The following is a 43,847-nucleotide window of genomic DNA, read 5'->3' as shown; positions in this document are numbered from 1 at the left end:
CCGGATAGCCCGTTCCCGGATAGCCTGTTCCCGGATAGCCTGTTCCCGGATAGCCTGTTCCCGGATAGCCAATTCCTATGGGATAAGGACAAGGGTAAGGAATAAATATTGGTTGAACGGGAAGGACACAGCAAGGCTGCGGTACAACAGGAGGCTTAACAATTGGCGGCTCGATTGGCGGTTCGGGGACGGGAATTTCAACTAATTTACCAAAGAGTTGAGCGCTATTTTCCCGTGCTTCTTGAGTGCTAAATCGAGTGACTCGTTTACCATTTTGGAGAAACCCCGTGACTGAAAGTTCGTATTGTTTGCCCCCAATTGTAATAATTGCTTTGGGTGGAATTGAAGAGATTTCAACAATATCATTGACAGCACCGCCAATATTGGGGGTTTCGGTATGCTTGAAGAGAAAATTGTATGTTTTCTGTATTCCTCCTTCAATCTCTAGCGTTAACGGAAGTTTCACCTCACGAATACTATAAGCATTTGTGATCGTGAAATTGAAATGAGTAAACGTTCCGAGTAAGAATTCAGTTCCGTCCAACGGAACCTCAACAGAAGGAACGCCTTCAAAACGGTAAGAACTTTGTTTGTTGGCTCGATTGGCGATAATTCCCCAAAAAATTTGGTTCGTACCAACACCTGTCAATCTCCCAGCAGAGGGATTACCTTTACTTTTTACATCCGTCCAAATACCAGATGTTCTTGCTGTTACCACAAACTTTGCTCCTCTACAAATGAACTTGTTATCGACTTCTCCAGAAATTCGAGTTGAGGCACGGCATTGGTAGGGTTTTACTCTAGCGCTTGGAGATGTCTAAGGTTTACCACGCCTAATAGTATTGCGATCGCACCCTCCTCTTTCAGCACAGATTGAGTGCCTCATCTTTTGTAACTCGATCTACTCCCAATTGGAAACAATCAATACCTTTTGTTACCAAAAATTAATATTATCAATGCGATCGCTATGACGAAGAACAAAAATTGCGATCGCTTTAATAACACTTAAATTGTTTTTCTCTGCAACGATCTTTCGATATTACCAATAATAACTACCGATCGAGTCTTTTTGAAAACAAAAATACTCCCCAAAAGTTTAACTATTGAGACTATGTATATTACGAGAAAATTGCACAACATGAACATTTATAAACTGCAATTGACATTTTGCGAGAAAAAGAGCTTATTAGAAGCAGCTTTGCTCCAGATATTGATCTATCTTTGGTCAAGTTTATAAATCTCCAATAAGGCATGAAAGATTTTTAATTAAAATCAACTCTTTCATGTTTCGAGATCTTAGTATCTTACTTAAAAAGTTTCTTTTTCAGCAATCAAGAGACAAACTTGATATTCAGTCATGCTGGAGTAAACATATAATTGATAGGAGGAAATGAATGAGTTTTGAACCAATTACCCAAGGGGGAAAACTTGTCCTAGAAAATACGATAACCGTTTTTGTTTCTCCTGATGGTTCTGATGACACGGGTTTGGGGACAAAATCCGATCCTTTTGCGACTCCTGATTTTGCTGTTGTTTGGGCAAATTTGAATTGCGAGTTTGGAGAACAGCAAGATCTGCTCGTGCAGGTTGCGCCGGGGACGTATGATGCCGTACAAATTTACGGTCACAGTGCCAGACAAGTCTACATTGTCGGAGATCCGTATAATCCCGGAAAAGTCAAATTTAAAGTGATGCGCGAGGAAGCAGAATTTGCCCTCTCTGTCGCTTATTACTCCCAAATCAATATTGCCGGTGTCGATATTGCTTCTGCTCTTGCGACAGGCTTTTCTAATTTAACCCTTGCTGATTGTTGGTTGAATCCTGCCGAGTCGGGCAACGATCAATTATTAGCAGCCTGCGATCACAGTACAATCGATTTTGAAACGGGAACCGTGAAAGCTGGGGAAATTCTTGGCGAAGATGGAGGACAAGGAACTTGTTACGATTGCGAACTACACTCCCATATCCAAGTCGGTACGGTGGATTATGAGGCAACTGTTGAGTGCGATACCTTTTGCGATGCGCGGTTTTGCTCGAGTATTTTTCTCTATGACGACCCGCAAACCAAAGGGAATATTAAAGCCTATCGCGCGGCTCGAGCGGTGACTCAAAGTATTGTCTGCGATTCCGATTACTTGCCTCAAGGAGAAGTTCCGAATTTGGCAAGCTCCGGGGGAGTCATCGACAATTTGGTCGATTCCGAACTCACAGAAGAATAATATCAATTCTCAATTGCGAATTGATAAGAAAAACATTGACTGATCATTGGGAAACAATCAAACATATAGGAGGTTAAAAATGGGTAGACGCAGATGCTGTCGAAGAAGACGGCGACGGTGTGGAAATCCTTGCGGGTATCGGATCAATTATTGTCGGCCTCGGAGTTGTCGCCGTCCTCCTTGCAAACCTTGTCCCCCACCTTGGAATCCTTGTAAGCCAGTCTGTTGGCGGCCTCGTCCTTGCTGGCCGACTGAGGGGTATGGGTATGGCGGCAATGCTGTCGTGTATTACTAGTCAAGGCGTTCGGGCAAGTTGTTATCACTTGTCCGAATTTACCAAATTTTTCGATATCTTTTGTGTATAAGGAGTCTCTAATTCTCGATATTTTTCCTCTAACCAATTGTACCACATTTCTAGCCCTTCTCCTGTCGTGGAAGAAACTTGAAAAATTGTTACATTGGGATTGACTTGACGGGCATAATTAATACATTTTTCGACATCAAACTGCACGTAAGGTAAGAGATCGATTTTGGTTAAAATTATCACATCGCTAACGCGGAACATATAGGGATATTTAATGGGTTTATCTTCCCCTTCTGTTACGGAAAGAATGGCAACTTTTGCCGCTTCTCCTAAGTCAAATAATGCCGGACAAACCAAGTTACCGACATTTTCAATGGCGACAAGAGAATGAAAAGGAGGATCGAGTTCCTCGCAACCTTTTTCGATCATTTTAGCTTCGAGATGACAGCCTTGACCGGTATTAATTTGAATGGCTTTACATCCCGTTTCTCGAATGCGATCGGCATCATGAATTGTTGCTTGATCGCCTTCAATGACGCTAATGGGGATTTTTGTTTTCAGGTCATTAATGGTGCGAGTCAAAAGAGTTGTTTTCCCCGAACCGGGAGAACTGACAAAATTGAGAGCGAGAATTTTACGACCTTTAAACCAAGCACGATTTTGTGCGGCAATTTGATTGTTTTTTCCTAAAATTTCTTGCTCTAAACTAATTGTTGTTCCATGAACTCGGGCGTGAATCTTCGAGGTATTGTTTTCCGGGTGATGATGGCTAGATAAAGCGCGATCGTGAGAATGTTTAATTACTGTTCCGTCAGGTAAAATATGCTCGTGTTGATGACCGAGTGTTTTGTTTTCTCTGGTATCAAGATTGGTTAGGGTAATATTTGAGTTGTCAGAACAACCGCAAGTTACACACATAATTCTGCCTCCAATTCAATTTCTTTGATTTTTAATTCTTGTCCTCGAACAATATCGAGATGAATGCTGTTACAATGAGAACAAATTCCAAAGGGTTCATCGAGCGGAATTTCTATTCCACAGTCGCGACAAATTCCCAAACCCGGAATGAGAATAATATCTAATTCTGCTCCTTCTACAATCGTGTTTTTGGCACAAACATCAAAACAAAAACGAATTGCATCAGGCATAATCGCAGAAAGTTGACCAATTTCTAAGGTGACTCGTTTGACTTTTTCACCTTTTGCATTTTCGTTAATTATGTTAATAATGTTTTGAGTAATTCCAAGTTCGTGCATTTTCAGTGATTCAATAAACAATTATTGGTTAGCAAATACGGGGAAGTTGATCGCCGACTAGCATATCGACAATGCGATCGCTGCCAAAAATTGTTTTCATTATTACGACTCCGGGGGGAGAGTCGATAACTTCGCCGATCTTTTGGCTGTTTTTTCCCGTAGGATGCGATCGCATTGCTGCTAATACTCGATCTGCGTCAGTTGCCGGGACGACAGCAACTAATTTACCTTCGTTAGCAAGATAGAGAGGATCGAGTCCCAATAACTCGCAAATTCCTTTCACTTCCTCTCGCACGGGAAGAGAGGGTTCGAACAAGCGAATCCCCACTTCAGAACTTAAAGCAAACTCATTTAAAACTGTTGCTAAGCCGCCTCTTGTGGCATCTCGTAGGGCGCGAACTTCGGGACAAGCGGCTAAAATGGTATCTACCAAACCATTAAGAGCTTGGCAATCGCTAGAGATATCACTTTCTAATGCTAATTCTCCTCGGGCAATTAAAATCGCTGCTCCGTGATCCCCTAAGTATCCATTGGTTAAAATCACATCTCCGGATTTTAAGTAACTTGCCGCGATCGCAATGCCTTCGCGAATGACTCCCACCCCCGTTGTATTGATAAATAGCTTGTCTGCCGATCCGCGTTGTACGACTTTGGTATCGCCCGTCACAATTTGCACGCCAGCGAGATCGGCTGCTTTTTTCATACTATCAGCAATAATTCGCAAGGTCGCTATTTCTAACCCTTCCTCGAGAATGATTCCGCAGGAAAGATAAAGGGGTTTTGCACCACTCACAGCGAGATCGTTAACGGTGCCATTAACAGCTAATGTCCCGATATTTCCTCCCGGGAAAAAGAGAGGATCGACTACATAAGAATCTGTCGTAAAAGCAAGGCGATCGCCAAACTTTAACAAGTCGGCTAAATCAACTCTGGCTTGGTCTTCTAGAGTTTCTAATAAGGGATTATCAAAGCAGTTTACAAACACATCTTCAATTAAATCCCGCATTGCTTTGCCACCGCTTCCATGGGCGAGAGTAATAGTTTTTTCTCGCACTTTTGTCGGACGGCGGCGCATTTTTTCGATGTTTTGAAATAGAGAGTGTTTTGCCATTTAGAAAGGGGCAATTGAAGTTGTGATAATAATGACTTGATTTATCTTTACTTCAATCTTAATACCTTACAGCCAAAAAAAAATCTAAATAAAATGCAAATTTTTATCTTAAGTTGTATCAGATCGCAAAGAATGTTGAAATCTAGATGAAAATTATGCGATCGCGATCTAAATCAACTCATTTTTTGAGGTAGATATTACTCACCCGACTCCTAATTTAATCCTCCTCTTGAGATAAGCCGGTTAGATGTCTGAGGATGATATCAAGTTTGTTATTGACTTCTGCAAACTTTGTTTGTACTTCCTCAAACCGTTCGTCGATATCTTCCTCTAAACGTTCAAAGGCTTCTCCGATCCAGCCTTTGGGATCGACAACATTATCAAGTTCTTGTTGTCCGTACTCCAGTTTAGTGACTCGTCGCTTTAATTCGGCAAGATCTCGAAAAATCTCATTCAGTCGTTTATCTGACATGGTATGCTTCTCCTCCTCATTGTTTGATTTTAGCAAACTTTTCTAATTATTGCGATCGTTTCATTCCTAATTCAATCCTGCTTCTAAAGATTCGTGAAGAATTTCTTTAACATTACCAAAGCGAGTGATAGACATTGTGGTGCTAAATGCAGAAGATTTTCCCCACATCAAGATGACGGCGATCGCGATCGCAATGAGAAAAATGATAAGCCAAAGGATATCGAGAGCCTCAAAATCATTAAAATCAATACCTTGTTTTGACATGGCTATTATATCTTTACCAATAAGAATATTTTAACTTGCAGAATGGATCTACTCATTTTGACTGTTCTAGAAATTCTATAAATGGTAAAATTCTTAGGCTTATGACAGGAAAAAGATTATGGCAGAAAACAGTATTGATTTAGAATTGCTAACAGTAACGGGTTATATTGCCTTTGCTTTGTTTGTGACATGGCAGGTTTTTACTCGTTCCAAATAGCAGACTGGTCGTGACGCTTTAGCAAGAGAACCGCGATCGCGCATTTTCGGGACGAGATCGTTCATAATTGGACTCTGTAGCGATCGCATTAGCGCTGAAATCCTATGTCGCCATCTGCAGCACTTCACTGTATTAACCCCGACTGTCCCGCACCTTATCCTCAACCAGGACACAATAAATTTTGTCAGCATTGCGGTACCTCCCTATGCCTTCATCAACGCTATATTCCCATCCACAAATTAGGCTCTGGAGGGTTCTCGGCAATTTATACCATTTGGGATTTACAGGTGCGTCAAGAGAAAGTCTTAAAAGTTCTCACGACGACCAGCGAAAAAGCGCAACAGTTATTCCAACAAGAAGCGATTGTTTTACAAAATTTGCGCCATCCGGGAGTTCCCAAAGTCGAGGATCGCGAGAGTTCTTTTTCAGTTAAGACCCGCGATCGCGAGATTTATTGTTTGGTCATGGAGAAAATTAGCGGCCAAAATCTTGAAGAAATCCTCACAGAACGCTATCCTCAAGGCTGTCCAGAACGTTTGGCCTGCGAGTGGTTGTGGCAAGTTGCGACAATTCTGGGGGTCTTGCACAAGCGAAAAATCGTCCATCGCGATATCAAACCTTCTAATTTAATGTTGCGAAGCGATCTCAGTACATTTGGAGAAACACAACTGGTTTTAATTGATTTTGGCGGCGCAAAACCTATCGATCTCAATCCCAGTTCTACTCGTTTATTCTCCTCGGGCTATAGTCCGCCAGAACAAATGTCCGGCAAAGGAGCCGAACCCACGGCAGATATTTATGCTTTGGGACGCACGATCGTGCATCTCCTAACAGGACGACATCCTACAGAAATGGAGGATGCAGAGACAGGACATTTACATTGGCGCAAATATGCCAAAGTCAATGCAGGGTTAGCGACCTTACTCGATAATACGATTCATCCTAGCGCCGATCGCCGTCCTCAAACCGCTCGAGAAGTTAAGCGAGAATTGGCGCGGTTGGGAACAATGCGATCGCGGCGCAATTTCTTAACACAACATGGTTTGAGTCATCTTCGCAAAACTTGGCAAACCTTCAAGCAACCTTTTATTCCGATTTATTTGACGATCGGAAAAACCGTCAAACAAATCAGGAAATTGAGCGCGATCGCTTATCAAAAAGTTACTTTTATGAGTCTGGAAGCCTTACGAGAAATAACTTTAGGGGGAATGGGGGCAATTATAGGAGTAATATTGGGTCAGATCTTGATCTCCTATACAATTTGGGGGGAAGAATTTGCCCGCCAAATGAACGAAATTGTCACGCAACTTGCCCTCGATATTAATATTAAGGTAGAACAGGATATATTAGTGTTTGCGATCGCGGGATTTGGGACAGCTTGGGGACTAGCAGAACCGAAAAGCTTTCGACAGCGCAGTCATCCATTTTTTGCCGGGATTGCAGGATTTTTGAGTTATGCGATCGCATGGTTATTTTGGCAAGGGTTTCCCAATTCTCTTCAAGAGAAATTTTGGGGATTTTTGGCGATTAGCGTCACGTTATTAACTTTAGGTTTGGGATTTTCCCAATATTTAATCTTACATTTACTAACAAGTATTATAGGAACAGGAGCATTTTTTTGGGGATTGCTTAAATGGGGAGAAATTCCTCCATCCATCACTAAAGATATTTTGTCGTTTTCACATTTATTTTTAACAATGGGATTTTTGGCATTAATCGGCATGGCGATCGCTCTTTCCTTAAGTGTGAGCTATTTCATTTTTGTGCCAATTTGTCAATGGCTAACAAAAGAATGATATTTGTTGTTCGTTGTTTGATATGATGAAATGCTGATTTCCCGTTATCTATTCTCACCATGACCTTTTCTCCAGTACAATTCGAGCAAGATTCTGCTTTTCCTCTACTAGAAAGTGCTTTACTGAATCTCCTAAGGCGAGAAGAAAGAACTTGGGGCTATTTCCAAGTCAAACAAGAAAATCAAGATTATATTCTTTGCATTCCCAGTTTACCCAAACTCAAGATTTCTAGAAGTGTCAAAAATTACGCTTATCGAGCCTATTGGATTACTAAAAAAGAACCCTCAATTTCTGTTCAACGTAAAGAAAGAATGATTCTGGATTCGAAAAAAAAGAAAGAAAAAAAGCAAAAAACTTACGAGATTTTACAGTATTTTGACGAGCGGGACAATGTACAACAGCAAAAAATAAATGCGATTCTCGCCGATCTAATTAAAGGAGAAATTGAAAGCAATTTACCACCTTTAGAAATCGGGGAAATGCAGCCTATTGTGAAAATTGTCAGGCGCGATCGCGTTCTCTGATTTTCCAAGAGAAAAAAGTGCATCTCAGTTTTACGACAACACCAAAAATTGATTTAAACAAGATTGCAAGGTCAAAAAATGGCTGATACTTTAGCAAAAATTTCTCGCACTCATGCTGTCGATGCAATTATTAATTCGTTCGAGTTTTCATTAAGAAATAATTCCCGATCGCAGTTTGTCCTCTCCAAAATAGGTGCAATATAAAAAAATTCCCTCAGACTATCAAGAGCCAAAGGGAAAAATTTAAGATTTAATTAGGGATTAGTAGCGGTTGTTTCTCCGACCGCCGCCGCCACCGCCACCGAAAGAGCCGCCGCGACCGCCGCCACCCCCTTCTTTACGAGGGCGAGCTTTGTTGACTTTGAGTTCGCGACCCATCCACTCAGCCTCATCGAGAGCTTCAATTGCTTTAGCTTCTTCGGCTTCCGATTCCATTTCGACAAAAGCAAACCCTCGGGGGCGAGCAGTTTCCCGATCGAGGGGAATATGAACGCGACTAACAGTCCCGTACTCAGCAAAAACTCTCGTGAGATCTTCTTGCGTAACTTCATAGGCAAGATTGCCTACATAAATCGACATGATCCGTGTTGTCCTTGATTAGATGTTGTATGAACAAATGTGTAGTGAGCCAAGATTTCGGAGAGAAGCCTGTCAATACTCGATCGCAAAATCGTCAATACTGAAGTCAAAGTTTATCACCGCTCTTTATCCTCGATCGCTATACTAGCACTTTTTCAGAAAAGTGGAATATTTTGAAAACTTAAGAAAATACATTTCTTTAAGTTTGTCTCACCTTCCAGATAAATTTCTCTGCCATCGCAAGGATTTATCATTAGCTTGCCGATCGCAGCAATAAAATTCCGCCCACAGATAAGCCGATAATATTGGCTAACCATGCTGCGAAAAGAGGAGGAAGCGATCCCAAAACTCCCATCTGTCCCGTAACGGTAAACAGGGTGTAATAACAAAAAATAATAATCACGCTCAAGCCAAAACTGGTGGCTTTACTGGTATTGCTAGGTAAGACTCCTAAAGCGGCTCCCACCAGTCCAAACACGAAACAGGCAAAAGGGAGAGAGATTTTTTGTTGAATGCGAACTTTGAGCTTGCGAACGGCGCGATCGTCTCCGGCTCGTTGAAAAAATTTCATCTGCGATCGCGCTTGAGAAATACTCAGTTCTGTATTATCGCGCACCCGCGCGGCTAAATCCAAAGGCGCTCGGGGTAATTGGATTTGTTGGCGCTTAAATCGCAGCAAATTATCAATAGAACCATCGGGGGACAGAAAGTACATAATTCCGTTGAAAAAGTCCCATTTATTCTCCGTAAAATTCCATTCTGCCGATTCAGAAGTTAAGATTTGACTCACGGTTCCCTCAGCCCGATCTAATACGGTTAATCCTTGCATTTGCTGCCCATCAAATCGTTCTGCATAAAATAAACGTTTTAAAATTTTCTCGGAGTTTCCATAGTCATCTTGTACTGTCTCATATTCGGGATAAAAAATATTCTTATCTTGAAAGAGTGGTTTATCTTGATTCAAGGCTCTTTCTAAAGTAATTGCTGCTTCGTAGTTAGCAGAAGGAACGATCCAATCATTAAAAACAAAAGTAATTCCCGTTACGACCAAACTCAACGCTAGAGCCGGGGCGACGATCCGATAAATGCTGGCTCCCACGCTTCGCATGGCCACAATTTCACTATCACTCGATAACTGTCCGTAAGCCATCAATGCAGCAAGGAGCATGGACATGGGAAAAGAGTACAAAATAAATTGTGGCACGCTGAATATTGCCACTTTAAAAGCGATGGAGTTAGGCAAGCCGTATTCTGTCACTCGTCGAACTAAATCGAAGAGAATTCCCACTGCAATTCCCAAGGCGGAAAACATTCCTAAACCAAAGAGAAAAGGGGGGAGAATTTCGCCAACGATATAGCGATCCATCACCGAAATATGAAGAAGCCGATAGAAAGAAAATTTGGATTGATTTGCGCTCATTATGTTTGCAAAATCTCTTAAAAAGTACAGTTTAAAATTACAGTTTAAATTGATCTCCGAGATAATATTGTCGCACTAAACGATTTTCGTATAGTTCCTCGGCGTTGCCTGCCGCCAAAATCTCTCCGTCTCGCATAATGTAAGCGCGATCGGTAATAGCAAGGGTCTCTCTCACGTTATGATCGGTGATTAAAATTCCCATCTTGCGATCGCGCAACCCGGCGATGAGTTGTTGAATTTCCGATACGGCGATGGGATCGATCCCGGCAAAAGGCTCGTCAAGAAGTAAAAATTTCGGTCCGTTGCGTCCGGTAGCTAAAGCACGAGCGATTTCTGTGCGTCGTCTCTCTCCTCCCGATACTTGGTTTCCTTTGGTGCGGGATACCTTGTGGAGGCGAAACTCGCTCAAGAGTTCCTGTAAGCGTTTGGGATGCTCTTCTGGAGGGACATTGCCTTGCTCGAGGACGAGTTGGATGTTTTCCCAGACTGTCAAATCTCGGAAAATGCTGGCTTGTTGGGTCAGATAGCCGATCCCGAGGTGCGATCGCTCGTTGAGGGTGAGGCGGGTAATATTGCGATTATCGAGCCAAACTTTCCCTTGGTTAGGTTTTACCAAGCCGACGGCAATATAAAACGTTGTGGTTTTTCCGGCTCCATTGGGACCTAATAATCCGACGATCTCTCCTTGACTCACGCTAATATTAACGCGATTGACCACCGATCGCCTGCCATAAGTTTTATGTACGTTCTCTAATCGAATCATTATTCAGTTATCAGTTATCAGTTATCAGTTATCAGTTATCCCGTTTTAAAGATTGCTGATTATCTATTCCCTAATTTTAGCGATCGCTGTCGGGAAGAATTTCTTCGATGGGAGGAGGAGGAGGAAAATCACTGTTATCGGGAATAACTTCTTCGACGGGTTGAAAGACCCTTGGCGGTTCTAAAGTCGAGGGTGGAGAAACGGCTGTATTGTCGGGAGCGCGATCGCTATAGGGTTCTTTAAAAGCAGGTTTGGGATTATAAGGGGTTAAAGCCGGTTCTTTCGGCGGAGAAGTGGGGGCATCGGGATCGGAAATGTAATAAATTGATTCAACTTGGCGATCTTCTCGAGGAGTTGCGACGGCTCGCCCTTCTTCGACATAATAAGTAATGACTTCTCCTCGCACGCTATTCCCTTCTTGCAGGACATAAGCGTTACCTGTCAGAATAATAACCCCTTCATTGCTAAAATACTGTGCCTGAGCGGAAGTGCCTTGCATTTGCCGAGCGGGATAATCAATGCGAACATTGCCTCGAGCCGTCATTACTCCCGTTGCTTGATTTGCTTCTTGAATGTCCGATCGCACGACAATTTGCCGTCCGACTTCCTGCGCTTTCACCTCGCGAGCATTTCGCAATATAGAAACTCCGCCAAAGGGCAGTAGAGAGAGTGCGATCGCTATACCCCAGAGCCAGCGAGAGTTAGGATTTTTAGAATTGATAGCAGCAAACATGGGAATAAAAGTGGCTTTATTGATAATTGATAATTGTTCATTGAAAAGAGACGTTGAGAGAATCTAGCAAGTTTCCCTAGATTCCTCAAATTGAGACAATTTTGGGAAAAGAAGCAGAATTTTGAGAATGTAAGGTTTCGACAAAAGACGCGATCGCCTCGGGAGCGACTTGTTGCAGGCTATTGAGAAGTTCCCAACTTTCCTCAAATAGCTTCGTAACATCGATTCCCTCATAGTCGGGTTGATAGTCGCAAATACGCCGAGTTCCTTCTCCCAACAATGTTACTGCACCCCGCCAATTACAATTTTCCAAATGATAGCAAGCAACAGCAATTTGTAAAATTCCCTGATAAAACTGTCTATGCGGTTCAGAGGACTCCATCCACAGCGCTTCCAAAGTATCGTGACAAGCATAAAATTCTCGTCGATTGAATTCTTCAACCCCTTGCAAAAACACTTCTATTGACATTCAAGAATCTAAAACTGTTAACTGATGACTATTCACCGTTTACCAATGACTGATAACTGGTAATTGGTAACTGATAACTGATAACTGTTTAAGATGCAGCAATACTTTCCCGCACTTTCAGAATTTCTGCCATCTCAATATCTTGTTGTTCGCCAACAAAATCATCTTCAGGCTTAAGAAATAACATACAATGGCATTCTTTTCGTTCTCGCATGGGTACGCAGGGACAATTCCAAAAGGCAGCCTTCACTTCTGCTTCTTTGTCTTCATAGTGACGACAGGGACACAATGGTGACCCCAACTCATCTTTATGTTTTGCCAATCCTTCAATTACTACTGCCGTCACTGACGGATCGATACAGAAATAAGTATTGGTATTCTTGGCGTATTTTTCGGCAAAACTTTTCATTGCCGAGAGCGCTTTATCTCCTTGCTGGTTCTCTGGATTTGCAGAAGTCATGGGTTTAGTGGTGTAATAGCGAACAATATTTTATCTTCAGCATTGTAACCCAAGGCGGTTTTTCAGACACATCGGTATGAGGGGAGAGATTGAACATGAATTTGGGTTGGTTGAGAAATTTTCGGTCTTTATTTTTAACGGCTGCTTGTCCCTTGTGCGATCGCCAAGCGGAAGATATTCTCTGTCGAGCCTGCGACAAGCAACTGCAACGGTGTCAAATTGATAAGCCGGAAGCCTCTTGGCAAGGAGAGTCACCCCTTTTTGTTTGGGGGCATTATGGTGGAGTTCTCAAACGAGCGATCGCGGCGATGAAATACGAGAATCACCCTGAAATTGCGGAACTTTTAGGGGAATACCTCGGTCGGTCGTGGTTGAATGTTTCCCGTCCTTTGCCGAAAATGCTGGTTGTCCCTTTACCGATGAATCCCGAAAAACGCCAAAAACGAGGATTCGATCAAGCTGAATTAATTGCTCGCAGTTTTTGTCGCCAAACGGGTTTTCCTTTAAAATGTCAAGGCTTACAGCGTATTAAAGATACTCAAGCTCTCTTCGATCTCAACGACCAAGAGCGTGAATTAGTCATGCAGAATGCTTTTGCGCTGGGGAAGGATTTTCGACAAAGAAAACCTCGTTTACCCGTCCTGCTGGTGGATGATGTTTATACCACAGGAAACACGGTTAAATCTGGCGCTAAAATCCTTTCTCGCTCGGGAATTCGGGTGGGAGGAGTGGCTGCTGCGTCTAGCCCCCGCCGTAAAATGACCGCTAACCGTTAAGATATTTTAAGTTGTTGCCCTCTTGATGCGATCGTGCTTGCCAAATTGAAAAACTTTTCTCCCAAAACCCTGCTGGCTAATACGATGGTTCGCTGGTGGATTGTGGGTTTAACGTTCACGGGTTTAAATGTTCCCTTGCTCTATTTTGCGATCGAGTTATTTCACTGGCCAGAATGGTTTGCTTCTTTGGTTGCTTCCGAATTTGCCAATATCGTGCGCTTTTTTGTCAACGATCGCTGGGTTTTTGGCTTTCCTCGTCCCAATTGGAAGCGGTTCGGGCAATATCATATTGCGATCGCGGGTTCTTTTGTCGTTTGGCTCGGAATCTACAATCTTCTCGTTTACGGTTTGGAAATCGAGAAAATGACAAACGTATCATTCATCATCGAAAGTTGGAAATTCCTGATCGTACCGATTATTGCCACAACTTGCTCGGTATTTGTCAATATGCTGACTAATTTTCTCTGGATTTGGCGCAAAAAGAAATAATGTGCTGTTTTCCCAAAGATAAGGCGTTAATTGAGAATTGAGGTTTTCAGCGCGATCGAAATCCGCGATCGCCTCATCAATTCGAGCCAGTTTAAAATAAACCATACCTCGTTGAATATATCCTTGCGGATCGAGGGAATGCGATTGAATAAAATTATCCCAATCGGTCAGTGAATTGCATATCATTGTTAATGTTTCCCATCAAAATCAGGTCTCGATTGAAAATTCTCTTTCATTTTTTCTAATTGTTGATAAACGCCCTCACTGGTCAACCAACCATAGCCGGCTTCTCCTAATGTTCTCATCAGATTTTGAAAATCTTCTTCCGTCCAAGTGGGCGTACCGTAACGAGTCAGAGCTAATTTTATTTCTTCCTCTGAGAAATTATAAGCTTGTTTTTGCTCGCCTTTAATAGCAGGAAACAATTTCGTTTTTAGAGAATGAGAAAATTCCGCATTTTGGGGACGATTTTGCTCTATTGCGGCAGTTCTAACCTTTAACGGAATAAGGTATTTGGTTTCTTGTGGAAAAAAGGTATGTAAGATGAGATAACGCTCGTAAAGTTGCTCTGAAATTAAATGACTCGTATCAATTGTCACTTTATAATTGGTTTGGCTGCGGTGAAAGTGAGAGGGAGCGATCGCAATCCAAGGATGATCTCGAGGGGAAGCCACAAAATCCCCCGTATGAGGCGCGACTTCCCAAATACCTTCCTGTACCGAAGCTGGAAGAGAGCGCTTAATTCTAAGAGTTTTAGTTAATTTTTCTTTCGCTTTTGTTGATTTAAAAATTAATCCGGGGTGCTTGACTCGAATCTCTTGTATTTTTTCAATAGAAATTTGTTTGAAAATAGTTTTTGCTTTAACTGCCGAAAGGTATCGCTCTTGTGGATTGAGCTTCACCATTTTGTCAAGCCAATTTAAAAAATCGAGGTTGAGATTAATTAACCTATCTTTGAAAACAAAGCGGTTTTCTTGATTGATCAATCGTGTAATATTTTGGGATTTTGTATGAGTTAAGATACAAAGAATTGTTGCACCGAGTCCGTACAAATCAGTTGATTTACTACTTTTTTGCTTTCTTCTTTGTTCGGGAGCAAGAAATCCTATTTTTTCATTGAACTCTTGATTGAAAAATTCAGCAATCTGAAAGTCAACTAAATAAGTATTAAACCGAGAATCGATAAAAATATTTTCTGGTTTTAGATTTTGATGAAGAATAAGAGGGACTTTTTTTTGTAAGAAAATCAAAATATCAAGTAAAGAAAGGATTATTTTCTTGAGATTTTCTGATGTGATAATTGGCACTTCAGCAAGAGATTTGAGATCGAGATATTCTCGAACTACATAAAATGAGTCAGCATCTTTATAAGTATGCAAATAATGGGGAATTCCTGAATGTTTGAGTTCTTGTAAACTTTTAACTCTTTCTTGATATTGTTTGAGTAATATATTTCTTGTTTCTGTTGCTGATAACTTAATTTGTTTAACAATAACTGTTTTTTGTGTAATCGTATCTAATGCTAGAAAAGTAACCGCGTTCTTGTCCGGCCATTCTCCTAGGGTTTGAAGGGTTTGATAGCGTTGCATTACTCTGTTCATTGAATCTCATTCATTGAATTTAATTCTCGATTGTTGCTAAAATACAAAACTTAATAAGATGCGAGTCATACCTCTCACTTCAATCATTATCTCCCATGAATCTTGTCTTCGATTCTGCCTCTCTCTCGAATCTCGCCGATCGCGGACGAGATAGTCTAAAAATTACCTTTGCTCCCCTCTCTCTCGATGAGGTTTATCGCTTGGCTGACAGTGCTGCCAATGGTGCCATTGTCGTCATGAGCGGCACAGTCCGCGATCGCACCGACGGCAAACCCGTTACCTTATTAGAATATCAAGCCTACGAACCGATGGCGATCGCAATTTTTCAGCAAATTGCCGCCGATATAAGCAAAAAATGGCCGCAAACCAATCGCGTTGTTATCCATCATCGCATCGGACGCTTAAAAGTGGGAGAAATTAGCGTTTTGGTTGCTGTGGGGTGTCCTCACCGCGCTGAGGCCTTTGCAGCCTGTCGCTACGCGATCGATACGTTAAAACACAATGCTCCCATCTGGAAAAAGGAACATGGGGCAGACGGTTCGAGTAGTTGGGTTAGTATTGGAGCGTGCGAGCAAGAACAAGGAAATTGTTAGATTAAAAATAAAGCATGAATTCTCCTCAGAAGCAGCACGCCGATTTGCGAACCGTCCTTGTCTGTCAAAATTGTACTTGTTTGGCTCGCGGGGGTAAAGAATTGTTAAAGGCTTGGCAAACTGCCGATCTTCCCGATGATGTCGAGATTGTTGCTTCGGATTGTTTGGGGCAGTGTAATATGGCTCCTAATGCTCGCATTATTCCCGAGGAAACATGGTATTGTCGCCTCTCCCCAGAAGATGTACCGCGCATCGTCCAGCAACATTTGCATGAAGGCAAACCCGTCGAGGAAAAATTACATCCTCGCATTCATTCGTACTATAGCTTTTTATAGCACGACACAAAACCATGAAAATCAATTATAAAATTGCTGCTGCTCTTGTTGTCGGCATTGCTATCTTAAGTGTATTGGGAGCAAAATTAGCACAATTCGGCAATACTCGGTCGTGGTTGGATATCCCTTATTACGGCGATCGCGGCACGTTTTTTGCGGATGTGACGGGAGACGGTCGCGCCGATGCGATCGCTGTCAACGATCGCGGCATTACGATCAGGCGTTCTACTGGGTCTCGTTTTGCCGAGGCAGAACCTTGGCTTGCTCGCGCTTATTTGGGAGAGCGGGGCAATTTCTTCGCCGATGTTACAGGAGATGGCAAAGCTGATGCTATTGTGGTCAACGAAAGCGGCATCGGAGTCAGTCTAGCAAAATTATCGGATTTTGCTCCTCATCAAACTTGGCTGGATCGTCCGTATTATGGCGATCGCGGTACTTTTTTTGCAGATGTGACGGGAGACGGGAAAGCCGATGCCATTGTCGTCAACAAAAATGGGATTGGGGTTGGGCGATCGACAGGGACGCAATTTTTAGCCAATGAAACTTGGGTAGAGGGAGAATATTTCGGCGATCGCGGCATTTATTTTGCGGATGTGACGGGAGATGGTCGAGATGATGCCATTGTGGTCAATAATACGGGTATTGGCGTGCGGCGATCGCGAGGCAATCGGTTTGGTGCAAATGAAACTTGGAGCGAGAATGTTTACTTTGGTGAAATGGGCAATTTTTTTGCGGATGTGACGGGAGATGGGAAAGCCGATGCGATCGTGATTAATCGAGATGGCGTGACGGTAAGACGGTCTACTGGTTCCGCCTTTGCCCCAAATGAAACTTGGGCGCAAGGCATTTATTATGGTGATGTCAGTACGAATTTTGCCGATATTACTGGCAACGGTCGCGCCGATGCGATCGTTGTTAATAAAACGGGAATTGCCGTGAAATTATCTGAAGTCCGCGAATGGTAGTTATCAGTTATCAGTTATCAGTTATGAATTGGAGAGCCAGTTATGTTTGAGAGAATTATTTTACAGGATGGAAAGCTGCCTTTATTTGGACCGTTTCCCCATGCCATTCGTGCGGGAGATTTTCTGTTTGTAACGGGTCAATTATCAGAAGATCCGGAAACTGGAGAAATGATCGTTGGTGAAATAGACCAACAAGTACGGCAGGTCATGGATAATTTACAGTTAGTTTTAGCAGAAGTCGGAACGAGTTTAGATAAAGCTGTTATGGCCAGAGTTTTTATTACTGATATGCGCTATTTTGAGACTGTCAATAAAATTTATTCGTCTTATTTTCAAGATGGAAAAATGCCCTGTCGCACTACAGTCGGCGTGCTAGGTCTAGCGGGCATGGGTGATGTTGAAATCGATCTGATTGTGTATTGTGGCGAATAGGTAATTCTCTATTATCTATTATTAATTACCCAGCAAAATTTTTTCTGTAGGTTCTCCGGTCAGGGGAATTAATTCAATTGACTTGCCTTCCCGTGCGAGAATAGAACCCGGATAAGCGGCGGCAACTTTTTCGCCCACAGCATCTAAAAAATCATCATTGTGTAGGGGATCGTGATGAAATATAACTAATTTTTTGACTTTTGCGGTGCGAGCAATTTTAACGGCTTCTTGCCAAGTCGAATGTCCCCAGCCGACTTTACTGGTTTTTGGATCGTAATATTCTTCATCGGTATACGTTGCATCGATAACAAGAACATCAGCGCGATCGGCTAGATGTAAAACATTTTCATCGAGGCGATCGGGGAAATGTTCTGTATCGGTGACATAAGCGACCGTTAATCCCCGCCAGCTAACCCGATAACCGATCGCTTCCCCGGGATGGTTGAGTTTGGCATTTTCGACGATCGCTTCTCCAATTTGGACTTTTTCCCCAATACCCAAGTCATAAAATTGTAAATTTGCCTGCATGATTTGCAAGGGAACGGGAAAATTAGGATGTAACATTTGGTCGTGATGGCGCTGTTTGATCGTCGAACCATTGGGGGCTACCGCACCATAAATATTAAAGCGATTTCCTTTGATAAAAGCTGGCGTAAAAAAAGGAAATCCTTGAATGTGATCCCAATGGGAATGCGTAAAAAATATATTGGCCTCAATGGGCATTTGTCCGAGCAACGTTTGCCCCAAAACCCGCAATCCCGTACCGCCATCAAAGATCAAGCGTTCGCTGCCAACAACCATTTCAATACAGGGAGTATTCCCACCATAGCGGACGGTTTCCGCCCCCGGACAGGGAATACTACCGCGAACTCCCCAAAAGTTAATGATGAATCGATCGGATTGGTTGGCCATAAGTAGTGTTGAGGGTCGATTAAGATGGTCAATTAAACAGTCGGGTAATTGAGCGAATTTGTTGAGATTGGCGATCGCAAAGGCTAAATTGGCTAAGATACTCTAATTACAAGTTGCGCCGCAAAATAGGGCAAGTCAGGAACAATCTGAGAAAATTTTTATAAGTATCAGGTCTCGTTTTGCCTGCATCGATTTGAGTTAAGGATAGACAATCCGAGTTTATACTGAGTCTAATTCATGGAGAATAACAGGAGTGCAACAGTTTGTCTGAGAGTTCGATCGTCTTGCTCGGCGATCTCGATCGCAGTTTGAGGCAATGACTGTTTTCTCTTCGCGATCGCGCTAACTCAATAACTTTAGAGATCGCTATTCTTCTTTATCTGCTCCCGCTCAACGAGAACTGACTCCCTCTAGTATAGCGGCTAGGCAATCTTCGAGTTCTCGGAGAATAGCCTCTGTTGTTTGCTGGGATTTCTCGAAACAGCTTGGAGGCGGAACATCGGGTTCAAAATAGAGGAGTTTGATTTGACCTGCACCAATCGCAATAATCAGCACTTCTGTTTCTGGCTGATGGGCATTAATCAAGCCGATGGTTTCTTGCAATCGGTTTCCGGTATTGCGATTGAGCTTTTCGATCGCATCCCGAGAACAAAAGACAAAATGAGGAGTGGGTTGTAAATTCAATCCCAAGGTTTCCTCGCGATCGGGATGGTCTAAATGCAGTCCCCAACTCAAAGCAGCCAATTGATGGCTATACTCATCGGCAAAGCGATCGAGATGGTATTTCCAAACCTCATTCTCTGAATTGGGTTGCTCCATTGTTTCTCCTTGACCTGCGATTCTCATTGTTCCCCTAAAATAGCACAAGACAAGGGTTTCATCCGATTTTCCTCTAAGAATCTGACAGAAAATTCAAAAGTCCTGCTAAAATATGCACTGAACTCTCTCAATCAATTTTTTGATTGAGAGAAGCGGTTGCTTCCTTGGGGAGCGATCGCCACAATAAGGGGCTGTGGCTCAGCAGGATAGAGCAAGCGCCTCCTGAACGATCGGGCACCTTGGAGGAAACTTCAAGTGTGAATGTAGTCAAACTCAAGAAAGTCTAAGTTCTTTCGAGAATAGGGTAATCTTGAGCCAAGCCTCAGAAATTATTGATTTTTGAGGAAGGTGCAGAGACTGGTTGTAGAGAGTCAAATCGATGGACTTTAATGTCTCATCCAAAAAAGAGCAACGGGGAATTCTTGCAGGAATGCTATTGGGATGGGGAAGAAAAAATGGTCACAATTTTTTCATTCAACATTCTCTCCCCCAAGAGGAATATCTTTTTTTTAAGAAAACACTCCTCGAAAGCATTACTCGGAAAAAGGTGTCCTGCGATCGCCAAACGTTAAAAACAGGAAAAATCATTATTCGCATCGAACCCAAATTAATTCCTTTAACGAGGATGTTAATTAAGCGGCTATACCGAGAAAACAAGCAAAAAATTTCCCGAAAATTTCTGGATTTTTTGACTCCTCAAGGGCTAGCAATATGGTTCATGGATAAAGGGACAAAATCTTTCAAAAGAAGAAGCGATCGCATTTCTTCTCTAGAAATTTTCCTGAATACTCGCACCTCCCAAACCGAAAGTGAAACAATTGTTAATTATTTTGCTGAAGTGTGGGATATCCATTGGGGATTGAGCAAGGTAAAAGACGTTTATCGCTTGCGCCTGGGAACTAAAGCCGGAAAGCAATTTTGTGCGCTTCTTCAGCCGTATATTTACCCCAGTATGCTCTATAAAATAGAAACCTCCTACAACATAACGGCTACCATCTAAGGGTGTAAAAAGACCTAGGATGAAGGAATAGTCCAGAGAGTGGGGAAACTCACACCAATCTGAAGCGCTAGGTCGCCGGTTCGAATCCGGCCAGTCCCGTTTTTTCAATGAACAATTATCAATGAACAATTATCAATAACTAATCACTAAGAATGGTTTTAAAGTTCGCATCTCGTTCGATCTTTTCTGGGACAACTTCTTATCAACAGCGTAAAAAGCGATCGTTTTTTTGGTTTTGTCCAGTCTTAGTTGTTTGCCTTTTTTTTGCCTATAAAGAATTACAAAGTATATTAGTACAACCCACTGATATTTTTGTTTTGGGAGGATTGGAAAAGCGAGAAGTTGCCGCAGCAAAATTAGCGCAACAGAACCCTGAATTCAAGATTTGGGTGTCTTCGGGAAGCCCAAAAGGGTATGCGTTTCAGGAAATATTTGATAAAGCGGGGATTGCTCGCGATCGCGTCGATCTTGATTATGATGCCCAAGATACTGTCACCAATTTTACCGCCTTAGTCGATCGCTTACAATTGGCAGGTGTTGAAAGCGTTTATTTGATCACTTCAGAAAATCATATGCTGCGCGCTAGGATTGTCGGCGAAATTGTTTTTGGCTCTCGAGGCATTATTCTCAAACCGAGAGTCGTTAAGTCTGGAGGAAAACCAGAACCATTTTATAAAACAGTGCGGGATAGCGGACGAGCATTTTTATGGCTTTTTACAGGAAAAACAGCAGTGAGTTTAAAAGATAAGATTGATTAGAACTTTGGCAAGAATTTTAGCGATCGTGTTTTTAATCTCTAGACATTTCTATTGGTTTTAATGTCCATTCTTGACTTTCCGATAATTCCAAAATCCATTGATGATATTGTTTCAAAGTCGGGCGATGTCCAACACTAATAAAGGTGGTTTGGGAAGCTAATAAACTCTCATACAGTCGTTTTTCATTCTCAATATCTAATGCACTTGTTGCTTCGTCCAGTATCGCATAATGAGGTTTACTCAGGAGAATACGTGCAAAAGCAATCCGTTGTTGTTCTCCTAAAGAAAGGCGTTCTGACCAATTTTCTATAGCTGTAAACCCGCCATATTGTTGGTCTAAACTAGATAAATTGACTTGCTGTAAGATAGCTTGCAATTCTTCATTGCCGATCGCGCGATCGCCGTGAGGATAAAGCAATTGTTCTCGCAATGTTCCTATAATCATGTAGGGTCGTTGGGGTAAAAAGATAGTGTCATCGAGTTGAGGTCGGGTAATGCGTCCGGTTCCGGCATCCCACAGTCCCGCGATCGCTCGCAAAAGAGAGCTTTTCCCACACCCACTCGGCCCGACAACGAGTAATCCTTGTTGCGGTTGCAAAGCTAAGGAAAGATCGCTGAAGAGGATACGCTGATAGTTAGGAGTTTGCAAAGTTAAGCGATCGATGCTCAATCGAGAATTTTCGACTGTATCGATTGTTGTGGCAGTTTCAGGCAGGTTTTCTCGCACGCTTCTCGGTTTTTGTAAATAATCTTCAAAGGTATAAAGGCGATCGATTCCTGCAGCAAATTCTGTTAAATTCTCAAAGTACCTAACAATTTCATTCAAGGAATAAACGATAGTAAAAAAAGCACCACTAGCTTCTGCTAGTTTACCAATATCTAGTTCGCCAGATAAAATGATTGGGCCAATGGCAATAGAAGGGATAACATAAGGAAGAAAGAAATAAGTATTTGACAATAATCTAAAATTTAGATCTCGCCAAAGAATCAATTTATTATAATTTTGGAAAACATCCTCAAAAATAGATTTAGTTTGATTTGATTCTTGCAATTCTCCGTGATAAAAAGCTATAGATTCTGCATTTTCTCTAATCCGAACTAAAGCAAAACGAAAGTTTGCCTCTTTTTTAAGTTGTTCGAAGTTGAGACGAACGAGAATCTTACCAAATAAACCAATTGTTATCAGGTTGCCAATTAGTGAATAGACGATAAGCAACAAAACGAGAATTTTAGAAATTTTCCATAATGCAATACTAAAGAGAATAATCTTCAGTATAGCTTCCAAGAAAATGGTACAAAATCGGAGAGATTCATTGGTAAATGCACGAATATCTTCAGAAATTCGTTGATCTGGATTATCAATCTCATTGTGGTTGAGAAGATCGTAAAAAGAGCGATGATTGAAATATCGTTGGAGATAGTAGTCTGTTAACCATTTTCTCCATAATAATCCTAATTTTTCTCGTAAATAGTAGTATCCTGCAATAAGAGGAACATACACTACTAATATTCCAAAGAAAATTCTAATAGTTTCCCAAAATTTTGTTACATCTTTTTTTGCTAGAAATGTAGTGATATTACCGATTTCTGTATTCAAGCGCACGGCTAATTGAGTATAACTCGCTAATAACAAAAGTACTAATAATAATAAGGCTAAGGCTTTCCATTTTTCCCGTCCCAGCCAATAGGGTTTAGCGATCGCCCAGAATCGTGAGAAAATTTTGAGATTGAATCGTTTCACTTGCCCTTCACTTCGATCGGTATTATCTAGATTACTATAGCGGGAAATGCCGCGATCGCGCGATCGCAATGACAATATTAGGCAATGCGTTAAAATTCAAGGAGGAATATCAGGCGATCGAGAAAGGCTCAAAAATCAAGAGTAGAATGGAGAGGTCATAGGGGAGAGTTTTCCGGAAACCTTAGCATAATATGCGTAACTTGTAAATGAGTTAGCTCATTCTAAAATTTGAGAATAATTGACAGACAATATGATTTCTTCTAAGTTTTTCTTTGCTTGTAATTCTTTATTTAAAGCGAGACTATCTCGTTATATTAGTTGCTGGGTTTTTCTCGGTATTCTTGTCATTGAAATTCTTATTTTGATTCCTTCTTATTATCGAGAAGAACAAGATCTATTAAGACAATTAGAAGATTTGGCAAAAGCAAAAATAAATTCGATTATTATTTTAACTGAACGAAAGATGAGTTCTCATTTATTAGAACAAGAAATTGATTCTCTCGTTGAGGAATCTGAATTAATTTCAGGGTTGGCAATTTACGATCGTGATGGCAGCAATCAACGAGAGTTTGGTGTTTCTCCTCAGTTAAAATATTCCGATCTTCAGCAAAAAATGAGAACTCAATATCGTCGAGAAGGTTCATATTATGATGTTGCTTTATCGGCAGAATATCTAGGAATCGATCGCGTATTTATTATCCGTCATAATGCCAGCGATATACAAGGTAAATTATATCAATATATCTTTCGCATTTCTCTTCTCATTATTATTATTGGTGCATTTGTTACGGTCGTTACCATGCTTGCCGTAGGATATACTGTTATCGTTCCTATTTTACGCCTGCGAGACGATCTTCATCTTGCAGGAGAATCATTAAGTCACGATCGCACTGATTTAGAGTTACAATCTTTCCCTAGCGATCGTCAAGACGAACTCGGGGAAGTTATGCAAGCCTTTCAGGACATGGTTTTTCGAGTAGGGTCTGAAATTAGCGAGCGCAAAAAAGCCAGTGAAATGTTACTACAAGAACAAAAGAAATCGGAAGAATTACTGCTCAATATTCTCCCCAAATCAATCGCAGAATCTTTGAAGGAAGGAAGAAGTAATATTGCCAAAAGATATGATAATGTAACGATTATGTTTGCTGATATTGTTGGTTTTACAAAGCTCTCAGCGAAAATTTCTCCAGAACAATTAGTGAGTTTACTGAATGAGATTTTTTCTATTTTCGATCGCCTTACCGATCGCTACAATCTGGAAAAAATCAAAACTATTGGCGATAATTATATGGTTGTTGGCGGTTTGCCCATCCCTGTCTGCGATAGTGCTGCTCCTGTTGCGAATATGGCACTAGATATGATAGAAGAATTAAAGATAATCGCGCAAAACTATCAGTACGATTTACAAATTCGTATTGGTATGAATACAGGATCTGTCGTTGCAGGAGTTATTGGTACAAAAAAATTTATTTACGATCTTTGGGGAGATGCGGTTAATGTTGCCAGTCGTATGGAATCGCAAGGACTTTCAGGGCAAATTCAAGTGAGTGAAGCAACTTATAATTGTTTGCAAGATCGCTATCTTTTTCAAAAACGCGGTGCGATCGAGATTAAAGGGAAGGGAACAATGCTCGCTTATTTATTAATTGACAAAAAAGAAGAACTTTAAGGATTTACAATCAAAATATGAGCGATCTGGAAATTAAAATGGTTACGTACTCAGCAGAAATAAAAAATTTGCAATCAATTCGCAAGCAAGTTTTTCAAGACGAACAAAATGTTCCTTTTGAACTGGAATTTGATGGCAATGATGAAACTGCCGAACACTTTTTAGCGTATTGGCAAGGAAAGGCTGTGGGAACTGCAAGACTAAGATTTTTAGACACTCAGACTGCTAAAATAGAGCGATTGGCTGTGTTAAAAGAAGCAAGAGGTAAAAACATTGGGATGCAATTGATGCAAGTGGTATTGAAGCGTGCAAGGCAAAAGCAGGCACAGGAAGCGATCGCTAATGCACAAACCTACATTCAAGGACTATATCAAAAATTGGGTTTTGAACCGATGGGGAAACAATTTGCAGAAGCGGGCATTCCTCATATTAAAATGGTTAAGAAGTTTTAGGGAGACTTGACAGAAAACGATTTTTATGTTTAAAAAGAAAGATTCTTTGACTCATCCTCAAGCCATTCAAATTGTCGGTATCATTTGGTTTGTTGCTGTCATTTGCGATCGCCTTTGGATCGCTCTCGATCGCACCGTCCCTGCATGGGATCAAAGCAATCATTTAACAGGATCTCTGAATTATCTCCACGCTTTACAAAATATTCGTTTCTTTGATGGAGAATGGTGGAATTATTTCTGGACGCTAACGAACAAATATCCTCCTCTAACCTATCTTTTAACGGCTCCTTTTCAACAAATTTTTGGACAAGGAGCAGACCAAGCCTTACTTGTTAATTTACTTTATAATGGGATTCTTCTCCTTTCGGTTTATTACCTTGGCAAACATTTATTTAATCCTTTAACCGGGGTTTATGCTGCCGCTTTCTGTATTGTTATGCCAGAACTTTATCGCTGGCGATTACAATATCTTCTTGACATCCCTGTTACAGCTTTTACTGTAGCCTGTTTTTGTTGTTTAACGCTTTGGACTCAACAAAAATTTCGCAAACAAAGTTGGTTGTGGAGTATTATTTTGGGGATTTGTTTGGGTTTGGGATTAATGACCAAACAAAATATTCTCTTCTTTCTCTTTTTTCCGATTTTATATTTAGCAATCCGCTATCTCTGGCAACGGAAATGGGAAAGGATTGCTCAATTAATTTCTAGTTTTCTTGTTTCTACATTACTTTGGGGAACGTGGTATCGAGCTAATTTTATTTATTTATTTAGCACTTCTCAAAACGCTAATGCTATTCCTGCATCTAGTGAAGGCGATCCGACTCTTAATACTCTCGATGCGTGGTTATTTTATTGGGATTTGATGCCGCGATCGCTCTCTTGGGTACTGATCCTTATTCCTCTCGTTGGCTTACTCTTACACCTTTTCAGAAAATTCTCAAAACGATCTCCTCTGAGAGATTACCAATTACCCATTGCTTCTATTTTATGGTTGGGTCTTTATTTCTTTGGTTCTTATTTAATCTGTTCGGCAATTTATAATAAAGACCCACGTTTTATTATGCCTTATTTACCGGTAGTTGCTGTTTTCTTAGCGTATTGTTTAACCTTATGGCAAGGAAAATGGCAGTTTATGCGCTGGGTAACCATTGGATTAGCATTTTGCTTGATGTTGGTAAAAATATTTCCCATTCCGGGATTGACTCCTGTTGCAGATTTATTAAGCCCCAGCCCTCCTTTTAAAACTTATTTAGGAGGACGTTATCCCCATCAAGAAATCATTGCTGAAATTACCCAAATTGAACCCTATCTTACGGCAACAGTAGGAACGATTCCCAGTACCGAAAGTATTAACCATAATAATATTAATTATCTCGGTGCTTTAGCTGATTTTAAAGTGTACGGACGAGAAACCGGATCGAGTGAAGAACACTTACAACAAGATGCGCGATCGCTGCATTGGTTCGTCACACAGACAGGAGATAATGGCTTAACGAAAGATACTCAATTGGCTTTAGCTGAAAGTTTACCAGATCGTCCCGATTTTAACTTACACAAAGAATGGGAGCTTCCTAATGGCGAAACCCTATCCCTTTATCATCGCAAACAACCTCCCGTTATCGTTGAAGCGATCGCATCTCCAAGAGAAAAAGTGCAACTCGATCGCATTCTCGTCCCGGCTAAAACGCCTCCCGGTATGCCTGTTCCCATCACCTATGAATGGTCGGGATCTTGGCAAGAACTCCAACAAGGTTTGGTCTTATTAAAATGGCGATCGGTGACGGGAAATAATGATTCTTTTTGGTTGCACGATCGCGGTATTGGCATGGGAAAATTACACCGTCAGCCTTCTGAAAAACAGTCAGATTCTTTTCGCATTATCGAACAAACAGCAATGCTTCCTCCCGAGTCTGTCATTCCTCAAGACTATACTCTCGATGCGATTTATTTAAACCGAGAAACAGGAGAAACCTATCCTATTTCTGTCCCTCCCGTAACTCTCGCGATCGATCCCAATGCCACCCCATCTCCTGCTCCCGAGTTGGATTTTGTCACTCAGTTGCGAACTTTAGCCCTAGAATTACCCAAAGGAATTGAAGGATTAGATCCTATTTTTGAACAAATCGGTCGTTTCAATCAATACGCTCCTCAACAAGATTATTTAGTGCAGGCTGAGAAAACATTAGAATACCGTTTAAATGAAGAAATAAACACTTGTGAATCTATTTCTAATTGTCCTTTTCCTACGCAACTCAATTTAACCTATGGATTAGCTTTAGCGCGAGCATTACAAGAAGATGCTCCCGGAACCTTAGAAGCAATGAAGATGGCTGCCGATCTTGACGAAAATAACCCTTTTGCCCATGCTTATGTTGCCTTCATTTATCTCTATCAATGGCATCCGAAAGCGGCGGAAATAGCTTTAAAACCGGCCCTCAAACTCCAACCCGATCTCCCTGAATTTCAGGTTTTATACGGCATTTCTGCCCTGTTACAAGGCAGGGCGATCGAGGCGTGGAAGGTTCTCAAACCTTTAGTTTGAAATCTTTCTAATTTTAAATTCAAAAAATAGTTAATCTTTTTGTCGCGTGCGATACCACCGCTTGCGAGTAAAGAACAGCACGAGGATCAAAATTGCAAATAGGTTACCAATTCCTCGGTATTCTGGTATTCGCGCACCGGATCCTAGGACAAGATTTATCTTTTGAGAGACTTTTGCAGAGTTGCGTTTGCGGTGGGGATTGACTGGCATTTCGTCGCTAACAGCAACAAAAGCTGTATATTTCGACAGCAGACGATAATTTAGCGCCGTCTCCGTAATGGCTTTGACTATCTTGGGGGTTTCTTGTCCGTACATTTGATTCATTAAGTCTTCGATCCGCGATCTCCCCCATAATTGCGCGATCGCGCCATTACCACTCACTTGCTCGAAGTTGACATCCAATAGCTTTTTGTAGCGTTTTCCTCCCGCAAGCGTTCCGGAAATTTCAAGTTTGCCACTGCGGCGATCGCCTTTGCGTCCGTACAATATCAGAGGTTGACTGGCAAATAAATCTGGTGTTTTCTGTGGATAGATTTCCAGTGCGTCCCCATTGCCGATCCATTTCACTTCAATATTGGTCACCACTGGATTATTGATCTCTCGGAAGAATTTTTCTGCCACCTCAACGGCATCTTCCCGAGGGGATAAAACCGTAACAGTTCCCCGTCCTACATCTGCAAGGCGATCGAGCAAAAAGCGATTGCTGGAAGAACCCACTCCAAAACTATATAAGCGGTTGCCCGGTTTCAAGCGATCGCGCACCTGTCCGATGACATATTCATCATTACCAATTAAACCATCGGTCAGTAAAACGATACTCCGCAATCGTCCCTCAGCCGCCGCCGGAAAATTTAGCACGGTATTGAGGCCATTCATGAACTCCGTACCGCCGTTGGCATCCAGTTGACTGATATAGCTTAAGGCTCGGGAACGATTATCTCGGGTATTCGCCAAGGGTTTGTTCGATAGTTTGTTGGCAGTATTAGAAAAGTCGATAATCGTGAAGGTATCGTCTGCATTGAGACCGCTAATAAACTGGCGCATCAGTTCTTGGGATTGCGCGATCGGCTCTCCCGATTGCGATCCGGAGGTATCGATTAAAAAGACGACATCTTTAGGGACGATCTCGTTGGGATTGTATTCCACGGCGGGAATTAAATAAGTGGCAAAATGACCGCCCTGTTGATTCGATTGAGTGAGTACCGTTGCTTGGGTTTCTGTCCCCATGACCTGATAGCGCAGAATGAGGTCTTGGTTGGGAATGATATCGCGATCGCCCAGTTGCACGCGGGCGCGATCGCCAGTATTTTGAATCGCAACATGATGAGAAGGCGATCGCACTTGGGAAATTTCCACCCCCGCATCAATATCTATCGTTACATTAATATCGCGACCGGAGCGAGTCTCTGGAAATAAAGGCGGAGAAGAAGCCCAAGCCTCACCAGGTTTACTTTTGCGACCTGTTGGCGTACCGGGAATATAGCGCGGTGCCACCACCAAAGGAAAGATAAATTCATAGTCTCCTCCGATGAATTCGAGGCTATTGGTATAGCGAATGACGACATCGATTTTTTCACCGGGTTGGATATTGGCCAAAGATTGAGTAAAGATATTAGGGCGTTCTTGTTCCAATAATCCAGCCGTTTTACCGGCTTGTTTGGCTTCCTCGTAAATTTTTTTGGCTTCCTCGCGCTTTTTGATGAGGCCGCGAATGACGCGATCGCCGATGTGGATTTCCATATCGTCTACGGCGGCATCATCGGGAAGGGGAAACTGATAAATTGCTTCTAAGGGGTTCTCATAAGGATTGGTAAAAGTTTGCTTTACTTCCACTCGGGACAGATTTCCCGCAATTTTTGCCGTTACTTCAGTATGTTCTAGAGGAAAACTCTGCACTTCTCCATTGTCTGAGTGACTGTATAAGCCACCAAGATCGGGAGTAGGTTGCTTTTGAGGCGTTACATGGCTAGTATCTAACTGCACTGGGGCGGGAGAAACTTGCTGAACCGAAGGAGTGGAAACTTGTCGTATCAAGGGCGAGACTAAAGCCTTGACTCCTACCAAAGCAAACACCATCATCGCACCCGCCGCGAACCAAGTTTTCCGCGACTGCCAAATCTTGACAGGTTTTGCTTGTACCTCTTTGAGGACTTCTGCTGCCGATTGATAGCGTTTATTCGTTGCCCCTTCTAGCATTTTATCGAGAATTTGCCCCAGTTTTTTGCTAACGGGTTTGCTCGAATAATGCCGCCATTGCCAAGCGTTTTCGCCACTATCGAATAAGTCGAAAGGTTGCACTTGAGTGAGTAGATGAATGCAAGTTACGCCCAAACTGTAGAGATCGCTGGCAAAAACGGCTTTCCCTTTCACCTGTTCCGGGGCGGTATAAGCCGCAGAACCGATGACCGTACCCGTTTTTCCCAAGGCTGTTTCCGTTATTAATTTTGCCGCGCCAAAATCCACGAGAATCAAGGCACGATCGCTTTGGCGGCGAATAATATTTTCGGGTTTGACATCTCGATGAATCACTTGATAGGTGTGGATAAATTGCAGCACGGGCAACAGATCGAGCAGTAGCTGCCGAACCTTGTTTTCGTCCCATCGTCCTCCTTTCGATAACTCTTGGTCTAAATTGACTCCTCCGATAAACTCCTGTACTAAATACTGACCGTCTGCTTCTGTAAAATAATCGAGGAGTGCGGGAATGTGAGGATGAAATCCGAGCATCTCTAAACGCTGAGCTTCTTGTGTGAATAACTCTGCTGCTTTTTCTGTATTATTGCTGCCCGATTGCAGCCAAAATTGTTTGATGGCACAGTAAGGCTGCGATCGCTTCGACTCATCAACACCCTTAAAGGTTCTGCCAAAACCTCCTTGTCCGATGAGTTGAATGGCACGGTAGCGGTTTTTCAGCAGTAAATTAGAGCCGCAACTTTTGCAAGTCTCAGCCTCGCGAGAATTTTCTGGCTGCTGACAATTTCGATTAACGCAATAACAAACGCGATCGCTCTTAGTTGCGATCTTTTCTGGCATAGATGGACTCATCGCAATCATTCCTCAATCAAGTTTCGACTCCTGCGATCGCTCGCATTGAAGCTGTTGTTACTCTCTCAGTGCAATTGAGGAAATTTTTGGCAATTGAGGAAAATCTTTTTATAAAACTTTACGATGCGTCTGATTAGGACGTAACTGCTAACTTTTCCAAGTCAAGATTATTGGCACAGGGTCGATCGCTTTCAAAATCGCTAAGATTGGCGAGGGTTGTTTTGGCAATTTCCGTCATGGCTTCTCGGGTGAAAAAGGCTTGATGTCCGGTGATTAAAACATTCGGAAAAGTAAGCAAGCGTCCGAAGTCATCATCTTGAATGACAACATCGGATAAGTCTTCAAAAAATAGTTTGTCTTCTTCCTCGTAAACATCAATCCCTAAATAGCCAATTTGCCCGGATTTTAAGCCGCGAATGACAGCTTGAGTATCGATTAAACCGCCGCGACTGGTATTAATTAACATCACTCCTTTTTTCATGCAGGCGATCGCGCGATCGCTAATAATGTGATAAGTCGAGGGTAAAAGGGGACAGTGCAGGGTAATAATATCGGCTTTGGCGATCGCTTCTTCAAGGGGGAGATATTCCATCCCCAAAGCGAGACAATCGGGATTTTCATAAACATCGTATCCCACCAAATGACAGTCAAATGCCTTGAGGCGTTTGGCTGTTAAAGCGCCGATTTTTCCCGTCCCGATGACCGCAGCCACGCGATCGCGCATATCGAACCCCAACATCCCCGAGAGGGCAAAATTTCCTTCTCTGACGCGATTGTAGGCGCGGTAAATGCGACGATTCAACGCTAACATCAAACTGATAGTATGTTCCGCAACAGCATAAGGAGAATAAGCGGGAACTCGCGTGATGGTGAAACCTAAGTTTTTCGCGATCGCCAGATCGACATTGTTATAACCCGCACAGCGCAAGGCAATTAAGCGCGTATTGCCTCCAGAGAGAGTCAGGAGGGTGGCTGCGTCTAGATTATCGTTGACAAAGACGCAAATTGCCGGAAACTCTCGGGCGAGAGGGGCAGTTTCTCGATTGAGGGCGGCTTCTAAAAAAGTGAGTTCGTGTTGTCCGTCACAGTTAGCAGCTTCAAAGAACTCGCGATCGTAGGGTTTGGTGCTGAAAATGGCAACGCGCATACTTTCAATGCTCAAAGGAGAAAGATCGATCCTTGCTCAGGATAGCGTATCTCGGCGATCGCATCGCACCAATTATCGAGAGGAAAATCGCATCAAGTCTCGCGATCGCATCCTCCCAAAACTTGCCAATACTTCATTGCTTGCTGACTCGTCCAATGCAACCATTCAGGATCGCCCAAGGTCAGGATCTCCTCGGGTTTAATTGGACTTAGCCCCAAAGCTGCGATCGCTTCTTTTGCCACCGCCCGAGCCAATAAGGGCGGCACGGAATTCCCCACCTGTCGAAACCCGTGCCATTTGGTGGCATGGAGGCGAAACCAGTCGGGAAAAGAGTGCAACCGCGCCGCTTCCCGCACGGAAATCACCCGATGATGTTTGGGGTGGATGGGACGGGCGGAGGTATGCGCCCCTCGTTCCGCATTCGTTCCCGCCCGTAAGGTGCAGCAGTATTCTTGCCAACACAACCGTTTAAAGCGACTGATTTTCTCCATTTTTCCGGGGATTGTCTTTTTGAAACGGGCGATGGAGGTTTCTCGGTGGCGAGTGCGACGAAATCCGGTTAAAACATGGCGTTCCCACGCGCGGGGATAGGCACGATCGCCCTCATCTTCCATCTGTCCCCGCAACCGTCTGACATATTCGCTAGCACTCTTTTCTAACTTTCTTAACCGATAAGGCGTTAAGGGCAACGTATCACTCGCGAAGAGTTTGGGAAAATCATCTAAATTGGGTAAATCCGCGATCGCATCCCACACCGTCGGCGGATCGCTTAAGGGAGTGGGATAGGGAAAATTGCGTTGTTCTTGCTTGCGCCCGAGCAAAAATAAGCGCTTGCGAATTTGCGGCACCCCAAAATCAAGAGAATTGAGCATTTGTACCGGTTCGGTAATGCGATACCCTGCCTGTTTGAATTCTTGTTTAACGCGTCGTAATAACCATTTATATTTTCCCAGTCGTAAACCGGGAACGTTTTCCATGACAAAATAGCGCGGTTGTAGTTCGATAACCAAGCGGCAAAATTGCAGAACTAAATTATTGCGATCGTCCTTGGGATCTTGTTTTCCCATCGGTGAAAACCCCTGACAGGGAGGGCCGCCAATCACCAGATCGATCGCGTTCATTTCCGGCTTGATTTCCTGAGCCGCTTGTAAAATTTGCGCCCCGGTTAACTCTGCCACATCTGCACATAAAACCCGCGCGTGAGGGAAATTAAATTCGTGAACTAAGGCGTGAACGGGATCTTTTTCCACTGCCACTACGACATCAAAACCCGCCTGTTCCGCCCCGAGGGAAAATCCTCCAGCCCCAGCGAATAAGTCGATCGCGATTGGTCTTGACAAATTCTCATTCATGTGTATGCGATCGCTTTCTCCTCGGCAATAAAATTCATCGGTTCGCAAAATTACCCAATTGCGATTTTATTCAGATCAAATGTATCGATCGAGCCATTGTCACTAGGCATAACAATTCGCGATCGCATATGACAAAAATAATGATCGGAATATGTAGAATGTTTTCCAGATATTCATCTTTTCTCCTTTCTCCTTCTTAAGATACACTGACCGATGAGAGCCATCGTCAACAAGCAAGCGTGAAATTTTTATTTATTATTGACCCCATTTCCCTCCTCAACCCCGGTCACGATAGTAGCGTGGCAATGATGGAAAGCGCCCAACAATTAGGACATGAAGTTTGGATAACAGAAGTCGATCGCCTCAGCGTTATTTCCGGGCAAGCGTGGGGCTTTCTTCAACCCGTTAGTGTAACACCTGTGGAACAAAAAGGCGATCGCTGGGTTGCACGAGAGCAATGGTATCGACTCGGGGAAGGGAGTTTACAGCCCTTAGAAGCAATGAATGCGGTCATAATGCGGAAAGACCCTCCCGTCACCATTCCCTATCTCTACGTCACGCAAATTCTCGATCTTGTCAATCCAGCAAAAACCTTGGTTGTGAATCGTCCCAGAGGATTACAAGCAGCCAATGAGAAGTTATACGCCCTCAATTTTCCGACCGTCATTCCGGAAACTATTGTCACTCAAGATAAACAAGTGATTTTAGAGTTTGTGAACAAACAAAGAGCCGGAGTTTTAAAACCGTTGGACGGGAAAGGTGGAGAGGGAATTTTATTTCTGCAAGATGGCGATCGCAATCTCAATTCTCTCATTGAAATTAGCACCCATTGGGGCAAAGAACCCGTAATGATTCAGGAATATTTACCTGCCGCTTCTGAGGGGGATAAACGGATTATTGTATTAGTGGGAGATCCTATCGGAGCCGTTAATCGCATTCCCGTGGGCAAAGAGTTTCGAGGCAATATGGCTGTAGGGGGACGCGTGGCCAAAACAGAAATTACCCAGCGCGATCGCGAGATTTGCAGCGCCGTTGCTCCTAAATTAAAAGAGGATGGTTTGTATTTTGTTGGCTTAGATATTATTGGTGGCTATTTAACCGAAGTGAATGTCACCAGTCCCACCGGCATCCGAGAAATCGATCTCCTTGACAATGTTTCTTTAGGAAAAAAGGTCATTGAATGGATTGTATCAGTCGTTTCAGCGAACAGCGAACAGTAAACAGTAAACAGCGAACAGTCACCTGTTAAAGATTACCAATGAATGAAAATCCAGTGAATGATAAATCATGGGCAATGTTATGTCATTTATCTTCTTTGTCTTGGTTTTTATTTGCACTTCTCGGTATCCCGATTCCTTTTGTAGAAATCATTATTCCTTTAATTATTTGGTCGGTCAAAAGAGAAGAATCTGAATTCATTGATTTTCATGGTAAAGAATCCTTGAATTTCCATATTTCTTGGACGCTTTATCGATTATTTTTGTTTTTAATTGGAATTTCCATATTTTTTGCGATCGCGAATACTTTTTTAACCTCAGTCGATAATCCCAATTCAACAGAGATTGCAACAGTAATTATGATAGCACTCATCTATTTTACTATTTTCATTACTTTATCTCTGATTGGAACTATTTTTGTAATTATTGCCTCAGTCAAAGCCAGTAAAGGAAATTATTATCGTTACCCTTTAACTATTCGTTTTTTACGTTAAGTGGATTTGGTATAGGATTTTTTAGTTATCTTTGCCCAATGCACCGGGAGATCCTGAAAGCGTTTTTTGCGGAGAACAAGTCAAGATTGCAATGGCTAGAGTTAGAATGTAGGGAGCAGCATTAAACAAGTAGTAAAATGAATCAATCCCAACGGATTGTAACGCAGGACCGAGAGCTTGTGCGCCTCCAAATAAGAGAGACGCATAGAGACATCGCAAGGGCTGCCAACGGGCAAAAATGACTAAAGCGACCGCCATTAAACCTTGACCGCTTGAAATACGTTCCGTCCAAACTCCGGGATAATAAAGAGAGAGAGAAGCGCCGCCAATTCCTGCCAAAAAACTTCCGGTTATAATGCTCGATATCCTGATCTTAAAAACAGAAATCCCCATTGCTTTTGCTGCTTGCGGACTATTGCCAACTGCGCGAATTAATAAGCCCCAATGAGTAGATTGAAACAACCATTGTATCAAGAAGGCCAATAGAATTCCTATGATCAACAAAGGACTTATTTTCAATGCGGCTTGTACTTGATTTAAAGAACTCCAGTTTCCTAGATCGAGCGTGATTAATTGAGGGGCGATAGGTTGAATAAAAGGTTTCCCAAAAAAGAAAGCTAACCCGCTTCCAAATACAATCGCGGCAATTCCGACAGCAATATCATTCACTCTCGGTTGTTGGCATAACCAGCCATGAATTGCCCCCAAAATTGCCCCCGATAATCCGGCCACTAAAATCCCGCACCAAGGAGCAAAAAAGTTACCTAATGTGTCTTGAGTCAAATAAGAAACGGCATAAGCACTCATGGCTCCCATCAATACTGTCCCTTCTAAACCTAAATTAATTTTGCCGCTTTTTTCCGTCAGACATTCGCCCAAACTAACGAAGAGAAACGGCGGACTTCCCCGCAAAGTTCCGGCGACAATTGCAAGGGGAACTCCCCACCATCCTAATTCTGCCATTATTATTTGTTGGTCATCTCAGTGAACAGTTATCAGTTCCGATCGCTTTTCCATTGTAGGCAAGAACGTCTCGCGATCGCAGAATTTAGGGCGCATTGAAAAAAGCGATCGCATTGCTCATTGCTGATTGAGAAGATATTTTTCTTGTATCATTGATAATGTTGCTTTGGCTTCCTCAGAGTTTTCAGCAAGATTAGCAAATTCAAGAAAACGCAGCAGTTCTTTACGTAATAAATTGCGTTCGACTTCCCACGTTTCGCGATCGAGTTCGGGAGGGATCGCGATCGCATCGAATAAAGTCGCGGTGGTTTTCCCGGGATGAGGGCGCAAAATTCGTCCCCGACGTTGAATAAATTGACGAGGATTGCTCGTACTGGCCAGAATGACCGCATTTTGAATCGCAGGAATATCGACTCCTTCATCCAGACAGCGAATGGAAACTAATCCTTGCAGATCTCCCCGTTCAAATTGTTCTCGCAATTTTTCCCGTTCGGCTAAGGGCGTATCGGCTGTATAAATATTGACGCGATAGCCTAATTCCGTCCCTAAAATACGCGTAACGGCGGTTAATTGACGTTCGGAAGTGCCAGCATGTTCTACCATGCCATCACCGCAATAAAAGAGTGTGTGAGTGGTGTCAAGGCGAGTTTTCATTAACTCTCGTAACAGTTCGAGCTTATTTGCCGCAGAACCGATGAGACGCGATCGCTTCATCAACAAAGAAGTGAGCGTTTCATTGCCCTGTAAGTTATCATTTTCCGACAACGCCCAGCCGATTTGCTGAGTTAATTTGGCATAGATGACTGCTTCTAAAGGAGTGAGTTCTACGAGTAAAGGGTAATAGAAATAGCGAACGAGAGCGCCTCGTGCGATCGCGTCTTTGAGGGTAAATTCCGGCTGGAGAACCGTGCCAAAATACTCCCAGAGGGCACCGGTACCCTCCTCATCAAAATAGCGCTCTGGGGTGGCAGAAAGGGCAAGGCGCAAACCAATATGGTCTGGCAAACACTCTTCTAAGCGCTGCGACCCTAAATGATGCGCCTCGTCGCCGATAATGAGGGTTTTCGGAGGAAAAAATTTAAGCTGAGATTGGAATCCTTCGGTGATAAACGTAGAATTGGTAACAATGACCGTGAGAAAAGCGCGATCGCCAGTACGAAGATTGTAAATTTGATTCGAGAGTTCGTTTTGCCACTTACGAACGCTCTCAAAGGCGAGGAGGGGTTGGAGGTTGAACCGTTCGCATTCCCTTCCCCATTGAGCGACGAGATGCCGGAAAGGACAGACAACTAAAAGCACTTGTAAGCCAATCTGACGATAAAGCTGCGTAGCGATCGCGAGAGCCGCGATCGTTTTACCGCTTCCCGTCGCCATTTTGAGAATGCCTCGTCCTCGATTGCGAAACCAATTTTCTACCGCTTGATGTTGATAATCTCGCAATTGCAGAGAAGCAGGGAATTCGGGAACGTAGTGAGGAAGAGCATCATACTTTCCTCTCGCTTCAGCAACGCGACGAGAGCGAGAAATCGCAGCATATGCAGCCGCCAACCGCTCCCAGTCGATCGCGCCGATCTCATCCCATTTATTGTTCATTGCTCATTGAGAGGAGAGTTCCCCACTAAACTGATTATAGGAACGTCGCTTAAGTTCAACAGATTCCCTGCGAGGTTCGAGATTAAAGATTTCTCGTAAAACATCATCCACCTCCTCGTATTTAACGGCTCCTTTGCCATTAAAACGCACTCGATCTTCACCATCAAAAACCAAAATTTGTGGGAGAACTCCTTCGTAATAGTAACCGGGTTCGTCCGATTGATAAGAATCTTTAACGGGAAGAGAATCAACATTGATGGGAACAAAAACAGCGACTCGTCCGTAAAAGTCTTGTAGGTGCGAAACCGTGCTGGCAAAGCGCTTACAATCGCGACTATCATCAATGTAGAAATCCAGAATTACGGGTTGAGGGGAAGTGAGGGCTTCCTTAAACGTCGATCGCGTTGGTACGAGAGAACCATCCCCCGCATAAAGAACGAAGATATTGCCATCATAGCGATCGTTATCAATGCCAGCCCGAGCGGGAGATAGCGCCAAAAAGAAACAAGTTAAAGCGATCGCCAGACCTAACACACAGCGATATAGCCAAATTTTCCCTCGCGTTGTCCCGAATTCGTACAGATGAGAACGTATCATAAATTTCAATATCAGTTGCTAACAGGTCAATAGGAGGCAGTGAGGTTTCCCGATCTGCCTCAACCTCCGCTCTCAATTATCAATGACAGAAGGGAAAACAGGAAATGAAGATGAGGGAAGTTTTGCCTTTGATTCCCTGTTACTCTTTTCTCGCACCTTCCAATCCCTGCTAATATTCAGCAAGGGCAAACAATCCATCCAATGTACAAGGCTACAGACTACAGCACGAGGAGTAGATATGGCTGAACTCAACAAAAAAGAAATGCGCGATCGCCTTGGCAACGTCGAGCAAATTCGCGAAATCCTTTTTGGAACGCAATTGCGGGGATACGAGCAGCAATTTGACAAAATGGAGGCTGATTTTGTTGCCTTGCAGCGAGAAGTGCGCGATCGCCTCGATCAGATGCAATCTTCTCTATCCTCAGACATGAAAGCACTGGCAGATTCTCTGGAGAAAAAACTGAAATATCTCAGTTTGACCACCCACGAGGAAACCACCAAGTTATGGCAGAAAATCGACCAAACCAGCCAAAAACAATCCACCACCCTCGAGGCGCTCAATAAAAATTTCAGTACGAAAACTTCTGCACTCAAGGAAGAATTAACGCAAACCCGCGAACATTTTCAGTCTGACAGTCAAACCTTAAAGACGAAAATTTTTGCAGAACTGGAAAAATGTTTTTCCAATCTCAAAGACACCAAAGTCTCGCGCACGGATTTGGCGGAAGTCTTATTTGAGTTGTGTATCAAAGTGAAGGGAACGGATTTTGTGCCCGATCTCAAAGAAGCAATGGAAAGCCGCTTGCAAGCTGAATTTTTGCTCCCTGACGAAGATTCTGAAGAAAAAGACAGTCCTCAGCGATCGGGCATAATGGAATGAGTCGATTCTCGTCATGCGCGGGGAAACCCCAAACAATGAAACTTTTGCGTTTGCGAAAGATGGGCTTAACTGTATCGGAGAGCGCAGTCTCAGTCGTATCGCGATCGCCATCTTGTCAAGATAGGGTGCAAACTAGAAATGTAGCAATCCGAGTATCGGCTTGACGCTCGGCTTCGGCTCAATCGATCGACCGCTATGTCAGAAACCCCATCGCCTCATAACCCGGAAAGCGAGGCGAAAGCCAAGACCGAATCATCCCAGTCAAGCCCTCAAGACAGCGAACAACTTGAGGGCTTATTCAATCTGATGGGCGATTTGCAAATCGCTCTCTCTCATTCTGCCAATTCTTCTCAACCAGAGAAGGCACCGACTTCTCGCCCGCGTAAAGTACCGCCGCCGCCGCCTTCTTTGATGAAAAACAAAGGGAAGGCTTCGACTTCCTTCGGCGATCGCACTCCCCTATCTCCCGAAGCTCGCACTTCGACTTCCCTCGGTAACCGTCAAGAGAAACTCGAATTCAGCCAGAGGGACGAATTAGAGGAGTTTTTGTCGTCTGGGGAGAATGAGGAAGGAGCGACGCTACCTCCTCTACCGACGGCTTTATCTGAATTAGAGATTGCGCCGCCACCGCTCTCTCCTCCCGCAACTGAGAGAACATTAGAAGCGATCGCTATTCCTGTCGAAACCGAGAAGATCGAGAAAGTTATCAAGACCCGGGCCGAAGCGATCGAAAACAATCTTGCTAATGAATTACCTGTTCCGAAAAAATCGAGTTCCTTATCCGCATGGTTGTACGGGGAATCTGGAGAAGATACGGAAGAGACCGTAGAACGCTTGCGGCTGCTGCTTTTGGATTTACTGATCGATGAGGAAGAATCGACACCAGACGATCGCGACAAAGAAAATCGGTCTCTCAATGAAGCCACCCAAAGACAAATCGCCAGACTCGATCGCAAGCTACACGATCCGGAAATATTGAGTAAGTTGATTTTTCCGATTTTTGGGACTCTTTTGCAAAACAAGATCGATCGCACTCCCGATGATGTCGTTAAGGCGTTTACCCCTCTCATTAATCTCATTATTGAGGAGCGCGGACGCGAAGATAAAGCTGCTATGAGCAAAGCCTTGGCCAGTATCATTCCCGGGGCGCTCTCGAAACAAATCGGCGATGCTCCCGACGAGGTGATTCAAGCGATCGCGCCAGCTATGGGACGCTCCATTAAAGAGCAAATTCGCCTCGATAAAGATGCGATGGTGGATGCCCTTTATCCCGTTATCGGTAATAGCGTCTCTAAATACATGGGAGAAGCGATCGAGGGTATTAATAAACGCATCGAGAGCGCCTTTAGCATACAGGGAATCTATCGCAAATTGCGATCGCGAATGCAAGGGGTTTCAGAAGCAGAATTAATTCTCACTCAATCCATTCCTTTTGAGGTGCAAGCGGCGTTTTTAATTCACAAAGAGTCCGGGTTGGTGATTGCAGAGGCACAAAAGTCCGGTTCTCAAGCCCTTGAATCCGATATGATGGCGGGAATGCTAACGGCAATTCGCAGCTTTGCCAGCGAGTGCGTGCCGCAAGAGGGTAAAACCTCGGAATTAACCGAGGTGGATTACGAAAGTTTCCAGATTGTCATGGAAGTGGCAGGATATTGCTATATTGCCACCGTAGCCCAAGGAGAAGCGCCTTCAGGCTTCTACACCAAGTTGAGAAATACCCTCAGCGCGATCATTCTCAATTATAGCTATGGGGAATTGCTCGAGAAATATAACGGCGATCCGAGTACAATTCCCCCTGCGGTCAATGAGTTGCTCGAGTCTCTCATTTACGATCCCATTGAGGTCGAACCCCCACCCAAACCGAAACCTTTTGGGTTTTTAGCGATCGCACTCCTTTTGTTCTGTTTTATCGGCATTCCTTGGGGAATCTCAGCACATCGCCAACGGGTCGCTCGGGGGTTAGAGCGCCAAGTGATGGGAGCTTTGCACGCCAATGAGGAGTTGGCCTTTTATCGCGTCGATGCGGAAGCACGGAAACGAACTTTAACGTTAAACGGACAGGTTCCGAGCGATCGCTTGCGCCAACAGGCGGAAAATATCGCCGCTTCCTTGGCTCTGGATTGGAACTTAAATAACGAAATCGTTACGGTAGGGTTGTTAACCGATCCCGATCGCCTGCGCTTGGAACTCGAGCGACAAAGTTTAGTCTTTAATCAATTACCCGGGGTAAAAATTACAGCACGCTATGATAAGGCAAAAGGCATCGTTATTGTGGAAGGGGGAATCGGAGAAAACCAACACGGGGAAAAAATTGTCGAAACTTTTGAGAAAATTCCGGGGGTGAATTCTGTTTTACTGACTTTGAACGAGCGGCCTGTCCCCAGTCAAGAGCGAATTTGCTTCGATCGCGGCCAACTCGAAATTGCTCGTCAGGATATTAACGATAAACTATTACCTCTTGCGGAGTATATCAAAGTCAATCCCGAAATTAAACTTCGCATCATCGGTCATACTGATAGCGGTGGTGAAGATGAATTGACGGAAGATCTCGCCCCCCGGCGAGCCGTTGTGGTCAGACGAGTATTGCGAGATGCTGGAATCGCAAGCGAGCGACTGGAAACGACAACAGGGGTGAAACAATTTCCACCGGGGGTCACAGCAAAAGATCCCCTCTGGGTCAGTCGGTGCGTCAGATTTGAAGAGGTTAAAACAGCCAAGACCAATTAAATTCAGTTTACTTGATAAACGCAATGACCGTAATTTCTAAAAAAATGTGTATGCTGGGGGATTTTGGAGTCGGTAAAACGAGTCTGATTCGCCGTTTTGTGGAGCGTCAATTTAGCGATCGCTATCTTTCCACGGTGGGGGTGAAAATTTCTCGTAAAACCGTTTCCTTGCAGGACGTACAAGGGGAAAAGGAGCAAGAATTAAAGTTATTAATTTGGGATATTGAGGGACATACAAAATTTAAGGGAATTTCACCCACTTATTTACAAGGCTCGAGCGGAGTCTTAGTCGTTGCGGATCTGACCCGTCTAGACACGATCGATCATTTGCGCGATCGCATTCAAGAATACCGAGATATTAATCCCCAAGGACAAATTGCGATCGCTCTCAATAAGAGCGATTTGTTGGAGGAGGAGGAGGTCTTGGAAATCAAAAGTAAATTCAATTTTCCCGAGGCAATCTTAGGAATCTATAACACTTCTGCCAAAACTGGAGAAAATGTCGATACAATTTTTGAAGAATTGGCATATAAACTATGGTTAACCAATGGTTGAATGAGGAAACAATTTATGAGCCAAGCGGTTTTATCAGAAATTTTTGTTCCCAGCTATCTCAAGTATTTTCTTCTCGATGAAGAATTTAAGATTTTAGATTGTTCGGAAAATCTAGAAAAGTTCTCTGACATTCCTCAAGAATTTGGGTTGGGAAAAGATGCTCGCATTGCTTTTCCCGAGCTAGTCGGCTTGGAAAAAATTTTGGCAGAAATTCTCCAAGGAGATAGAAATCAGTTTCAATGTCAGGGAATTGCACGAGTTCTCGATGGTGATACTCGGATTTATTTTGACTTAATTTTTGAAAAGATCGAGGATTATGCGATCGTTTTAATTAAAGATGTTACTGAGATGATGAATCTCAATCAACGATTGTTCCAGCAAGTGAATGAAAATGGGTTAGTTATTGCGGAGTTAACGGCAACTAAAGATTATACGAAGAAAATTATTTCCTCAATGGGGAATGTTCTTTTTGTCACAACGCGATCGGGAAATATCAAAACTGTTAATCAAGCCGTACAGCAATTATTTCAATATAGCGAATCAGAGTTAATTGGCTTATCTATTTCAGAAATTATTAAAGATCGAGAGGAATTATTAGCACGCGATCGCCAAAGACTGTTAGCTGGAGAAGCTGTAGAAGATATTCAAGTGAAATGTACGAGTAAGCAAGGTCATCATGTTATTGTTGAATTTTCTTGTAGTGTCATCCAAACTGAAAAGAAAATTCCGGCTTTTATTTATATTGGACGAGATATTACCGAACGCAAGCGAGCAGAAGCAGAGATCGAAAAAGCTCTCGCACAAGAAAAGGAATTAAACGATCTCAAATCTCGCTTTATTTCTATGACTTCTCACGAATTTCGGAATCCCTTATCAAGTATTTTAATGTCACTGGAATTGTTGGAAAATTATAGCGATCGCTGGCCGGAAGAAAAAAAGAGCAAACATTTGAAGCGCATCAAACAATGTACTGATAATATGACTCGACTATTAGAAGATATTTTAACAATTGGTCGCGCCGATGCGGGAAAGTTAGAAGTTAAACCAGTAAAATTAAATTTAGCAGAATTTTGCCGAGAATTAGTGGAGGAATTCCAACTCACAGCCGGAGAAAAGTATCAAATTCAATTACAATGTTCTCCCGATCTCAATTCAATTCGCATGGATGAAAAACTGCTCCGTCATATTTTCACCAATTTGTTATCTAATGCTGTAAAATATTCCCCTGATGGTGGTACAATTGATTTTACAGCGATGCGAATCTCTCAAAAAAAGCAGGATAGAGAAATAGAGAAAGTTAAGTTTACAGTCAGCGATCGCGGCTTAGGAATTCCGCCAGAAGATCGCTCGCGTTTATTTGAACATTTTCATCGTGCCAACAATGTCAAAGATATTTCAGGAACAGGTTTGGGATTATCAATTGTTAAAAAAGCAGTCGATTTATATGATGGAGTTATAAGTTTTACCAGTGAAGTTGGAGCAGGAACAACCTTTCATGTTATTTTACCTATAATTGATAACTGATAACTGATAACTGATAACTGATAACTAGTAACTGATAACTGATAACTGATAACTGATAACTGATAACTGATAACTGATAACTG

44 protein-coding genes are annotated in these 43,847 nt (G+C 42.9%); 21 read left to right on the top strand and 23 right to left on the bottom strand.

All coding sequences use genetic code 11. From position 1 onward, the window contains the following. Nucleotides 1–718: choice-of-anchor K domain-containing protein (locus tag AC6RV6_RS20140; RefSeq protein ID WP_500242670.1), on the bottom strand; the 718-nt coding region annotated here is incomplete at its 3' end. 676 nt (nt 719–1,394) lie between these two features. Between AC6RV6_RS20140 and AC6RV6_RS20135 the strand changes: the two genes are divergently transcribed. Next, the gene (locus AC6RV6_RS20135) at nt 1,395–2,219 is read left to right on the top strand and encodes an acetylornithine aminotransferase (protein ID WP_500242669.1); all 825 of its coding nucleotides are present in this window, start codon (nt 1,395–1,397) and stop codon (nt 2,217–2,219) included. A gap of 147 nt (nt 2,220–2,366) precedes the next feature. Here the strand turns inward: AC6RV6_RS20135 and AC6RV6_RS20130 are convergent, their stop codons facing one another. From AC6RV6_RS20130 to AC6RV6_RS20105, 6 genes are all read right to left on the bottom strand, one after another. Further along, entirely contained in the window at nt 2,367–2,495 is a 129-nt protein-coding gene (locus AC6RV6_RS20130) for a hypothetical protein (RefSeq protein WP_500242668.1), read from the bottom strand. A gap of 43 nt (nt 2,496–2,538) precedes the next feature. Further along, on the bottom strand, nt 2,539–3,441 hold the full coding sequence (hypB, locus tag AC6RV6_RS20125) for a hydrogenase nickel incorporation protein HypB (protein ID WP_500242667.1): 903 nt from the start codon (nt 3,439–3,441) through the stop codon (nt 2,539–2,541). Beyond that, nucleotides 3,432–3,779, bottom strand: a complete 348-nt coding sequence (gene hypA / locus AC6RV6_RS20120) for a hydrogenase maturation nickel metallochaperone HypA (protein ID WP_500242666.1) — start codon at nt 3,777–3,779, stop codon at nt 3,432–3,434. Before hypA ends, hypB begins: the two co-directional genes overlap by 10 nt. Before the next feature lie 28 nt (nt 3,780–3,807). After that, on the bottom strand, nt 3,808–4,890 hold the full coding sequence (gene hypE, locus AC6RV6_RS20115; RefSeq protein ID WP_500242665.1) for a hydrogenase expression/formation protein HypE: 1,083 nt from the start codon (nt 4,888–4,890) through the stop codon (nt 3,808–3,810). A 217-nt stretch (nt 4,891–5,107) separates the two neighbouring features. Then, the gene (locus AC6RV6_RS20110) at nt 5,108–5,362 is read right to left on the bottom strand and encodes a hypothetical protein (protein ID WP_500242664.1); all 255 of its coding nucleotides are present in this window, start codon (nt 5,360–5,362) and stop codon (nt 5,108–5,110) included. Nucleotides 5,363–5,428: 66 nt separating this feature from the next. Then, nucleotides 5,429–5,626: a hypothetical protein gene (locus tag AC6RV6_RS20105; RefSeq protein WP_500242663.1), complete on the bottom strand. Its 198-nt coding sequence runs from the start codon at nt 5,624–5,626 to the stop codon at nt 5,429–5,431. Nucleotides 5,627–5,947: 321 nt separating this feature from the next. On the opposite strand from AC6RV6_RS20105, the gene AC6RV6_RS20100 reads away from it, so the two are divergent. Together AC6RV6_RS20100 and AC6RV6_RS20095 are read left to right on the top strand one after the other, a co-directional pair. Then, nucleotides 5,948–7,639 (top strand): protein kinase domain-containing protein, encoded by a 1,692-nt coding sequence (locus tag AC6RV6_RS20100; protein WP_500242662.1) that lies wholly within the window; start codon nt 5,948–5,950, stop codon nt 7,637–7,639. A 59-nt stretch (nt 7,640–7,698) separates the two neighbouring features. Beyond that, the gene (locus AC6RV6_RS20095) at nt 7,699–8,163 is read left to right on the top strand and encodes a hypothetical protein (protein WP_500242661.1); all 465 of its coding nucleotides are present in this window, start codon (nt 7,699–7,701) and stop codon (nt 8,161–8,163) included. Nucleotides 8,164–8,424: 261 nt separating this feature from the next. Here the strand turns inward: AC6RV6_RS20095 and rbp are convergent, their stop codons facing one another. The 6 genes from rbp to AC6RV6_RS20065 form a co-directional block, all read right to left on the bottom strand. Beyond that, on the bottom strand, nt 8,425–8,742 hold the full coding sequence (gene rbp, locus AC6RV6_RS20090; RefSeq protein ID WP_500242660.1) for an RNA-binding regulator: 318 nt from the start codon (nt 8,740–8,742) through the stop codon (nt 8,425–8,427). Between the two features lie 253 nt (nt 8,743–8,995). Then, complete coding sequence (locus AC6RV6_RS20085) at nt 8,996–10,162, bottom strand: LptF/LptG family permease (RefSeq protein WP_500242659.1); 1,167 nt, start codon at nt 10,160–10,162, stop codon at nt 8,996–8,998. A gap of 37 nt (nt 10,163–10,199) precedes the next feature. Beyond that, the gene (lptB, locus tag AC6RV6_RS20080) at nt 10,200–10,928 is read right to left on the bottom strand and encodes an LPS export ABC transporter ATP-binding protein (RefSeq protein WP_500242685.1); all 729 of its coding nucleotides are present in this window, start codon (nt 10,926–10,928) and stop codon (nt 10,200–10,202) included. Nucleotides 10,929–11,001: 73 nt separating this feature from the next. Further along, nucleotides 11,002–11,658 (bottom strand): LptA/OstA family protein, encoded by a 657-nt coding sequence (locus tag AC6RV6_RS20075; RefSeq protein ID WP_500242658.1) that lies wholly within the window; start codon nt 11,656–11,658, stop codon nt 11,002–11,004. 85 nt (nt 11,659–11,743) lie between these two features. Then, nucleotides 11,744–12,127, bottom strand: a complete 384-nt coding sequence (locus tag AC6RV6_RS20070; RefSeq protein WP_500242657.1) for a DUF309 domain-containing protein — start codon at nt 12,125–12,127, stop codon at nt 11,744–11,746. 88 nt (nt 12,128–12,215) lie between these two features. Next, nucleotides 12,216–12,587, bottom strand: coding sequence for a ferredoxin-thioredoxin reductase catalytic domain-containing protein (locus tag AC6RV6_RS20065; protein WP_500242656.1), 372 nt, complete (start codon nt 12,585–12,587; stop codon nt 12,216–12,218). 95 nt (nt 12,588–12,682) lie between these two features. Here AC6RV6_RS20065 and AC6RV6_RS20060 point away from each other — a divergent pair, with 95 nt between their 5' ends. Both AC6RV6_RS20060 and AC6RV6_RS20055 read left to right on the top strand, forming a co-directional pair. Continuing rightward, nucleotides 12,683–13,363, top strand: coding sequence for a ComF family protein (locus AC6RV6_RS20060; RefSeq protein ID WP_500242655.1), 681 nt, complete (start codon nt 12,683–12,685; stop codon nt 13,361–13,363). 45 nt (nt 13,364–13,408) lie between these two features. Further along, nucleotides 13,409–13,852 carry a GtrA family protein gene (locus AC6RV6_RS20055; protein WP_500242654.1) on the top strand — a complete coding sequence of 148 codons (444 nt, stop codon included), beginning with the start codon at nt 13,409–13,411 and terminating at the stop codon, nt 13,850–13,852. A 188-nt stretch (nt 13,853–14,040) separates the two neighbouring features. On the opposite strand, the gene AC6RV6_RS20050 is transcribed toward AC6RV6_RS20055, so the two are convergent. Next, the gene (locus AC6RV6_RS20050; protein ID WP_500242653.1) at nt 14,041–15,453 is read right to left on the bottom strand and encodes a protein kinase domain-containing protein; all 1,413 of its coding nucleotides are present in this window, start codon (nt 15,451–15,453) and stop codon (nt 14,041–14,043) included. A gap of 95 nt (nt 15,454–15,548) precedes the next feature. On the opposite strand from AC6RV6_RS20050, the gene AC6RV6_RS20045 reads away from it, so the two are divergent. From AC6RV6_RS20045 to AC6RV6_RS20030, 4 genes are read left to right on the top strand one after another with little or no spacing between them, the layout of a single operon-like run. Next, entirely contained in the window at nt 15,549–16,046 is a 498-nt protein-coding gene (locus AC6RV6_RS20045; RefSeq protein ID WP_500242652.1) for a molybdenum cofactor biosynthesis protein MoaE, read from the top strand. 14 nt (nt 16,047–16,060) lie between these two features. Continuing rightward, the gene (locus AC6RV6_RS20040) at nt 16,061–16,381 is read left to right on the top strand and encodes a (2Fe-2S) ferredoxin domain-containing protein (RefSeq protein WP_500242651.1); all 321 of its coding nucleotides are present in this window, start codon (nt 16,061–16,063) and stop codon (nt 16,379–16,381) included. 14 nt (nt 16,382–16,395) lie between these two features. After that, nucleotides 16,396–17,346 (top strand): FG-GAP repeat domain-containing protein, encoded by a 951-nt coding sequence (locus tag AC6RV6_RS20035; RefSeq protein WP_500242650.1) that lies wholly within the window; start codon nt 16,396–16,398, stop codon nt 17,344–17,346. A 42-nt stretch (nt 17,347–17,388) separates the two neighbouring features. After that, nucleotides 17,389–17,778, top strand: coding sequence for a RidA family protein (locus tag AC6RV6_RS20030; protein ID WP_500242649.1), 390 nt, complete (start codon nt 17,389–17,391; stop codon nt 17,776–17,778). A gap of 21 nt (nt 17,779–17,799) precedes the next feature. Here AC6RV6_RS20030 and AC6RV6_RS20025 read toward each other — a convergent pair whose 3' ends face one another. Both AC6RV6_RS20025 and ccmS read right to left on the bottom strand, forming a co-directional pair. Further along, nucleotides 17,800–18,690, bottom strand: coding sequence for an MBL fold metallo-hydrolase (locus tag AC6RV6_RS20025; RefSeq protein WP_500242648.1), 891 nt, complete (start codon nt 18,688–18,690; stop codon nt 17,800–17,802). 390 nt (nt 18,691–19,080) lie between these two features. After that, nucleotides 19,081–19,536, bottom strand: a complete 456-nt coding sequence (gene ccmS / locus AC6RV6_RS20020) for a beta-carboxysome assembly chaperone CcmS (protein ID WP_500242647.1) — start codon at nt 19,534–19,536, stop codon at nt 19,081–19,083. A 352-nt stretch (nt 19,537–19,888) separates the two neighbouring features. Here ccmS and AC6RV6_RS20015 point away from each other — a divergent pair, with 352 nt between their 5' ends. Together AC6RV6_RS20015 and AC6RV6_RS20010 are read left to right on the top strand one after the other, a co-directional pair. Continuing rightward, entirely contained in the window at nt 19,889–20,509 is a 621-nt protein-coding gene (locus AC6RV6_RS20015; RefSeq protein WP_500242646.1) for a DNA endonuclease, read from the top strand. A 152-nt stretch (nt 20,510–20,661) separates the two neighbouring features. Then, entirely contained in the window at nt 20,662–21,267 is a 606-nt protein-coding gene (locus AC6RV6_RS20010; protein ID WP_500242645.1) for a YdcF family protein, read from the top strand. Between the two features lie 31 nt (nt 21,268–21,298). On the opposite strand, the gene AC6RV6_RS20005 is transcribed toward AC6RV6_RS20010, so the two are convergent. Continuing rightward, the gene (locus AC6RV6_RS20005; RefSeq protein ID WP_500242644.1) at nt 21,299–23,083 is read right to left on the bottom strand and encodes an ABC transporter ATP-binding protein/permease; all 1,785 of its coding nucleotides are present in this window, start codon (nt 23,081–23,083) and stop codon (nt 21,299–21,301) included. A gap of 175 nt (nt 23,084–23,258) precedes the next feature. Here AC6RV6_RS20005 and AC6RV6_RS20000 point away from each other — a divergent pair, with 175 nt between their 5' ends. Genes AC6RV6_RS20000 through AC6RV6_RS19990 form a run of 3 tightly spaced genes read left to right on the top strand, consistent with a single transcriptional unit; the run spans nt 23,259 to nt 27,671 of the window. Further along, a complete protein-coding gene (locus AC6RV6_RS20000; protein ID WP_500242643.1) occupies nt 23,259–24,677 on the top strand; it encodes an adenylate/guanylate cyclase domain-containing protein in 1,419 nt (472 codons plus the stop codon). A gap of 38 nt (nt 24,678–24,715) precedes the next feature. Beyond that, a complete protein-coding gene (locus AC6RV6_RS19995) occupies nt 24,716–25,129 on the top strand; it encodes a GNAT family N-acetyltransferase (protein ID WP_500242642.1) in 414 nt (137 codons plus the stop codon). Between the two features lie 25 nt (nt 25,130–25,154). Then, nucleotides 25,155–27,671, top strand: a complete 2,517-nt coding sequence (locus AC6RV6_RS19990; RefSeq protein ID WP_500242641.1) for a phospholipid carrier-dependent glycosyltransferase — start codon at nt 25,155–25,157, stop codon at nt 27,669–27,671. Between the two features lie 30 nt (nt 27,672–27,701). On the opposite strand, the gene AC6RV6_RS19985 is transcribed toward AC6RV6_RS19990, so the two are convergent. After that, a complete protein-coding gene (locus AC6RV6_RS19985) occupies nt 27,702–30,716 on the bottom strand; it encodes a protein kinase domain-containing protein (protein ID WP_500242640.1) in 3,015 nt (1,004 codons plus the stop codon). Here AC6RV6_RS19985 and AC6RV6_RS19980 point away from each other — a divergent pair. Beyond that, nucleotides 30,707–30,853: a hypothetical protein gene (locus tag AC6RV6_RS19980; RefSeq protein ID WP_500242639.1), complete on the top strand. Its 147-nt coding sequence runs from the start codon at nt 30,707–30,709 to the stop codon at nt 30,851–30,853. The genes AC6RV6_RS19985 and AC6RV6_RS19980 overlap by 10 nt on opposite strands. Here AC6RV6_RS19980 and AC6RV6_RS19975 read toward each other — a convergent pair. Then, on the bottom strand, nt 30,850–31,863 hold the full coding sequence (locus tag AC6RV6_RS19975; protein WP_500242638.1) for a 2-hydroxyacid dehydrogenase: 1,014 nt from the start codon (nt 31,861–31,863) through the stop codon (nt 30,850–30,852). The genes AC6RV6_RS19980 and AC6RV6_RS19975 overlap by 4 nt on opposite strands. A gap of 92 nt (nt 31,864–31,955) precedes the next feature. Continuing rightward, entirely contained in the window at nt 31,956–33,263 is a 1,308-nt protein-coding gene (locus tag AC6RV6_RS19970) for a DNA cytosine methyltransferase (protein ID WP_500242637.1), read from the bottom strand. A 191-nt stretch (nt 33,264–33,454) separates the two neighbouring features. Here AC6RV6_RS19970 and gshB point away from each other — a divergent pair, with 191 nt between their 5' ends. Beyond that, nucleotides 33,455–34,435, top strand: a complete 981-nt coding sequence (gshB, locus tag AC6RV6_RS19965) for a glutathione synthase (RefSeq protein ID WP_500242636.1) — start codon at nt 33,455–33,457, stop codon at nt 34,433–34,435. Nucleotides 34,436–34,473: 38 nt separating this feature from the next. After that, a complete protein-coding gene (locus AC6RV6_RS19960) occupies nt 34,474–34,926 on the top strand; it encodes a DUF4870 domain-containing protein (protein WP_500242635.1) in 453 nt (150 codons plus the stop codon). A gap of 21 nt (nt 34,927–34,947) precedes the next feature. Here AC6RV6_RS19960 and AC6RV6_RS19955 read toward each other — a convergent pair whose 3' ends face one another. The 3 genes from AC6RV6_RS19955 to AC6RV6_RS19945 all read right to left on the bottom strand — a co-directional run bounded on the left by AC6RV6_RS19955 (nt 34,948) and on the right by AC6RV6_RS19945 (nt 38,079). Further along, entirely contained in the window at nt 34,948–35,889 is a 942-nt protein-coding gene (locus tag AC6RV6_RS19955; RefSeq protein ID WP_500242634.1) for an ABC transporter permease, read from the bottom strand. Nucleotides 35,890–36,006: 117 nt separating this feature from the next. After that, nucleotides 36,007–37,482 (bottom strand): DNA phosphorothioation system restriction enzyme, encoded by a 1,476-nt coding sequence (locus tag AC6RV6_RS19950; protein WP_500242633.1) that lies wholly within the window; start codon nt 37,480–37,482, stop codon nt 36,007–36,009. A gap of 3 nt (nt 37,483–37,485) precedes the next feature. After that, complete coding sequence (locus AC6RV6_RS19945; protein WP_500242632.1) at nt 37,486–38,079, bottom strand: thylakoid membrane photosystem I accumulation factor; 594 nt, start codon at nt 38,077–38,079, stop codon at nt 37,486–37,488. 82 nt (nt 38,080–38,161) lie between these two features. Here AC6RV6_RS19945 and AC6RV6_RS19940 point away from each other — a divergent pair, with 82 nt between their 5' ends. From AC6RV6_RS19940 to AC6RV6_RS19925, 4 genes are all read left to right on the top strand, one after another. Continuing rightward, nucleotides 38,162–38,959, top strand: a complete 798-nt coding sequence (locus AC6RV6_RS19940; RefSeq protein WP_500242631.1) for a hypothetical protein — start codon at nt 38,162–38,164, stop codon at nt 38,957–38,959. Between the two features lie 195 nt (nt 38,960–39,154). After that, nucleotides 39,155–41,686 carry an OmpA family protein gene (locus AC6RV6_RS19935; protein WP_500242630.1) on the top strand — a complete coding sequence of 844 codons (2,532 nt, stop codon included), beginning with the start codon at nt 39,155–39,157 and terminating at the stop codon, nt 41,684–41,686. Nucleotides 41,687–41,709: 23 nt separating this feature from the next. After that, nucleotides 41,710–42,240, top strand: a complete 531-nt coding sequence (locus AC6RV6_RS19930) for a Rab family GTPase (protein WP_500242629.1) — start codon at nt 41,710–41,712, stop codon at nt 42,238–42,240. A gap of 15 nt (nt 42,241–42,255) precedes the next feature. After that, entirely contained in the window at nt 42,256–43,764 is a 1,509-nt protein-coding gene (locus AC6RV6_RS19925) for a PAS domain-containing sensor histidine kinase (RefSeq protein ID WP_500242628.1), read from the top strand. Nucleotides 43,765–43,847: the final 83 nt, after the last annotated feature.

It is taken from the genome of Spirulina sp. LEGE 11439 (genome assembly GCF_059821285.1).
Note: the sequence above shows the minus strand (reverse complement) of the source record. Positions and strands in the feature narration are given on the sequence as shown.

What these genes read in the sequence shown, in the direction of transcription:
- AC6RV6_RS19995 (WP_500242642.1), top strand. Translation starts at nt 24,716, where the DNA reads ATGGTTACGTACTCAGCAGAAATAAAAAATTTGCAATCAATTCGCAAG.
- AC6RV6_RS20035 (WP_500242650.1), top strand. Translation starts at nt 16,396, where the DNA reads ATGAAAATCAATTATAAAATTGCTGCTGCTCTTGTTGTCGGCATTGCT.
- AC6RV6_RS19985 (WP_500242640.1), bottom strand. Translation starts at nt 30,716, where the DNA reads ATGAGTCCATCTATGCCAGAAAAGATCGCAACTAAGAGCGATCGCGTT.
- AC6RV6_RS20000 (WP_500242643.1), top strand. Translation starts at nt 23,259, where the DNA reads ATGATTTCTTCTAAGTTTTTCTTTGCTTGTAATTCTTTATTTAAAGCG.
- AC6RV6_RS19930 (WP_500242629.1), top strand. Translation starts at nt 41,710, where the DNA reads ATGACCGTAATTTCTAAAAAAATGTGTATGCTGGGGGATTTTGGAGTC.
- rbp (WP_500242660.1), bottom strand. Translation starts at nt 8,742, where the DNA reads ATGTCGATTTATGTAGGCAATCTTGCCTATGAAGTTACGCAAGAAGAT.
- AC6RV6_RS20060 (WP_500242655.1), top strand. Translation starts at nt 12,683, where the DNA reads ATGAATTTGGGTTGGTTGAGAAATTTTCGGTCTTTATTTTTAACGGCT.
- hypB (WP_500242667.1), bottom strand. Translation starts at nt 3,441, where the DNA reads ATGTGTGTAACTTGCGGTTGTTCTGACAACTCAAATATTACCCTAACC.
- AC6RV6_RS19945 (WP_500242632.1), bottom strand. Translation starts at nt 38,079, where the DNA reads ATGATACGTTCTCATCTGTACGAATTCGGGACAACGCGAGGGAAAATT.
- AC6RV6_RS19950 (WP_500242633.1), bottom strand. Translation starts at nt 37,482, where the DNA reads ATGAACAATAAATGGGATGAGATCGGCGCGATCGACTGGGAGCGGTTG.
- AC6RV6_RS19990 (WP_500242641.1), top strand. Translation starts at nt 25,155, where the DNA reads ATGTTTAAAAAGAAAGATTCTTTGACTCATCCTCAAGCCATTCAAATT.
- AC6RV6_RS19960 (WP_500242635.1), top strand. Translation starts at nt 34,474, where the DNA reads ATGAATGAAAATCCAGTGAATGATAAATCATGGGCAATGTTATGTCAT.
- ccmS (WP_500242647.1), bottom strand. Translation starts at nt 19,536, where the DNA reads ATGAGAATCGCAGGTCAAGGAGAAACAATGGAGCAACCCAATTCAGAG.
- hypE (WP_500242665.1), bottom strand. Translation starts at nt 4,890, where the DNA reads ATGGCAAAACACTCTCTATTTCAAAACATCGAAAAAATGCGCCGCCGT.
- AC6RV6_RS20110 (WP_500242664.1), bottom strand. Translation starts at nt 5,362, where the DNA reads ATGTCAGATAAACGACTGAATGAGATTTTTCGAGATCTTGCCGAATTA.
- AC6RV6_RS20010 (WP_500242645.1), top strand. Translation starts at nt 20,662, where the DNA reads ATGGTTTTAAAGTTCGCATCTCGTTCGATCTTTTCTGGGACAACTTCT.
- AC6RV6_RS20135 (WP_500242669.1), top strand. Translation starts at nt 1,395, where the DNA reads ATGAGTTTTGAACCAATTACCCAAGGGGGAAAACTTGTCCTAGAAAAT.
- AC6RV6_RS20095 (WP_500242661.1), top strand. Translation starts at nt 7,699, where the DNA reads ATGACCTTTTCTCCAGTACAATTCGAGCAAGATTCTGCTTTTCCTCTA.
- AC6RV6_RS20040 (WP_500242651.1), top strand. Translation starts at nt 16,061, where the DNA reads ATGAATTCTCCTCAGAAGCAGCACGCCGATTTGCGAACCGTCCTTGTC.
- AC6RV6_RS20085 (WP_500242659.1), bottom strand. Translation starts at nt 10,162, where the DNA reads ATGAGCGCAAATCAATCCAAATTTTCTTTCTATCGGCTTCTTCATATT.
- AC6RV6_RS20065 (WP_500242656.1), bottom strand. Translation starts at nt 12,587, where the DNA reads ATGACTTCTGCAAATCCAGAGAACCAGCAAGGAGATAAAGCGCTCTCG.
- AC6RV6_RS19955 (WP_500242634.1), bottom strand. Translation starts at nt 35,889, where the DNA reads ATGGCAGAATTAGGATGGTGGGGAGTTCCCCTTGCAATTGTCGCCGGA.
- AC6RV6_RS19980 (WP_500242639.1), top strand. Translation starts at nt 30,707, where the DNA reads ATGGACTCATCGCAATCATTCCTCAATCAAGTTTCGACTCCTGCGATC.
- AC6RV6_RS19975 (WP_500242638.1), bottom strand. Translation starts at nt 31,863, where the DNA reads ATGCGCGTTGCCATTTTCAGCACCAAACCCTACGATCGCGAGTTCTTT.
- AC6RV6_RS20025 (WP_500242648.1), bottom strand. Translation starts at nt 18,690, where the DNA reads ATGGCCAACCAATCCGATCGATTCATCATTAACTTTTGGGGAGTTCGC.
- AC6RV6_RS19940 (WP_500242631.1), top strand. Translation starts at nt 38,162, where the DNA reads ATGACAGAAGGGAAAACAGGAAATGAAGATGAGGGAAGTTTTGCCTTT.
- AC6RV6_RS19935 (WP_500242630.1), top strand. Translation starts at nt 39,155, where the DNA reads ATGTCAGAAACCCCATCGCCTCATAACCCGGAAAGCGAGGCGAAAGCC.
- AC6RV6_RS20070 (WP_500242657.1), bottom strand. Translation starts at nt 12,127, where the DNA reads ATGTCAATAGAAGTGTTTTTGCAAGGGGTTGAAGAATTCAATCGACGA.
- AC6RV6_RS20075 (WP_500242658.1), bottom strand. Translation starts at nt 11,658, where the DNA reads ATGTTTGCTGCTATCAATTCTAAAAATCCTAACTCTCGCTGGCTCTGG.
- AC6RV6_RS20030 (WP_500242649.1), top strand. Translation starts at nt 17,389, where the DNA reads ATGTTTGAGAGAATTATTTTACAGGATGGAAAGCTGCCTTTATTTGGA.
- AC6RV6_RS20100 (WP_500242662.1), top strand. Translation starts at nt 5,948, where the DNA reads ATGTCGCCATCTGCAGCACTTCACTGTATTAACCCCGACTGTCCCGCA.
- AC6RV6_RS20015 (WP_500242646.1), top strand. Translation starts at nt 19,889, where the DNA reads ATGGACTTTAATGTCTCATCCAAAAAAGAGCAACGGGGAATTCTTGCA.
- AC6RV6_RS19925 (WP_500242628.1), top strand. Translation starts at nt 42,256, where the DNA reads ATGAGCCAAGCGGTTTTATCAGAAATTTTTGTTCCCAGCTATCTCAAG.
- AC6RV6_RS20045 (WP_500242652.1), top strand. Translation starts at nt 15,549, where the DNA reads ATGAATCTTGTCTTCGATTCTGCCTCTCTCTCGAATCTCGCCGATCGC.
- hypA (WP_500242666.1), bottom strand. Translation starts at nt 3,779, where the DNA reads ATGCACGAACTTGGAATTACTCAAAACATTATTAACATAATTAACGAA.
- AC6RV6_RS20105 (WP_500242663.1), bottom strand. Translation starts at nt 5,626, where the DNA reads ATGTCAAAACAAGGTATTGATTTTAATGATTTTGAGGCTCTCGATATC.
- AC6RV6_RS20050 (WP_500242653.1), bottom strand. Translation starts at nt 15,453, where the DNA reads ATGAACAGAGTAATGCAACGCTATCAAACCCTTCAAACCCTAGGAGAA.